The following is a 57,671-nucleotide window of genomic DNA, read 5'->3' on the forward strand; positions in this document are numbered from 1 at the left end:
CAAACAGCATTATGACTACAGCTGCCAAATCTTAGACGGCACAGAAAAGAATGATAGCTTGTTCGTGATGATTTTTGAACTGGATGACGAAAATGAAGTCGATAGCCCCGAAATGTGGATCAAAGCCAATCCCAATATCGGCAAGTCTATCCCTTTTGCGGATTTTGAAAACACCATCGCCAAAGCAAGGGGCATTCCGTCCGAATGGGTTGAAATGCTTACCAAACGCTTTAATGTCTGGTGCAACGGCACAACCCCGTGGCTAGGTGAAGGGAATTGGAAACAGTGCGAACGCCATTACAGCGAAGAAGAACAAATCGGCAAAATCTGCTATATGGGGCTAGACCTATCTAGCACAAATGACCTTACCAGCATTTGCTACGCATTCCCCCACGAACAAAACCGAGTGCGGATCATCACACGCCACTACATACCCGAATACCAGCTACAAAATGTCGCCAATAAAAATCGGGCAATCTATCAGCAATGGGTGCGAATGGGCTGGCTAACCCCAACCAAAGGCGACTGTATCGACTATGACCGCATTCGAGATGATATCCTCAACGACAGCGAAAAATGGGAAATCAAAATGATCGGATTTGACGTCTGGAACGCCACCCACCTACGCACCCAGCTACAAGGGGCTGGTTTAGAGATTGAGCCATTTCCGCAAACCTACCAACGGTTCAGCCCCGTAGCCAAAAGCGTAGAAGTGCTGATCAACCGACAAATCATCGAGCATAACGGCGATCCCGTACTGGCGTGGGCATTGTCAAATGTTGTAATGGAAGCAGACGCCAACGCCAATATCAAACCGAACAAAAAGAAATCAGCAAACAAAATCGACCCCGCAATCGCTTTCTTAATGGCATTCGGCACTTACCAGCTAGAATACGGCGACCTTGCTTTTGAAATGAGCGAACAGCAACGCCAAGCTCTCGCCAACTTCAACGGGATCGACTTGTAGTAAACCTATCTCGCCCGATTTATCGGGGCAGCGTACTTCCACCATTGGTGGATGTTTAACTTCCCCCAATGGGGATGTCCAGGGTACTGTTGCGATAACCCAACAATTCAGCTATTGCCATAATGACAACGCCTGAACGAACGCATTTTTAAGGAGCGTGGGGTATCCAAATTTGGATAGGGGTATGCCCAAATTTGGATACACCCCTAAAATTGCTGATAAAGGAAAGGAAAATGAAAGTATCCGCACAAATTCAGAAAAACATCACCCAGTTTAATAACGACTTACAAAAAGCCCAGTATTCGGCGACAAGGGCAGGATTAAGACAAGGGATCAACGAATACAAACGCATAACTAAGCCACTTATCCCGAAACTGGCTCAAAGCACCCCATACCGACAAAAAGGGGCATTAGCACGCAAATTAAGAGCCAGTGTCAAATTAAATAAGGACAAAACAGGCGGCAGAGCCTCGCTATATTTTTCAACAAGAGCCGATAAGCCGGCAATGCTTACGCGTAAGCGAGTGAGAACAACGAAATCGGGCAAGAAATTGACGGGAGCAGTAAAAGCCTATAAAAATGATGCGTTCTACTGGTTTATGGTCGATCAAGGCACAAGTAAAATGACGGGCAGATTTTACCGCAACCGTGCCAAAGCCGCAGGGCAAGCAAGAGCCGACCAAAAACTACTTGAAACATACCGAGACACCCTAATGGCAAAAATGAAACGTTGGAAATAGCCAAATAAAAAAGCGGCAAGTTTCACAACTTTCCGCTTTTGATTTACAAGTGTTTAATACTATTTTGGTCAATCATTCATTTAAGGAGCTTTTAACAAATTTCTTTTCAGAACCTTGCTAAATACTCACGGCAGAAATATAGCAAAAAAGAGATTGAAAATCAAAGAAAAATTGTTTATTTTTACAGTATCTTATCGTAACCTTTCGTAATTAAACTTATTAAGGAACAAATATGCAAGACCCTATTTTAGATGAAATAAATCGATTAGATGAAATAGCGAAGAAAAAGCCCGAAGATTTAACAGCCGAAGAATTTGAACTGCTTAAGAAAGGGAGTGCGGCTTATCTTCATTCTTTGCAAAATATGGATGAAAAAACCTTAGCCGAAAACATTGTTAAAATGACTGATAATCATCAAAAAATCGCTAATGTAGATGATATTCGTTTCTGCTTAAAAGGGCTTAAAGATAACATTTCTATGTGTATAGAAGAAAAAAACACATTGATCGGTTATGTTGTAGATGTGGCAGAATTACAGGGTAAAGATAAGGAAGTTTTTTATAATGCAAACAATGCAATAGATACAGCAATAAAAGAAGTTTTAAATATGTTTAGCCAAGCCATAGAAATACATTCGCTAAATATCTACCGTCAATTACAAGTCGATCAAATTGTAAAAGGAAAATTAAACAGCCGATTAAGAAATAATGAAAGAGCCTATAAATCCCAAGTGGCAGAAATTGCAAAAGCAGAATGGGGAAATAATTTAGCGACCACTTATTCCACCATTCTGAAAAAGGCGAGAGAAAAATATAATATTACTGAAACAGACGACACCATTAAAAAGTATTTAAGTGAAATTGACCCACTGCCAAAAAATCAAAAACGCACTAAAAACGGCAAAATTGTGAATATCAAAACATAACTCACATTTAGGGCATAATAACCAGTGAATACCCCCTATCACTTGTGATTATGCCCTCAAATCCACTTATCGACCTCTCGAAAAATCCTCAAAATACCCCTCGTAACGTTACGCAACCATTCAAACATTCACTTAACTTTACGAGAGGACACAATGCAAAAAGCACCAATCCCACCGCATAAAGCCCCCGTCGCCGAAGCCGTATGGGGCAGCACCGAAGATGTAATGATTATGATCGGCTACAAACGCACCAAGCTCAACAGCCTAATGCGTGAAGATAGCACCTTTCCCAAACCGATCCGCCTGTCGAAAACTCACTTACGCTGGAATTTAGACGAAATCAACCAATGGATCAAAGCAAAAGAAGCTGAACGTGCGTAATAAAAAAAGCGGCTGGTCAAACACCAACCGCCGAAAAAAGGCACTCACAGCACTCTTTTTTTCTATTCATCAACCTTAAACAAAGGATTACAAATTATGCGAGCGAATTATAACACCGTCTCAAATAAAATTCATACAAATTTTGTAAAACGTGAAAATTTTTCACGCTCACCCGCATTTACAAGCGGTACGATTTCCGCTAAATTCCGCACCGCAGTTTTAAATCAGACTGCCGAGCGTGGAAACTCGAATAATTTATACACGGCGAACACTAGCACGCCTTTACAACAACGTGCTTTTTTTGTTCGTAGCCCAAACACACCCCAAGAAAACCGCCCGAATAAAGCGGATTTTCTCTCAATGGTAGCGTTTGGCGGGCAAGGTTTCGCCCTTGACTGTTTTCCGTGTATAGCAGTTTTTCCACCCCGTCAAACGCTATCGCCCCACACTGTGGAAAGTGTCGCGATAGCCCCGAATAATCAAAACACGGAGCAAATCGCAATGATTTATCAATTCTTATGCGTAAACCGCAACGCCACCCCATACCTTGAAGAAATCGTACAGGTGCAAGCCATCAACGAAGACGAAGCACGCTGGCAATTAACCGCCAAACACGCTTTATTAGCGACTGTTGGACGATACCCCGACAACCAAACCCAACAGGCAACCGACCGCACCGCCCGCCTAAACGCCCGACTACTGGCAAAATTCCGCCCAAATCACACCGCTTGGGAGGTGGCTTATGCGTAATCGACCACAACTTACTGAAAATCAATTTATCGTAAACGGCAACGCCGAAGATTTTAAAAAAGCAACGCACCGCTTGAATGAAATTGAAAGTTTACTTGCCGTAATGACAGGTGTAGATCACGCCAAAGCGGACAATGTGGCAATTTCTATCGCCATTGAAGTAGTCGGAAAGTTATTAGGAGAAGTCAGCGATACCTTAAACTTTATGAGCATTGAGGAGGTGGGCAATGCGTAATCTTACCCGAGCAGAAACCAGTCAAGCCTTGCGACAAATCGAAGAGGCGGAGGCGATTTTATTTTTAATTCAGAAATGGACAGAGCCAACAGCAGATAACGAGGGCGATTGTATTTTGAATAGTAGCCTTGCGGTATTGGGCGATTGCATCAATGCCGTTTATCTCACACTTAGAGGTAAACAAGGAGGCGATAATGGCGAAGTGTAGAATTTATGGGCTAGTGGAATTTCCATTACTTACGCCCGATCATTCAATCCCTACCTTGCGAGCGGTGGCAAGGGATAAAATAACCGCCAAGAAGGTACTGAAATTAACCCGTGCGACCACTGGCAAAGAGCTTGAAATTAGAGAGCTGATTGCAACGGATTATTGCTTAACGATCACTTTCCCTGAAAGATTTACTACTTTCACGATAGCGAGAGGATTTAGACAAAAAACCGAAGTAGTCGAAGCTGGCGAACTCTTTAAACAGATTTTCCCGAATGTTGCTATCACGGTGGCAAGATTTAACGAAACCGCCGTATTCTTACAATGCCAAGATAAACCACAGAATAAAGGGGGCAACAATGGCTAAATTACTCAATGCCCCGAATATGAAAGCCCAACCGACACAGGCGGACAGCGTAAAAATTTTGGTGGGTTCGCAAGCGTGGGAATTTGCCAAAGCCCCACAAGCGGAACAATCCGCCGAGGAAATCGCCTTGAATGAGGTGCTACCAATCGCAGGGGGGAATATTCCCCCGATTGTGTTAGCAGGCGAAAATCTTTCTCAAATCGACCGCTTGCGGATTGCCCCACACACGGCAAGGGAAGTGATTATCCAACGATCCAACCAAGCCGAGCCATTGCCACAAGCCTTGATTACGCAAATCTGCTACAACCTAGCCAAGCACACGGTGGCGGATTGTGTATTGATGATAGACGAGGCAGAACAACCCCTTGAAAATCTTTCCGCTTATATCGAGCGAGTGAGAAAGGGCGAGAGCGTGGCGGAAATGGTGGCAGGTACACCGCTTAAAATTGGCGAAAGCTCACAGAAAGAGATTGTCGAGAGCTTTTTACAATGGCACAAAGAGCCGTTAAAGCGTGATGTCGTTTTTGGGCGGACTTACCGCTACAACGGGTTGATGTGGGAGTTGGTCAGCGATGAACAGCTAAAACGGCAATGTCTCGCCTTTTTTGAGGCTTGTGACGGGGCTTACACGGCAAGCAAAATCAACAAATTAGCCGAGTTGATTATTCTCAAACTTGACCCGATCCCCCTTGAAAATCCCGATTTTGTCGGCTTTCAAAATGGCGTACTGAATAAGAAAACGGGGGAATTTTTACCGCATAGCCCCGATCACTTCTTGCGAGCGATAGAGAATAGCACCCTCAATACCGACAGCACCGAAACGCCGCATTTTGATGACTGGTTAGCATTTGTCAGCAACGGCCACGAACAAAAACAGCTGGCGATTTTGGCGGGGCTTTATATGATTTTGACGAACCGCAACGAATGGGGCTTATTTTTGGAAGCCTCAGGCGTGGGCGGTGGCGGGAAAAGTGTATTAGGACAAATTGCCACAATTTTAAACGGGCAAGGACACACCGCCATTTTAGACCTCAAAGGGTTTGAAGATGTGAAAAGCCGTTCGGCATTGATTGGTAAAACCCTTGTATATAGCCCCGACCAAAAGCCCTATAAAGGTTCAGCCGATGAATTTAAGGCAATGACAGGGGGCGATCCGATTAGGGTCAAATTGCTTTATAAGGACGAAATCGAAATCAAAGTAAACGCCGTTTTTGTGATGTCTACCAACTCGCCATTACTCTTTACCGACCGCAACGGGGGTATCGCAAGACGGCGAGTGATTATCCCGTTTGATCGTGAAATTCCGCCCGAAAAGAAAGACGTGAATTTTATTGATAAGGTCAAGGCTGAAATCTACGGTATCGTACAAAAACTGCTGGCGATGTTCCCCGAGCCGAACACCGCACGGCAGATTTTGGAAAATTACAAAGGCACAAGTGGCGGATTAGAGATCAAATCACAAGGCAATCATCTGATAGATTTTGCCCGAGCCTTTAAAGTGGCGAATGATGAATTAGGCTTGTTTTGGGGGAGCAATCAGACCAACAAAAACAAAGACCAAGCACTTTATCAGGCGTATTTGTTCTATTGCGATTGCCAAAACCTCAAACCGCTCAATCTCTTTGCCTTTAAGCAGGCTTTACCCGATGTATTAAAAGAGACAGGGCAAACAGTGAAAGTGACCGAACACCGATCCACAGGCGGCTATTATCGGACGAATATCCACTGGAAAGACAAGGACGGCACATTGAAAGAGTGGCAAGGCTAAAACGAAATCACAGGGCGAGCAATCGCCCTTTTTTATTGCTTAAAAATCCGCCACATTCCCCTAAAAAAGTGATTTTTAGTGACAATCACTCCCCCGATCACTGGGCGAATGATACCCTATAACCCACTCAAACCCTTGTGCCACAAGGCTTTAACCCCAAAAGTGATAAAGTGATGTAAAAATACATAAAAAAAATTATTTTTTTTCTAACTCAATAACTTCTTTACAGGTTAGAGATAAACCGCTTACTATGTATCCGCCTTAGAGAATTGGATTACTTTTTGTTTTAGGAACACAGTTAGGAACACAGAAAAACAATGTAAAACATAAAGTTATTTTAAATCAAATAGTTGCATTGCTAGATCTAGTCTCGCCCAGGCACCAAATTAAAAGCCTAGCAAAAATGCTAGGTTTTTTCTTTTGTTTCAAATGCTTACTTTTATTCCTTACTCTACCCTTTCGATCATTATTCTAAAACTTTTCCCTTGATTTTAGGCTATAATCCTACCGCTTGTGTAGGGATTTTTTATAAGGGGAAAAAATGGATCTTGCGATGTTTAAAGAATGTAGCCAACGCTACGTAAATTGGGTGCTGCGATTGGGGCGAACCCGTGCTGCGTTGTTTGGCTTTTTCGTACTTGCCTTGTTTGCGATTATCGTACAATCGGGGCTAACTTATCTTTTTACTAGCCAGTTACAACTCACGGATATTTGGCGTTCGGTGGTGTTTGGTTTGCTCACTGCCCCTTTTGTGATCTACTTTTTTAATGTGATCGTAGAAAAGTTGGAACGCTCACGGATTCAGCTTGAACAGAGCCTTTACGATTTAAACACTTTGCGAGAGCAAGATGCCTATCTCAACGCCACCCTTGAAAAAAATAACCGCGATAAAACCATTCTAATGGCAACTATTAGCCACGAGTTACGCACTCCGCTCAACGGCATTATTGGGTTGAGTCGTATTTTGCTTGACGGCGAATTGACGGAACAGCAACGCAAATACCTCAAAACCGTGCATATCAGTGCGATTTCCCTTGAACATATTTTCAGCGATATTATTGATTTGGAAAAAATCGACAGCCGCCGCATTGAACTGGCTCGCAAGGAAGTGGAATTTTCCCTGCTCATCAACGACATCAGCAATTTTGCCAACCTAATGGCGGAACATAAAAAGATCAAATTCCATATCAACTACCCCGATCATTTGCCCGATTTTATCTCGGTAGATAACGCTCGCCTCAGCCAAATTTTGTGGAATTTGGTGAATAATGCGGTCAAATTTACCCCTGCGGGCGGCGATATTTACCTCACAGTGAAACAGCTCGATCAGGATCATTTCAGTTTTAGCTTGAAAGATACGGGGATCGGTATTGCGAAATCCGAGCAAGAAGCGATTTTTAAAATGTTCTACCAAGCGGAAAATGCCCAAGAGAAAAAAGCCCAAGGCAGTGGCATTGGGCTGGCGATTTCTAAGCATATCGCCAAATTGATGGGCGGTAATCTCACGGTGGAAAGTGATCTCAACGAGGGGGCAACCTTTACCCTTGTGATCCAAGCGGATACGGTGCAGTCGCAAAATCCGATTACGATCAGCCCTCACGCCCTTAAAGTGCTGTTGGTGGAAGATATTGAGGTCAATATCGTAGTGGCAAAAGCGATGTTGGAAAAATTCGGCTGCGAGGTGGATGTCGCAATGACGGGGGCTGAGGCTTATCAATGTTTCGATAATGAAAGCTATGACTTAATTCTGCTTGATATTCAACTGCCCGACACCACGGGGGTGGAAATCGCCCAAAACTTGCGTGAGCGTTACGAACAGGGCGAGGTGGATTATCTGCCGATTTTGATCGCCCTCACCGCCAACATTATGCAAGACAAAAATCAATACCAGCAACAAGGTATGGACGATGTGCTACGCAAACCCCTCTCGTTAGAGGCGTTGTCCGACTGTTTGAACCAACATTTTGGCGAGAACTTTATGGAAAAAACTGCGGAAATCCTACCGCTTGCAACGGCGGAAAATGATGAAAATCTGCCGTTCGACAGCAAAATTTTGCGGGAATTGGTGCAAGTAATGGGTAAAACGGCGGTGCTGAACAATTTCCATTTATTCGCCAGCGTAATGCCCGATTATTTGAAAAATCTGCAACGCTATTTTGCGGAATGGCAACAATCCCCTACCCTCGCCAACCGCAAGGCAACCATTGATGAAGCCCACAAAATCAAAGGGGCGTTGGCTTCCGTGGGGTTAATTCAGTTACAGCAAATCGCTCAACTGGCTCAAACGGACAGCCCCGAATGGCATCGCCAAATTGGCGGTTGGATCAACCAAATTGATACACAATGGCAACAGGATCTTAACTTGGCGATCAAATGGCTGGAAGATCATTGATAAATTGGCGTTCGCTATTTCATTAAATAAGCAAAAACGGCAAAAAATGTTTACCCAATCTGTAAAGAAAATGGTAAAGTTCAAGCCGTTTTATTTTTAAAACTTCACTTTTCTTTTTTAACTTTTACCAAGAGGGTTCTTCTTATGCTTATTGGCGTACCAAGAGAACTGCTTGACGGCGAAACTCGTGTGGCGGCAACGCCCAAAACCGTTGAGCAGATTCAAAAACTCGGCTTTGAAGTGATCATCGAAAAAGATGCGGGCTTTAAGGCGAGTTTTGAAGATAGTGCCTTTGCGAATGTCGGTGCGAAAATCGGCTCGCAAAAAGAGGTGTGGAATGCGGATATTATCTTTAAAGTGAATCCGCCAACCGATGCTGAAATTGGCTTAATCAAAGAGGGGGCGACCCTCGTGAGCTTTATTTGGCCAGCTCAGCGTCCCGATTTAATGGAAAAATTATCGGCGAAGAAAATCAATGTGTTAGCAATGGATGCCGTGCCTCGTATTTCTCGTGCGCAATCCCTTGACGCATTAAGTTCAATGGCGAACATTGCCGGCTACCGTGCAGTGGTTGAGGCTGCGCACGAATTTGGCAGTTTCTTCACGGGGCAAATTACCGCGGCTGGTAAAGTCCCACCTGCGAAAGTGTTGGTGATCGGGGCTGGCGTGGCTGGCTTAGCGGCCATCGGTGCGGCGAATAGCCTTGGTGCGATTGTGCGTGCGTTCGACTCTCGTCCAGAGGTGAAAGAGCAAGTGCAAAGTATGGGTGCGAGCTTCCTTGAAATTGATTTCAAAGAAGAAGGTGGCTCAGGCGATGGCTATGCGAAAGTGATGTCAGATGAATTTAACCGCCGTGCCTTAGCCCTCTACGCGGAACAAGCGAAAGAGGTGGATATTATCATTACCACGGCGTTGATCCCGGGTAAACCTGCCCCTCGTTTGATCACCAAAGAGATGGTTGATTCAATGAAACCAGGTTCGGTGATTGTCGATTTAGCGGCAGCCACTGGCGGTAACTGCGAATACACCAAAGCTGGCGAAGTGGTGGTGACGGAAAATCAAGTGAAAGTGATCGGCTACACCGATTTACCAAGCCGTTTGCCAACCCAATCTTCCCAACTCTACGGTACTAACTTGGTGAACTTGCTCAAATTATTGTGTAAAGAAAAAGATGGCAACATTAACATCGACTTTGACGATGTGGTCTTACGTGGTGTCACGGTGATCCGTGATGGCGAAGTGACGTGGCCTGCTCCACCAATTCAAGTATCAGCCCAGCCTCAAAAAGCCCAACAAGCGGTCGTTTCTGAGAAAAAAGAGGAAAAACCTGCTGATCCTCGTGTGAAATATGGGGCAATGGCAGCGGTTGGCGTGTTGTTCTTATGGTTAGCCTCAGTCGCACCATCGGCATTCCTCTCGCACTTCACCGTGTTCGTGTTGGCGTGTGTGGTCGGCTACTATGTGGTTTGGAACGTCAGCCACGCCCTACACACCCCTCTAATGGCAGTAACCAATGCGATTTCGGGCATTATTATTGTCGGTGCGTTATTACAAATCGCCCAAGGCGGATTCTTCATCAGTATCCTTGCCTTTATTGCGATCCTCGTTGCAAGTATCAATATCTTTGGTGGCTTTAAAGTGACCCAACGAATGCTTGCTATGTTTAGAAAAGGTTAAGGAGTAAGTAATGTCAGAAGGTTTAGTACAAGCCGCTTATATCATCGCGGCACTGCTCTTTATTATGAGCCTAGCAGGGCTTTCCAAACACGAAACCGCCAAAGCAGGTTGTTGGTATGGCATTATCGGAATGACCATCGCCTTAGTTGCGACCATTTTCGGGCCGCAATCACAAGGCACAATCTGGATCTTGCTTGCTATGGCAATCGGTGGCGCTATCGGCGTACGCCAAGCATTAAAAGTGGAAATGACCGAAATGCCAGAATTAGTGGCAATCCTACATAGCTTTGTGGGCTTGGCGGCGGTTTTGGTCGGCTTTAACAGCTATGGTTTAAGCCACGAAACTGATCCTGTGTTGAAAAATATCCACAATGTGGAAGTCTTTTTAGGGATCTTCATCGGTGCGGTTACGTTCACAGGCTCAATCGTTGCCTTTGGTAAATTGCGTGGCATTATCAATTCCAAAGCGTTAATGTTGCCACACCGCCACAAATTAAACCTTGCGGCAATCGTGGTTTCAGCGTTATTGATGATCGCGTTCTTGCGTAGCCCAGAAAACATCTTCCCAGTGTTGGTAATGACCGCCATCGCCCTCGCTTTCGGTTGGCACTTGGTTGCCTCAATCGGTGGGGCGGATATGCCAGTGGTCGTATCAATGCTCAACTCTTATTCAGGTTGGGCAGCTGCGGCAGCAGGCTTTATGTTGAGCAACGACCTGTTAATCGTCACGGGGGCATTGGTGGGTTCATCAGGGGCAATCCTCTCTTACATTATGTGTAAAGCAATGAACCGCTCATTTATCAGCGTAATCGCAGGGGGCTTTGGTAACGATGTGGTCGCAAGTTCAGATGAAGAACAAGGCGAACACCGTGAAACCACCGCCGAAGAAGTGGCTGAAATGCTCAAAAACGCCAGCTCAGTAATCATCACCCCGGGCTACGGAATGGCGGTGGCACAAGCCCAATATCCTGTTGCCGAAATCACCCAAAAATTGCGTGATCGTGGTGTGAATGTGCGTTTTGGTATTCACCCTGTGGCAGGACGTTTACCGGGTCATATGAACGTATTATTGGCAGAAGCGAAAGTGCCTTACGATGTGGTGCTTGAAATGGACGAAATCAACGAAGATTTCGCCGATACCGATGTGGTGCTCGTCATTGGTGCGAACGACACCGTAAATCCAGCGGCGATGGAAGATCCAAACAGCCCAATCGCAGGAATGCCAGTGCTTGAAGTGTGGAAAGCGGCGAACGTGGTCGTGTTCAAACGCTCAATGGCGGTGGGCTACGCTGGCGTACAAAACCCACTCTTCTTCAAAGAAAACACCCAAATGCTCTTCGGCGACGCCAAAGATCGTGTGGACGATATTTTGAAAGCACTTTAATTTTGCTTCAAAACACAACAAGGACGCCAATGGCGTCCTTTATTTTTACTTATACAAGGGGTAGGATTTTTTGAAATTTCTTATAAGGGCGGATATAAAATCCGCCCCTACACTTAAATCATTGCTCAAACCAAATTCCCCGTCATTTTGCGTTGAGTGGTTGCGTGAATTTCAAGGGCAATTTGTACTGTTTGAGCCAGCTTGCTGGCGAGTTTACAAATTGACCGTAGAAATTAGCAACAAGCGAAACAAAGCAAAATGCTCGGGGTGTGCTTTCTTTTGCTACTTTTCTTTGCACAAGCAAAGAAAAGTAGATCTACAAGCGGTAGGATTTCTCAAAATTTTCAAGGCATATACTCACAACCTCTACTTAACCCGACTACCTTTCAACAACTTTCGTAACCAAGTCCGATTTGGGGTGAGGTTGTGCAGGATATCTTCGGATAAGGGGATTGGTTCACCGCAAATTTGGCTTGCTAAAATTTCGCCAAGTAGGGGGGCGGTGGTTAAGCCTCGTGAGCCAAGCCCTGCGATCAGGTATAAATTCGGCTGATTTTCCGCTATCGAAATTGGCTCTTTTCGGCGAAGTTTGTTGTAGAGATTGACGTATTGGGCTTTTTGAACAGCAAAATTTGGCACTGCCCCGACCATTGGCACACGATCCCGAAAAGCCGCACGAATGCCGACTTTGGCTTGGTTTTGCGATAAATCGATCCCCTGCGTCCAGTCGCAAGCGGTCAGATTTTGGCAAAGTTTTGCCAGATTTTGCTGATGTTCTTCGAGGCTAAAATGCTCGTCAGCGTTATCCCGAATATGGCTTGCCCCGACACAATGGGTCTGTTGGGCGGACATCGGCGTGAGATAGCCGTCATAGCAAATCACCGCTTGCAGTGGTTGCAGAGCGGTCGTGGTTGGAATTTGGCTGACTTGCCCTCGCACAGGATAGAGCGGAATGCCGTCCGTCTCGGCAAAATCGGTTAATTTATGTCCGTTGGCAAGCACCAAAATTTGATGGGCGAAAGTCTGTTCGCCCTGTTGCCACTGCCATTTTCCACCGATAAATTGCGGATTTTGTACCTGATGATTAAGGACGATTTTTAGCCCCAATGTTTCCAAATAGGCAAAACCCCGTTGTACCAACTGCACCGGCGACAACCAGCCACCTTGGGCAATCCAGCCACCGCCATTTGGCACGAGCAAGCCGATTTTTTCGCTAAATTTTTCGGCGGAAATCAACTCAAACAAGGACGAATCTAAACCAAAATCAGCGATTTTTTGCAATTTTTGAGCGGTTTTTTGATTATAAGCATACAGCCCTACGCCGCAAAAATCTCTTTCAAAATCAATCTGTTGCGAAATTTGTCGTAGCCGTTGCAAGGCGTAATCAAAACTATGCAGATAAAACCGCACATTGCGATCATCATCATCGCTAAATTGTGGATAAATCGCCCCCTGCAAATTGCCCGAAGCGTTTTTGGCGACCGTTTCATCTTTGCAATAAAGGGTGACATTTTTGCCCCGTTCCAACAGCGACCACGCCAAAAATAGGCTCGCCACGCCGCCGCCGACAATCGCCACATCTTCGCTATCTAATTGATTTGGTTGATAAAAATAGGGAAACGCAACGGCAGGCGTTGGGCTTGCTAACGGCTTTTCGCCCCACAACATTTCTCGTTTTTTGCCGAACCCTTTGCGTTTTTTCACTTCAAATCCGACCGCTTGCAAACCTCGTCTAACTGCACTCGCCGCTGTGAAAGTAGCGAACGATCCGCCTTTTTGCGTTAAGCGGAACATCTGCGAATAGAGCTGATCGTTCCACATTTCGGGGTTTTTATCGGGGGAAAAACCGTCCAAAAACCAACAATCAACGTTTTCACAATAATTATCGCCCAGTTGCGGTAAATTTTCCGCCATCTCGCCAAACCAAAGGTCGAGGTAGATCTCGCCAAAATGATAACGTTGGCAACCAGCAATTTGCGGCTGCCAACAAGCGATCAGTTGTGCCGAAATTTCCGCAAATTGGGGGTAATGGCGATGAACTTCGGCGAATTGTTGCGAAGTGAGGGGGTATTTTTCAAAGGAAATAAAATAGAGCCGTTGCAATTTTGCGGTGGGGAATTCCACCTGAAAACGGCGAAATTGTGTCGCCACCGCCAAAAAATTCAGCCCCGTGCCAAAGCCCGTTTCGGCAATCACAAAATGAGTACGCGAGTGAGCCTGCCACTTTTCCCAAAGCTGATTGCCCTCTTGAAACACATAATGGCTCTCGGCAAGCCCGTCTTGGGTCGAAAAATAAATATCATCAAATTGTGCCGACACGGGCGTATTGTTGGCGTTAAAGGTTAAATCTGCGAAAGTGATGGGTTGCATTTGGATTGGCTGGTTAGAAAAAATAGGGGAATTTTAGGGGAAATTTAGGAGAAATTCAAAAATCTTACCGCTTGTAGATTGAGGGCGGATATAAAATCCGCTCAGGACGCCAGCGTGGCGTCCCTACGTAGGGTCGCAATGCTTGCGACCCAAATTTTTTACGAAAAATAAAATCCCATTATCAATCAAAGAAAAAGCCGTTATCGATGGTTATTTTTACATATATTTGTTATGATGTTGTCCGTTTTTAGACTGTTCACAAAGGGGGAATAATGGCAGCTGAAAGTGCGAATCAATTAGTTAGCACCGTGATTTTACTTGGCTCGGCGGTGGTTGCCGTGCCGTTGTTTAAGCGGTTGGGGCTTGGCTCAGTGTTGGGCTATCTTGCCGCAGGGTTGATTATCGGTCCGTTCGGGTTGGGGCTTTTCCAAGATCCGCAGGCAATTTTACACACCGCTGAATTAGGGGTGGTGATGTTTTTATTTGTGATCGGGTTGGAAATGAAACCCGCTCATTTATGGCATTTACGCCACCAAATTTTGGGGTTAGGCACATTCCAAGTGGTGTTGAGTGCGGTGGTTTTAACCTTAATCGGCATTGCGTTTGGCTTTGCGTGGCAGATTGCGTTTGTAGCTTCGGCAGGTTTCGTGCTGACTTCTACCGCTATCGTGATGCAGGTTTTAGGCGAACGCCACGAGCTTTCGATGCCGCGTGGGCAGAAAATGGTGTCGATTTTGCTGTTTGAAGATTTGCTGATCGTGCCACTACTCGCTTCCCTCGCCTTTATCGCCCCTGAAAGTGCAGCCAATCAATCTAGCACCCCAATTTGGCAACAAATTGGGATTGCCACTCTTTCATTGGTTGCCTTGATTGTGGCTGGGTTATGGTTACTCAATCCGCTGTTTAAAATTCTTGCTAAATCCAAAGCTCGCGAAGTGATGACGGCGGCGGCTCTGCTCGTGGTGCTTGGCTCGGCGTTGTTAATGGAAATGGGCGGTTTATCAATGGCAATGGGGGCTTTCGTGGCAGGCGTGTTGCTTTCGGAATCTTCCTTCCGCCACCAGTTAGAGGCGGATATTGAGCCGTTCCGTGGCTTGTTGCTCGGCTTGTTCTTCCTCGGCGTAGGAATGGCGTTAGATTTGAAAGTGGTTGCCGAAAACTGGCAGCTCATTCTTTCCGCCCTCGCCGTGATGATGACAGTGAAATCCCTCTGTATTTATTTCGTGGCTCGCACCCTCAAAAGCCCTCACGGTGAAGCGATTGACCGTGCGGTGTTAATGTCGCAAGGGGGGGAATTTGCGTTCGTGTTATTCTCAGCAGCGGTCAATTATGGCGTGATCGACAGCACCGTCAATGCGAATATGACCGCAGTCGTGGTGCTTTCAATGGCATTGACCCCAATCACCATTATTATCTTGAAATTCTTCACTCGCAACGGCGTATTGCACCTTGACGGTATTGACAGTCTTGAAACGGGCGAACACGAATTGCACGGCAACGTTCTGATTATCGGCTTTGGGCGTGTGGGGCAAATTGCCAGCCAAGCCCCAATTGCTTACGGGGCAGAAATCTCGATCATCGACAACAACCCCGAAGTAATTCGTTCGGCGAAAAAATATGGCTTTAAAATCTACTTTGGCGACGGCACTCGCACGGATATTTTGCGTAACGCTGGGGCGCATAAAGCGGACTGCGTAATGATCTGCGTAAATGATCCGAAAGCCTGTTTGCAGATTGTAGAAAATGTTCGCCACCTCTGCCCGAACGTGAAAATTATCGCCCGTGCGATTGATCGTCAGCACGAACTTGCCTTGGTGAAAGCCGAAGCGGATTACCACGTTCGTGAAACCTTTGAGGCGGCGGTGCTAATGGGGAATAAAGCGATTGAAGTGTTAGGGGCGGATAGCGATGAAATTCAAGAGATTTCCGCTGAAATCCACCGAGCCGATCACGAACGCTTTGCCCTCGAAATGGCAGGTAAAGAGTTTGAGGGGCGTGATTTATTACTGAAAAACGTCTCGAAAAATCCGAGTTCGCACTAATATGAATATAACAAGCTGTTAGATCGTTGTATAAATAATAAAGGTTGCTAATAATACAAAATAATTCATTAGCAACCTTCTCTATTTTATGCTTATTTGTTTATTATTCCGCCTGCACCACAGGAATTTTCGATTTGGTCGCCCCGGCAAGTTCAACTAATTTATCCATTTGGTTAATCGTAATATATTTGCCTTGCACGGTAATCATTCCCGATTTTTGGAAACGCCCGAGCAAACGGCTAATCGTCTCAATGGTTAAGCCGAGGTAGTTGCCAATATCGCCACGGGTCATTGTTAAACGAAATTCCCGAGCGGAAAAACCGCGAGCAGCATAGCGTTGTGAAAGATTATGTAAAAATGCGGCAAGTTTTTCTTCGGCACTCATTTTGGAAAGTAACAAAATCATCTGTTGATCGCTCTTAATTTCGTTACTCATCAAACGCATAATTTGGTGGCGAATTTTCGGCATTTTGCCCGCGAGATCGTCCAAAATTTCAAATGGAATTTCGCAGATCATTGAAGTTTCAAGGGCTTGGGCGAAACCCACGTGTTGCATATCCATAATCGCATCAAAACCGACCAAATCCCCTGGTAAATGGAAAGCGGTAATTTGCTCTTCCCCTGTTTCGCTGAGTGTGTAACTTTTGATCGTGCCTGAGCGTAACGCATAGATAGAACGTAATTCATCGCCCGATTTGAAAATCACTTGGGATTTTTGCACGGGTTTTTTGCGTTCAATAATGTTATCAAGTTGAGTGAGTTCATTTTCACTCAGGGTAAACGGAAGGCATAACTGACTGATACTGCAATTTTGGCAGTGAATCGTGCAACCTCGAATTGAGGTATTTTTCGGTTCAGAAGCAACTTTCATCTTACTTTCCAGCAAATAATAACTAAAACTTTGATCTAGTACAAAATTCTATCACTTTTTTATGAGAAAAGAAAATGAAAAAAGATTTTGCAAATTTCTGATCAGATCTGCGTTGAGAGCATACCCAAAACGGGCTTTTTGTGGTTTAATACGCAGACTTTTTGATTAAAACAGAGGTTTCCCAAAATGAGTTGGTTAGACAGAATGTTAGGGCGTGATTCCGCCTCATCAAATGGCTCAAAATCTAAAATCCCCGAGGGCGTTTGGACGAAATGTACCAGTTGCGAACAGGTGCTTTACGGCGAAGAACTTAAACGCAATTTAAATGTTTGCCCGAAATGCGATCATCATATGCGAATTGATGCCCGCACTCGCCTGTTAAGTTTGCTTGATCAAGATAGTGCCGAAGAATTAGCCGCTGAATTAGAACCGCAAGATGTTTTAAAATTCAAAGATCTCAAAAAATATAAAGATCGCTTAACCGCCGCTCAAAAACAGACGGGCGAAAAAGATTCGTTCATCGTGATCTACGGCAAAATCTACGATATGCCAGTCGTTACTGCTTCATTCAACTTTGAGTTTATGGGTGGTTCAATGGGATCAGTGGTTGGGGCAAAATTTGTGCGTGCCGCCGAAAGAGCCTTAGCCGAAAAAATTCCGTTCATCTGTTTCTCAGCATCGGGCGGGGCGAGAATGCAAGAGGCGTTGTTCTCGTTAATGCAAATGGCGAAAACCAGTGCGGTGCTTGCCAAAATGAAAGAGCAAGGCGTGCCGTTTATTTCGGTGCTAACCGACCCTACACTTGGTGGCGTATCTGCAAGTTTAGCAATGTTGGGCGACATCAATATCGCTGAGCCAAAAGCCCTCATCGGTTTTGCAGGTCCGCGTGTAATTGAACAAACTGTGCGTGAAAAATTGCCAGAGGGCTTTCAACGCAGTGAGTTCTTATTAGAAAAAGGGGCGATTGATATGATCGTCCACCGTAACCAAATGCGTGATACCCTCGCTCGCCTTTGTGCCAAACTCACGGGGCAACCCACCCCATTCAAAACGGGCGAGTTAATTACCGAACAGGTTGAGAACGCATAATGGCAAATTTGATTCAGCCAAAAGCCACGGATTCTTTGGAAATGTGGCTTTCCTATTTAGAACAGAGCCACTTTAAGCCGATTGATATGGGCTTGGAACGGATACAAGGGGTGGCTTCCTCGCTAAATTTACTCAATCCAGCCCCCTACGTGATTACGGTCGCTGGCACGAACGGCAAGGGTTCGACCTGCCGTCTGCTGGAAGTGGCGTTGCTCAATGCGGGCTATCGGGTTGGCGTTTATTCCTCACCTCACCTGATTCGCTATAACGAACGGGTGCGGATTCAAGGGGAAACTTTGCCCGATCACGCCCACGTTGCCTCTTTCGCTCACATTGAACAGCACAAAACGGCTTCCCTCACCTATTTTGAATTTAGCACCCTGTCGGCGTTGTATCTGTTCCAGCAGGCGAACCTTGATGTCGTGATTTTGGAAGTGGGCTTGGGCGGTCGTTTAGATGCGACCAACATTGTCGATCCGAATTTTGCCGTGATTACCTCAATCGACATCGATCACGTTGATTTCTTGGGGGATAACCGTGAGCAGATCGGGCGAGAAAAAGCGGGGATCTTCCGCCCAAATATCCCTGTCGTGATCGGCGAGCCAGATTGTCCGCAGAGTATTTTGGATCAAGCAAAAACCCTAAATTGCCAAAAATTCCAACGCAATGTGGAATGGCAAATTTCGCAAAAATCTGACCGCTTGCAATGGCAAACCGATTCGCAACCGCTTGATTTGCCGTTGCCGAAAATCCCCGTGCCAAATGTCGGCACAGCGGTGGCGGTGTTACGCCATTTGCCGTTTGATGTTCCGTTTGAAGCGATTTATCAAGCGGTTGCCAACGCTCAAATGCCCGCTCGTTTCCAATCTCTAACCGAGCAAGATTTTGCGAAATTTCACGGAAAGCGACCGCTTGCAAAGGTGATCATTGACGTAGGGCATAACCCCCACGCGGCACGCTATTTAGCGGAACGCCTTGCGGAACAGAAATCATCTGTGGGGAAAATCTATGCGGTATTTAGTGCCTTAGTCGATAAAGATTTAAGCGGCATCGTTGAGCCGCTTGCCGAGCTGATTGACGAATGGCATTGTGCAGGTTTGGCGGGTTATCGTGGACAAAGTGGCGAAGCGGTACAACAAAAACTGCAAACTGCCTTACCACAAGCGGTCAGTTTCGCCTATGAAAACGTACCGCAAGCCGCCCAAAGCCTGTTTGAAAAAGCCGAAAAAGAAGATTTAATCCTCGTTTTCGGCTCGTTCCACACGGTGGCGGATTTATTGGTTTGGCTCGAAAGTTAGCCGAGCAAATTAGCCAAGTAAATTTAACCTAGCAAACGCTCTTTCCAGTAGCCCAGCCACTCTTTGAGGGCGGTGCTACTGTTTTGCAACGCAAGGGCTTGCGGAATAAATGCAAGCCCACCAAATTCTAAGGCGGTTTGCGACCCCACTGCCGCCCCCAGCACTTCAAATCCCTGCTGTTCAAACAACATTTTTGCCCGTTTCAAATGCCATTGATTAGTTACCACCACGATTTTTTTGATCCCAAGGGGCTGTAAAATTTCCGCCGAATAGATCGCATTTTCTTTGGTGGTATTTGAGCAATTTTCCACCCATTGAGGCGAAAGATTGAAAAACATTTTTAGCTCTTTCGCCATCAATTCCGCCTCTGGCACGCGATCTTCGGGGCTACCACCCGTGAGCAATAACGGCAGATTGGTCTGCTGATGCAAAAAAGCCCCATAACGCAACCGTTCCAACGGTGTCGGGGCAACGGCGTAGCGATCAAAAAGTTCCAAACTCTCTCGCACCCCACCGCCCAACACCACTATCGCTTGGGCTTGACGATAATCCGCCAAGGTAAAATTTGGGGTTAAACTTACCGCTTGCACCAACTTCTGCGACACAATCGGCGTACTAAACAGATAAAGTAAACCAAAGCCCAACACCGCACAAACACGGCTCAATTTCCGATAATTCAGCCCCCGAAAAATCCACGATAACAGCCACAAAATCAAACTATTAAACGGCGGCAATACAATAGCGGTAAGGAATTTGGTGAAAACAAGCATCTCCCCTCCCCTTTATTGTTGCAAAAACGCTTTCACTTTATCTAAATCCCTTGTGCGAGTTGAGGGCGGCAGGCTTTTGAGGAAAGTCGCACCATAGTTTCGCATTACGAGGCGGCTGTCGCAGATGATGACTACGCCGCGGTCGGTTACGTCTCGGATTAACCGCCCTACCCCTTGTTTGAGGGTGATCACCGCTTCGGGGATTTGGATGTCGTTGAACGGGTCGCCGCCTTGCAATTTGCAATCTTCCATTCGGGCTTTGAGTAACGGCTCATCGGGCGAGCTGAACGGCAGCTTGTCGATAATCACAAGGGATAACGCTTCGCCTCTCACATCAATCCCTTCCCAGAAACTTTGGGTGGCGACTAAGACGCTATTCGGCTCTTTGATGAATTTTTCAAGCAGGCGACTTTTGCTGGTTTCGCCCTGTAACAGCACATTGAGCTTGCTATGTTCCCGTAGAAAATCGGCAAGCCCTCGCATCATTGCGTAAGAGGTGCAGAGCAAAAAGCAACGCCCTTGGTTGGCTTCGATCACGGGTTTGAGCATTGTGCCAAGGGTAGTGAGGGTGTGCGGTCGGTTGCTGTCGGGCAGGTAGCGAGGGACGCACAATAGCGACTGTTTGGCGTAGTCAAATGGGCTTTGTAACACTAGTTGTTCAGCGTTTTCAATCCCTAATCGTTGGCAGAAATGGTCGAATTTTCCGCCCACTTCTAGCGTTGCCGAAGTGAACACCCAGCCGATTTTTTGCCGATTGAGCTGTTCGCCGAATTTGTCCGCCACCGTTAAGGGGGTAACGTGCAAACCGAACGAACGCCCGTTCGCTTCGTACCAATAGCAATAGCCCATTACGGTGGTGTCGCTCAATTTTTTCAGTTGCGATTTGGCTTCTGCAAGTCGCTCAAAAATTTTGTCGAGGGTTTCGGAACGCCCGAGGGATTTTTTCGCCACTTCGCTCATAAAATCAAGGCTTTCGAGCAGGCGAGTAACGCCGTCCACCACCTTTTGATCTTGAAACAACTCACGCAAATTGCCCTTTGCCGACATTCCCTCGCCCATTAGCAAGCGGAAATCTTGCACCGTTTTTTGCAGATGATCCGCCGCCTTGCCGAGTTGGGCGAGATCTTTCAATTCGCTGCGGTAAACGATGTTTGCATCTTTGCAAATATCGAACAGTTGGCGAGAGGTGAGAGATTGCCCAAAGTATTGGCTGGCAATGTCGGGCAGTTGGTGGGCTTCGTCAAAAATCACCAATTCCGCCTCGGGAATCAATTCGCCAAAGCCCGTTTCTTTGACCGCCATATCCGCACAAAAAAGATGATGATTCACCACCACCAAATCCGCTTCCATTGCACGGCGGCGAGCCTGCACCACATAGCAATCCTTATAGCTCGGGCATTCCGTGCCGAGGCAATTTTCGGTGGTGCTAACCAGTTGGGGCAAAATCGGGCTATCTTCGGCGAGGGCGATACATTCACTTAAATCGCCCGTTTTGGTGCTGGCGTGCCATTTGCGGACTCTACTCAAATCCGCCAACACCGATTTATCGCCCAGCACGCCCATTGCGATCACCCGATCTAAGCGATCAAGGCAGAGATAGTTGGCTCGCCCTTTGAGCAAGGCGACTTTGCCCTTGTAGTTGAGGGCTTTTTGAATGGTGGGTAGATCTCGGTTAAAAAGCTGATCTTGCAGATTTTTTGAGCCAGTCGAAACAATGGTTTTCTTGCCCGATAACATCGCAGGCACGAGGTAGGCAAAGGTTTTGCCCGTGCCTGTTCCCGCTTCCACCACGGTCGCACTGGCAAAATTTATCGCATTTCCGACCGCTTGTGCCATTTCTAACTGAGCTTGGCGAGGGCGGAAACCCTTGATATTTTTGCTTAATCGTCCGTCTGGGCTGAATGTGTCGATGATTTGATCGGCTAATTTCTTCATTTATATCTCTGTTGATCGCTGGCTTGGTCAAGGCTTTTTAGCCACGCTAATTTCTCTTTGATCTGCTTTTCCATTCCCCGATCCGTTGGGAAATAGAATTGCGTGCCGTCTAGCTCTGGTGGGAAATAACTTTCGCCGCTGGCGTAGGCGTTTGGTTCATTGTGGGCGTAGCGATATTCTTCGCCGTAGCCGAGGGATTGCATTAGCTGGGTTGGGGCATTGCGTAAGTGCGGTGGCACATCGTAATCTTTGCCCTCTTTGGCGAGGCGTTTCGCCTCGTTGAACGCAGTGTAAACGGCATTGCTTTTCGGGGCAACCGCAAGGTAAATCACCGCTTGGGCGATAGCTCGTTCCCCCTCGTAAGCCCCGACTCGGGTAAAGCAATCCCACGCAGCGAGGGCGATTTGCATTGCACGGGGGTCGGCGTTACCAATATCTTCCGAGGCAATCGCCAACAGACGGCGAGCCACATAGAGCGGATCGCCCCCTGCGGTTAAGATCCGAGCGTACCAATACAACGCCCCGTCTGGCGATGATCCGCGAATCGATTTATGCAAGGCGGAAATCAGATCGTAGTAACGATCGCCCCCCTTATCAAAACGGGCTTGCCGTTCGCCTAGCACTTCGGTTAGCAAGGCTTTATTCAAAATTTTGCCCTGCGAAGTGGTTTCCGCCATATCCGACATCAATTCCAAGCAATTCAAGGCAAAACGAGCGTCGCCATTGACATAATCGGCAAGTAAGGCAAGGAGATAAGGTTCGATCCGCAGGGTTTCGTTGCCTAGCCCACGCTCAGGATCGCTCACCGCATTTTGCAAAATTTGCTGGATTTCGACCGCTTGTAACGGCTTCAAAATATAGATTTTCGCCCTTGAAAGCAGGGCGTTATTCAATTCAAACGAGGGATTTTCGGTGGTCGCCCCGATAAAAATGATGGTGCCGTCCTCAATGTGGGGCAAAAAGGCATCTTGCTGACTTTTGTTGAAGCGGTGGACTTCGTCCACGAATAGCAGGGTGCGTCTGCCCGTTTGACGGTTGAGTTTGGCTCGCTCAATCGCTTCACGGATCTCTTTCACGCCAGAAATTACGGCAGAAAGACGTTCCACTTCCGCATCAAAATGGTGGGCGATAATTTCGGCGAGGGTGGTTTTGCCCGTGCCTGGTGGCCCCCAGAAAATCATTGAATGGCGATGACCGTTTTCAATCGCACGGCGTAGCGGTTTGCCCTCGCCGATAATGTGCGATTGCCCCACATATTCAGCAAGGTTGCGAGGTCGCATTCTTGCCGAGAGGGGGCGGAAATCTTCGCCAAAATCAAAGGTTAAGCTACTCATTTTGGCAAATTAGCGTAAGCCTAAACTGCGGCGGATTTGACGCATTAACAGGAAAATCCACGGCCATAACACACCGCTTACCACCGCACCCAATAAGGCTTGTGGATTGAAGTCGGCACTGTGGATTAACAATTCAACGAAGAAGATCGCAAATTTGATCGCAATGATATAGAGCATCACTAAAATACTTTGCAACCAAAGGGAAAGGTTACGCAGAATCAGGTGGTATTTAGCGACAAAATAGATCGCAATCGACAACACAATCGAATGCACGCCCAGCACCGAGCCAAGCACCAAATCCCACACAATACCTGCCACGAAAGCTGTGCCAACGCTGATTTTATTTGGCAAGGCAAGCGTCCAATAAATCAACACGAGAATCACCCAAGAGGGGCGGAAACCTTGAAAGCCCGTTGGAAACGGCATAATTTCCAGCACAAAGGCGACAATAAAAATCGCCATTAACACTAAAATCTGAAAAATCGGATTAGATCGCATTACTCTTTTCCTTCCTCTGTGCTGTGGTTGATGCCACTCTCTTCTTCGGGTTGAGTCGCTGGATTTTCAGGCAACTCTTCCGTTGGTTGCTCTGCCCCCGCTTCTTCTTTCACTTCGGTTTTCTTCTTCTCGCCACTCTTTAAGCGGTCTAATGGGCTTAACGCTTTGCGTCTTTCATCTACCACATCACGCACCCCTTGTGGGCTACGGCTTTCCGTTTTGCGTAAATCATCGGCGGTTGGCCAAAGCATTAACAGATAACGAAGTCGTTCAAAGGACGCTAATGGACGAGCCGTTACCCGAGCAAAGTGATTTTTGCCCTCGTTTGAGACGGTTTCCACAATCGCTACGGGATAGCCTTCGGGAAAGCGACCGCCCAAGCCCGAAGTTACCAACACATCGCCTTTCACAACATCCACATTCCGCGGCAAATTATCGAGCAATAATTCCGAACCGTTGCCCGTGCCGTTCGCAATGCCACGCACATCGTTCCGCAACACTTGCACGGGAATGGCGTGGGTAACATCGGTAATCAACAGCACGCGACTGCTCTTTTCGCCCACAGAAATAATCTGCCCAACAACCCCACGTTCATCAATCACCGCCTGCCCCACAAAAGCACCGTCCGCCTGACCTTGATTGATCACCACTTGCTGACGGTAAGCATCAGTTTCTGCGGTTAAAACTTCGGCAACTTTCTTATATTCATCTTGACGCAGTGGCGAACTCAATAGCAAACGCAAACGTTGATTTTCCACTTTGAGCTGATCGAGCAACAATAAATCAGCACTTTTCTCTCGCAACTGGGTTTTTAAGGCACTATTTTCGAGTTGCAAGCGGTTAGTATCGACAAAATTATTGCTCACACCGTCCAGCACCGAGCGAGGGGTGTTAGCAAAATAGTAAAGCCCACTCACGGCGGTTTCCATTGCGTTTCGCATTTGGATCATCGCACTGCTACGACCGTCTAACAGGATCATTGCAATCGACACAACAATCGCCAAAAACAGTCGCACGCCAAGCGGTGGGGATTTCGCAAAAATAGGTTTCATAAAATTAACAGGTCAAAAAGGGGAACAATTAAAAACAGAAAATGGACAGCGATGTTCCGTTGTCCATTTCCTTTCTTTATTTCTGTTCTGCGAACAAACTAATCGTCATTGCTAAATACATCGCCGCCGTGCATATCGATCATATCTAACGCTTTACCGCCACCGCGAGCTACACAAGTGAGCGGATCGTCCGCCACGATCACTGGCACACCTGTCGCTTCTGAAAGCAATACATCGAGGTTTTGCAATAACGCACCGCCCCCTGTTAGCACCATACCACGGGCGAAAATATCCGCCGAAAGTTCCGCAGGGCATTGCTCTAACACGGCTTTCACGGCGTCCACAATACCTTTTAACGGTTGCTCAATCGCTTCTAATACTTGTTTAGAGGAAAGCGAGAATGTACGCGGCGCACCTTCCGCAAGGTTATGACCGTGAACGTCCATTGTGCGAATTTCATCATCGCTACGGATATAAGCGGTCGCAATCTCTTTCTTGATATGCTCTGCGGTGCTTTCGCCAATCACAGAGCCGAAGTTTTTACGCACATAGTTGATGATCGCTTCATCTAATTTATCGCCACCGATACGCACCGATGATGAATGAACGATACCATTTAACGAGAGGATCGCCACTTCCGTTGTACCGCCACCAATGTCGATCACCATTGAGCCTTGTGCTTCGTGAACAGGTAAGCCCGCACCGATTGCCGCTGCCATTGGCTCTTCGATCAAATAAACATCTCTCGCCCCTGCACCGATTGCTGATTCTTTAATCGCTTTACGCTCAACTTGGGTTGCACCCGCTGGCACACAAACCAAAACGCGTGGGCTAGGACGCATAAAGTTATTGCGATGAACTTGTTTGATGAAGTGCTGTAACATTTTTTCCGTTACGAAGAAATCAGCGATCACGCCGTCTTTCATTGGGCGAATTGCCACGATGCTTTTCGGGGTACGACCTAACATCAATTTCGCATCCGAACCTACTGCCGCAATGCTTTTTGACGTTCCCATACGGTCTTGACGAATCGCCACCACAGACGGTTCATCAAGCACGATACCTTGATCTTTCACATAAATAAGGGTATTTGCTGTTCCAAGGTCGATTGATAAGTCGTTAGAAAAAAGTCCGCGAAATTTTTTAAACATAAAGAATCCGTTATTTTTAAAGTTTTATTGCCAACTGCACTCTTTCAACCTCGTTAGGATAAGGGTTAAACCGAATGCAAAAAATTGCGGTAAATATACCGAAAATCGGGATTTTATTCAATAAATAAATTTATGCAGAAGTGGCTTTTCTCAAAAAATAGACGTTATCGACAAGCGGTAAGATTTGGAATGTTATTTCTTGATTATTCCTGCGGAACATTCTTTTGCAAGGCTTCTTCGTATTCACGTTGAGCATTTTTAACCATACGGTTGATGCCCCAAACCATCAATACGGATGCCATTGCCATAATGCCTAAACAAACTGTAAGAGCCATAATTTACCTCATCTCATTGTGGGTTAAATATCCTTTATTTCTTCGCAGTGCATCAGCCCCAATAATGCAAGCATAAATTGCCACTGCAAGAAAAATGCCATTTGCTATTTTATAGCTCAATCCATTGTTACTGTATATTACAACAGGCGTAGTCAAAAGTGCAACCTTTGCAACATCATCCAGCATTTTACACCACGCCTCTAAGCTATCCGCATTTAACGGACGTTTTAGAAACCTCAACATCATTCCCTCACTCTTTTTTCAACAAGCGGTATGATATTCGCAAATTTATTCGCTTAATACAAAGGGCAAAATTGATTTAGTCGATCCAGATCACAAAAAAATCCCATAACCTCAGTTATGGGATTTTTGCATTAGCGATACTCTACATTCGTAATCTCAAATTCCACATTACCGCCTGGGGTAGCAATGGTAACGCAGTCGTCAATCTCTTTGCCGACCAAGCCTCTCGCAATCGGGGAATTAACCGAAATTAAGCCCTCTTTGATATTGGCTTCGTCATCGCCCACAATGCGATAGGTTACTTCTTCATCGGTATCTAAATTGAGCAACACCACCGTTGCCCCGAAAATTACCTTACCGTTGTTTGGCAATTTAGTAACATCAATAATTTGGGCGTTGCCGAGTTTACCCTCGATTTCTTGAATACGCCCCTCGCAGAAGCCTTGTTGCTCACGGGCGGCGTGATATTCGGCGTTTTCTTTCAAATCGCCGTGCTCTCTCGCTTCGGCAATCGCTTTGATGATTTCAGGACGGCGAACATTCTTTAAAAAATCAAGTTCTTCACGCAGTTGCTCTGCACCACGCACCGTCATCGGAATTTGTTTCATTGCACTTCCTCTGTTAATCGTAAAAGTTGGCTATTATTCACGACTTTCAAAAAATTTCAACCTTTGGCTGAAAATTTGCCGATTTCGCCAAACTTCGCTAAAATTTCGCCACTTTTTCTCGGTAATTTTTTGAAACACAATGGCTGTTTTTTCTCGTCAAACCCTAATCGCAATCGCACTCTTTCCAAGCCTTGCCCTCGCGAAATTAGATTTAACCGAAACTGTCCGCAAACTGCCCTACGGCACGCAAGTTGGCGTGGTGGCGAAAAATTTAACCACTAATGAAATTATCGCCGATTACCAAAGCGATATTTTTATGCTACCAGCCAGCACCCAAAAAGTGTTTACTGCCCTCGCCGCAAAACTTGCTTTACCCAATGATTTTCGCTTTCAAACGGCACTTTTAACCAACGGAAAAGTGGAAAACAGCACGTTAAAAGGGGATTTAATCGCTCGCTTTTCAGGCGATCCAGACTTAACAAGCGGTCAGTTAAGCCAATTATTCGCCCAACTGAAACAGCAAGGCATTGCTAAAATTGAGGGAAATTTAATTCTTGATAGCACGGTTTTCACCAGCCACGACCGTGGTTTAGGCTGGGTCTGGAACGATTTGACGATGTGCTTTAATGCCCCACCGGCGGCGATCAACATTGATAACAACTGTTTTTATGTGGATTTAGATGCGAACCAGCCAAACGGACAACTCGCCAAAGTGAACATTCCCACCGCCTACCCCGTGCAGGTGTTTAGCCAAGCCTATGTGGTTGAGGGGGCAGAGGCAAATTATTGCCAGTTGGATGTGGTGGTGAGCGACAATAATCGCTACCAAATCAAAGGCTGCCTTGCCCGTCAAGCCAAGCCGTTTGGGTTGAGTTTTGCGGTGCAAGATCCCACCGCTTACGGAGCGTTACGCATCCAAAATGATCTGAAACGGTTAGGCATTGCATTCAACGGCAAGGTACAACAAGCCAACCAACCACAAAATGGCAAAGTGCTGGCGGAACATTTTTCCAAGCCGTTGCCCGAACTGCTACGCAAAATAATGAAAAAATCGGACAACCAAATCGCCGACAGCCTGTTCCGCACCCTCGCCAATAAACAGCACAACCGCCCTGCTTCGTTCCAGTTGGCAAGCCTTACCTTACGCAATCTGCTGAAAAGCAAGGTTGGGCTGGATTTTAATAATAGTGTGATTGCAGATGGATCGGGGCTTTCTCGCTACAACCAAATCAGTGCCAACACAATGTTGCAAGCATTAGAAATCATCGCTCAAAACGACAGCACATTACAACTAAAAGAAACTTTCCCGATTGCAGGAATTGACGGCACGCTCGCAGGGCGAGGCTCACTCACCCAAGCCCCCCTCGCCAATAATCTGATCGCCAAAACAGGGGCATTAAAAGGGGTTTACAACCTCGCTGGCTTTATGCAAAACGCCAAAGGCGAACAGATTGCGTTCGTGCAGTTTATCAACGGCTATTCTACGGGGGATCTCGAAAGCAAAACTAAAAGATCGGCATTGAATCAGTTTGAAACGGATCTCTATCAACAGCTTTACAATTATTAAAATAGGAAAAAATTAGGGGGAATTTTCAAAAATCCTACCGCTTGATCTACTTTTCTTTGCTTGTGCAAAGAAAAGTAGCAAAAGAAAGCACACCCCGAACATTTTGCTTTGTTTCGCTTGTTTCTAATTTCTACGGTCAATTTGTAAACTCGCTGACTTCGTCAGCTCAAACAGTACAAATTGACCTTGAAATTAACGAAACCGCTCAACGCAAAATGACGGGGGAATTTTTTTCCGAGCAAATAACCATTCGTAGGGGCGGATTTTATATCCGCCCTAACAAATCGATAGTAAAAGCAAATGCCCCTTCGGCTCTTCGTACCACTTCCCCCGCAAGCGGGGGCAGATCAGATCTCTCTCACTACGAGGAAAGATCCGAGAATTTTCGTAGAATCAGATCTTCCCCCGCTTGCGGGGGAAGTACCCTGTGAAGCAGGGGGTAGGGGGCGAAATTTTGAGAAATCTTACCGCTTGTAGTCGGTTATCAGATCAAAAAACGCTATTCCTTAGAATGGCGTTTTTCTTGCAATTAACGATTAACGGCGTCCGCGTTTTTCGTTGAAGCGTTTTTCTTTGAAACCGCCTTTGCGGTCGTTTCTGTCGTTAAAACGACCGCCACGCTCTTTTCGTCCTCGCCCTCTTTCTTCAAAAGGTTGGCTGTTTGTGCCGCCGACTTCGCCGAGTAGGGTCATCTGCATTGGTTTACTGAGAATGCGTGCCTTGTGCGCGAAATGTTGCACGAGGTGGTTTGGCATTCCTTGCGGTAGCTCAATGGTCGAATAGGTGTCGTGCAGTTTGATATGCCCGATGTAGCGGCTGCTGATGTCGCCCTCGTTGGCAATCGCCCCGACAATGTGGCGGACTTCCACGCCGTCCTCACGACCGAGTTCAATGCGGTAAAGGTTCATCGCCACCCCGTTGTTTTCACGGTGTTCACGACCGCCGCGGCGTTCCATTGAGCGAGGATTTTCTCTGCCACGACCACGCTCGCCACGGGCTGGGCGGATTTCTGGATCAGGCGGTAGGATCAGTTTTTGTTTTTCTTGTAGCAACATCATCATCGCCGCCGCTAATTCTTCGTGATCTTGATCGGCAGTGAACAGATCTTCCAACAATTCACGGTAAAGCTCTAAATCGTGATGTTCCAGTTGAGCGGAAATGCGTGCCTTGAATTTTTCACGGCGTTTTTCCATTAGGATTTCGTGATTTGGCACTGGCACTTCGTCAATCGGTTTTTTCATTAAATGCTCGATATTTTTGAGCAAGCGGCGTTCACGGGGTTCAACGAACAACAAGGCACGCCCCGAACGCCCTGCACGTCCTGTTCGTCCGATACGGTGAACGTAACTTTCTGAATCAAGCGGAATATCATAGTTTACCACCAAGCTGATCCGCTCTACGTCTAAGCCTCGCGCCGCCACATCGGTCGCCACTAAAATATCAAGGCGACCTGATTTCAAGCGTTCGAGGGTTTGTTCACGGGCTTGTTGGGTCATATCGCCGTTGAGGGCTGCGGCACGGTAGCCGTTGCGTTCGAGCAATTCGGTAATGTCGGTCGTGCCCGTTTTGGTACGCGTGAAAATAATCGCCGCATCAAATTCTTCCACTTCAAGGAAACGCAATAACGCATCATTTTTGCGGAAGCCGTTCACCAGCCAGTAGCTTTGGGTAATGTCTGGGGCGGAACGTTGGGTCGCTTGGATTTTCACTTCCTCTGGGTTCTGCATAAAACGGCGTGTGATACGGCGGATCGGCTCGGGCATTGTCGCCGAGAACAGTGCCGTTTGATGATTTTCAGGCAATTCTGCCATTACGGTTTCCACATCATCAATAAAGCCCATTCGCAACATTTCGTCCGCTTCGTCTAACACGATAGATTGCAACGCGGAAAGATCGAGTGTACCACGGCGGATATGATCCAGAATACGCCCTGGGGTGCCGACCACCACTTGCGAACCCTGTTTTAACGCACGCAACTGAATATCGTAACGCTGACCGCCGTAAACGGTAACGACACGCACACCTTTCATATTCTTAGTAAATTGTTCACAGGCGTCCGCCACTTGGATCGCCAATTCACGGGTTGGTGCCATTACTAGCATTTGTGGATGGCGTTGGCTTGGGTCGATTTGAGCCAATAGTGGCAATGAGAATGCAGCGGTTTTGCCACTGCCCGTTTGTGCCATTCCTAGCACATCACGCCCTGCTAACAGGTGAGGAATACAGGCTTGTTGAATCGGTGAGGGGCTAACGAAGCCCATTTCAGTTACAGCGTCAAGGATAGATTGGGGTAAGCCTAACTCGGCAAAAGTTGCGGTATTTGTTGTCATAAAATTCCAATAAATGAGGGGATTGATAACGTGAGGCTATCAATCAAACTAAAATAAATTGTTGAGAGGTAAGCAAAATTAAAGGCTGCGTGAGCAAGCCGAAAATGTCGTCCTTTGATGAGTGCAAGCGGTAGGATTTGGCAAAAATTTTGCGAAATCTGACCGCTTGATCGTCTTAATTATTCCCAACAACAGCGGGTTGTGTTTGCGTGCCACGCAGTTGCGATAGCTCAAACAGGGCAAAACGATACTCAACAAAGTTAAACACTTGGTTTGCAATAGCAAGACGGAAAAGCGAAGTGGCTTCGCCCACTTGATTTAATTTGAGTTTTTGTTTTGCAAGATAAAAATAGGTTTCGGTCAAAATTTCCGCATATTGCGAGCTGTTTGGCTCGGCTTGTTTGTCCATTTTGTCCCGAAGTTGCGATAAGCTCAAATCGCCTAAGAAATAGCGAACGATGTTCGTTCCCCAAAACTCTTTCGACAAATTTTTGCTACGCTGAATAAGGTTGTCTTTCGCCTCTTTCGGGTTGAGTTCTAATTCATTGAAATAGAGCCACAACGCACGGTAAGGATCGGTTTTGTCGGCTTCGTAGAAACGCAATAAATCACGCTCTGTCTCGCCATAACGCCCACTATAATAGAACGCCAAACCTCGGTTGAGGCGGGTGTAATCATAGTTTGGGTCAAGTTCCAATACGGCATTGAACGCGTCCACCGAGCTATCATAATCATCTTCCAGCAATAAATATAAGCCGAGATAATTATAGGCGGCTGCCATTTTGGAATTAAATTCAATCGCTTTGGAAAAATCGTAACGTGCCAGCGACCACAAGCCGAGGCTGTCGTAGATCACGCCTCGCTCAAAATAGAGGTTGGCTTTTTCCATTGGCGGTAAATTTGCCTCGTCCAACACCTGTCCCAAACGGGTAACCATCACTTCTTGCTCAAATCGCAAGGTGGGTGAAAGTTCGGCGAGGGCAATTTTGTTGGTTGAAACCAGTTCATTGGCAAAACGATTGTTTGCACAACCTGCCAACGCAAGGGAAACCGCACCGAGTAAAATGAAGCGAAAATTCAACAACTTAATCAGTTGCAACATTTAAATAAGCCTTAAATAAAAATAAGCGGCAATAAAAGATGGGCTTTCGCCCATCTTAAAGTTGAAAAATTAAAGTTCAGCTTCAACAGGGGTTTCTGTTTCCGCCAGATTTAAATCTTTCATCGTGAGGCGGATGCGTCCTTGGCGGTCGATTTCAACCACTTTCACTTGGACTTCTTGACCCACTTCGAGGTAATCAGACACACGCTCAACACGGGCTTCGGTGATTTGTGAAATGTGAACTAAGCCCTCTTTACCGCCGAGGATTGCCACGAATGCACCGAAATCTACCACGCGAGTTACTTTCCCTTTGTAGATTTGGTTCACTTCCACTTCCGCCACAATCTCTTCGATACGTTCCATTACACGTTTCGCTGCATTGTTATCGGTTGCGGCGATTTTTACCGTGCCATCATCATCAATATCGATTGAAGTGCCAGTTTCTTCGGTTAATGAACGAATAGTCGCACCACCTTTACCGATCACGTCTTTGATTTTCTTCGGATCGATCTTCATTGTGTGAATACGAGGGGCGAAATCAGAGATCTCGGCACGCGGTGCTGGGATCGCTTGTTCCATTACGCCTAAAATGTGCATTCTCGCCCCTTTCGCTTGGTTGAGGGCAATTCGCATAATTTCAGGGGTAATCCCTTCGATTTTGATGTCCATTTGTAACGCAGTTACCCCTTCACGTGTACCTGCCACTTTGAAGTCCATATCGCCGAGGTGGTCTTCATCGCCTAAGATGTCAGAAAGCACCACGAATTTATCGTCTTCTTTCACTAAGCCCATTGCGATCCCTGCCACGGCGGCTTTGATTGGCACGCCAGCGTCCATTAACGCTAATGATGCACCACACACAGACGCCATTGAAGAAGAACCATTTGATTCAGTGATTTCAGACACCACACGCACTACATACGGGAACTCTTCGGCGGTTGGCATTACCGCTAACACACCACGTTTCGCAAGGCGACCGTGTCCGATCTCACGGCGTTTTGGCGAGCCGATACGACCTGTTTCGCCCACTGAGTATGGTGGGAAGTTGTAGTGGAATAGGAAGCGGTCAGATTTTTCGCCCGTTAATTCATCAATGATTTGAGCATCACGCTCTGTGCCTAAGGTAGCGACCGCTAACGCTTGGGTTTCGCCACGGGTGAACAACGCCGAACCGTGGGTGCGAGGCAATACGCCTGTGCAAATATCTAAGGCACGCACCGTATCCACGGTACGACCGTCAATACGCGGTTCGCCTGCGATAATGCGACTACGCACGATTTGGCTTTCAAGGGAAGAAATAATATCAGCAATCGCCCCTTCGCTGATCGTCTCATCTTGGGCGGTTAATTGAGCCACCACGTCCGCTTTGATTTCATCAATTTGGGCGTAACGAGCTTGTTTTTCGGTAATGCGATAAGCATCGCCCAAGCGGCTTTCCGCTAAGGCTTTCACTTGGTTGATTAACGCCGTGTTTGGCTCTGGGGCAACCCAATCCCAACGTGGTTTGCCTGCTTCACGCACAAATTCTTTAATGTTTTCGATCACTACTTGTTGTTGCTGATGACCAAACACCACCGCCGAAAGCATTTGCTCTTCGGTTAAAATATCCGCTTCGGATTCCACCATTAACACGGCTTTGTCCGTCCCTGCTACGACTAAATCCAAACGGCTGATTTTTTGCTCTGCCGTGGTTGGGTTTAGCACAAATTGATCGTTAATAAAGCCGACACGTGCCGCACCAATCGGGCCATTAAACGGCACGCCAGATAGAGAAAGTGCCGCCGAAGCACCGATCATCGCCACCAGATCAGGGCTGATTTGCGGATTAACCGAAACCACCGTAGCGATCACTTGAATTTCGTTGAAGAAACCTTCTGGGAAAAGCGGACGAATTGGACGGTCGATCAAACGTGCGATCAAGGTTTCGCCCTCAGACGGACGACCTTCACGCTTGAAGAACCCCCCAGGGATACGCCCTGCCGCGTAAGTACGCTCTTGGTAATCCACAGTTAAAGGGAAGAAATCTTGCCCCTCTTTCACATCTTTCTTCGCCACCACAGTAACGAAAACCGTGGTGTCGTCCATACTCGCCATTACCGCCGCTGTCGCTTGGCGTGCAATCGCCCCTGTTTCTAAGGTTACGGTATGCTGACCGTATTTAAACTGTTTAACAATTGGTGTCATTGTAAAATCCTTTCAATTTTAGTGATTACGATTGCTTTATCCCTAAATTGCGACTAGCAAAAATGCTCTCTACGCACTCTCGTACATTGTTTTAAAGCACTTTTGATAGCCGCCTCAAAATGCCAAGGAATAAAACGAACGCATTATACAGACTTTTTCACAGAAAATCGCCAACTAATTCTTGATTTACAAAAATTTCGTTAAATCTCACCGCTTGTAATTGTTACTTTCTTTGCTCACGCAAAGAAAGTAACCAAAGAAACACGCCCCCGAGCATTTTGCTATTGTTTCGCTTGTTTCTAATTTCTGCGGTCAATTTGTAAACTCGCCAGCAAAGCTGGCTCAAACAGTACAAATTGACCTTGAAATTAACGAAACCGCTCAACGCAAAATGACGGGGGAAGTTTAACCGAGCGAGATAATCATTTGTAGGGGCGGATTTTATATCCGCCCTAATATAAAATTTCCCAAAATCTTACCCCTTGTCGCCAATAAAAAAGGATACCGTTTTGGTATCCTCTTTTTCAAATCTATGCAGATAACTGCAACTGATGGAACTGGCTATACGCCCCGTTCTTCGCTAACAGCTCTTGGTGTGAACCGCGTTCGACAATTTCGCCGTGATCGACCACCAAAATTTCATCGGCGTTTTCAATGGTGGACAGGCGGTGGGCGATGACGAGCACGGTGCGATCTTTTTGTAGCACTTCGAGAGCGGCTTGGATCGCACGTTCCGATTCGGTATCCAACGCCGAGGTGGCTTCATCAAGAACTAGCACAGGCGAATTACGCAACAAGGCTCGGGCAATTGCAAGGCGTTGGCGTTGTCCGCCCGATAAATTCACGCCGTTTTCGCCGATCATTGTGTCTATTCCCTGCGGTAGCTTTTCAATGAATTCCATTGCGTAAGCCGCTTTCGCCGCCGCCTCAATTTGCTCACGGCTATATTTGCCCTTGCCTGCGTAGGCGATGTTGTTGGCAATGGTGTCGTTAAACAGATGCACCTGTTGCGACACAATCGCACATTGTTCACGCAAATTGTTGAGGGTGTAATCGCGAATATCGTGCTGATCGAGTAAAATTCGCCCTTCGTCAATGTCGTAGAAACGAGTCAGCAAGTTGGCAATGGTCGATTTGCCCGACCCCGAACGCCCCACCAACGCCACCGTTTTGCCCGCTGGCACGCTGAACGAGATATTTTTCAAGGCAGGTTGCTCTTTGCCGAAATAGCGGAAAGTTACGTTTTCAAAACGAATATCGCCCTTGGCTCGTTCGGTGGTAAATTTGCCGTTATCTTGCTCGGTCGGCATATCGAACAGGGTGAACAAGGTTTGGCTTGCCGCCATTCCTCGTTGGAATTGAGCGTTCACGTTCGTCAAAGTTTTAAGCGGTCGCAAAATCCCCATTAACGCCCCGATAACCGAAGCAAATTCGCCCGCGGTGAGGGTGTTGCCCATCAAGCGATGTTCGCCAGCAATATAAAGCACAATCGCCAACGCAAAGGACGCAATCACTTGAATAATCGGGTCGGAAATAGCACTCGCCGCCATCATTTTCATTCCCTTTCTTCGCATATCGTTGCTGGTGTGGTTGAAACGCTGTTCTTCCACTTCCTGCCCGCCAAACGACAGCACCACCTTATGCCCACGCAACATCTGCTCGGCACTTTCGGTCATATTTCCCATTGATTCCTGCATATTGCGGCTCAAACGGCGGAAATGTTTGGAAACAATGCGAATAAGCACCGCAATGATCGGTCCGATCACAAACAGCACCAGCGACAGCCGCCAGCTGTAATAGAACATCATTCCAATCAAAAACAGAATATAAACTCCCTCTCGTACTACGCTTTGCAAGGCGTGAGATGAAGAACTGGCGATCTGTTCCGAATCGTAGGTAATCCGTGAAAGCAATTTGCCCGAAGAATTTTGGTCGAAAAAGGTAACAGGCATATACATCAAATGCTTAAACACTTTTTGACGCATTACCATTACCACCTTGCCCGACACCCACGCCAAGCAGTAGCTCGACACAAAATTACTCACGCCACGCACGAGGATCAACCCGATCACAATAAACGCCATTGTTTTCAAAAAGCTACGTTCGCCCTCGACAAAACCGTTATCAATCAAGGGTTTAAGCATTGCGATCAAGCTCGCATCCGCAGCGGCATTCACCAACATCGCCAACATCGCCGCCACAATCCCCCACTTAAACGGGGCGATCATCGGCCAAAGGCGTTGGAAAGTCTGCCACGTTGAGCGGTCTTGGGTCATCTCATCAAGAGAAAAAACATTTTTACTCATTTTTGATACTTCTGATAGAAAAAACGGGGCTATTGTAAAGGGAAAATGGATTTATACCAAATTTTGAATATTTTATAGAATAAGATAACGTAGAAATTTTAAATTTTCCGTTCCTAAGCCTATAATTTATTTAATTCCAAAATCCCCACTTTCTGTTCCGCCCTCTGCCAGCTTTCCAACGCTTCAATCCGAGCCACATAGGCACGGATATTTGGATAATCTAAATCTGAACGTAAAAGCACCGCTTGCAGGGGGAAACTCATCATAATATCGGCACCAGATAAGCGGTCGTTTACCAGCCATTTTTTGCCAGCGAGGGCTTGTTCTACATAGTCAAAATGCAGTTTGAGTTGCGGTTCGATAAAGCCCTGTTTGACTTTGTCGGAAATTTTATTCGCAATCGGTTTGACAAAAAATGGCATTTTGGTGTGGTCGATTTTGCGGAACACGAGGGAAAGCAACAACGGGAACATCAGCGAGCCTTCCGCATAGTGCAACCAGTGCAGATAGTGCGGATAATCGGCACTTTCCGCTTGCGGTTTGAGTTTGCCCTGCCCGTAGCGTTCGATCAGATATTCCACAATAGCCCCGCTTTCGGCTAATACGAGGTTGCCATCTTTAAGGATTGGCGATTTGCCGAGGGGGTGGATTTTTTTCAAGGTGGCTGGGGCGAGTTTGGTGTGCTGATCTCGCTCAAAAATTTCGACTTGATAGGCTAAATTCAATTCTTCCAACAGCCACGCAATGCGATTGGCTCGGGATTGTAGCAAAACATACAAAGTAATCATTTTTATCCTTATTTTTTCAAAAAAATGCTTGCATATTATGCCCGAAATTTGGCAATCTAGGCACAATTTTAGACCTAGAAAAATGGAAGGAAAAAATTATGGCAAACCCTCAATTTTACGGCAGTATTGTTGCCCTCGTTACCCCGATGGCCCACGGCGAAGTCAATTTTGATGAAATCAAAAATTTGGTGGAATACCACATTAAGGCTGGCACGCACGCGATTGTGTCGGTTGGCACGACAGGGGAATCGACCACGTTAAGCATTGATGAAAATGTGAAAGTGATTCAGAAGACGGTGGAATTTGCAAATGGTCGTATTCCAATCATTGCTGGTACTGGCTCAAACTCAACCAGCGAAGCGATCACAATGACCAAATTGCTCGCCAACAGCGGCGTGGCAGGCTGTTTGAGTGTCGTGCCTTACTACAACAAACCGACCCAAGAGGGGATGTATCAACACTATAAAGCGATTGCGGAAAGCACCGATTTACCGCAAATTCTTTACAATGTGCCAGGGCGTACGGGTAGCGATTTAAAACCTGAAACCGTTGGGCGTTTGGCTCAAATCGAAAACATTGTTGGGATCAAAGAGGCGACAGGCGATTTAAGCCGTTTGCCGTTAATCAAACAGTTGGCGGGAGAAGATTTTATCTTCCTCAGCGGCGATGATGCGACAGGGTTGGAATCAATGAAATTGGGCGGAAACGGCGTGATTTCCGTAACCAACAACGTAGCGGCGGCGGATATGGCAAAAATGTGCGAACTCGCCCTCGCTGGCAAATTCGAGGAAGCGGAAGCGATCAACCAACGTTTAATGGCGTTGCACAACGATCTCTTTGTGGAATCGAACCCAATCCCAGTGAAATGGGCAGCTTATAAATTAGGCTTAATCAGCGAACCAAACTTACGTTTACCGCTCACCACCCTTTCAGAAACGGCTCAGCCTGTGGTGTTAAAAGCGTTGCAACAAGCAGGGCTAATAATCTAAATTTTGCCATAAAAAATCCCCGAATTTCGGGGATTTTTTCTAAACTGACCGCTTACAAATGGCTTTCATAGGCTTGAAGCGTATTTTGCATTAGCATCGCCACGGTCATCGGACCTACGCCCCCTGGTACTGGCGTGATGTAGCTGGCTTTTTGTGAAGCAACGTCAAATTCCACATCGCCCACCAATTTGCCATCAATGCGGTTGATCCCCACATCGAGCACGACCGCCCCTTGTTTAACCCAATCGCCTGAAATAAAGTGCGGTTTGCCGACCGCTACCACCAAAATATCCGCTTGGCGAACGTGGCTTTCTAAATCTTGGGTAAAGCGGTGAGTAACGGTAACGGTGCAGCCGCCGAGCAACAATTCCAACGCCATTGGGCGACCAACAATGTTTGACGCCCCCACGATCACGGCGTGTTTACCGTAAAGGTTAATGCCTGTGGTTTCCAACAATTTCATTACACCGTAAGGGGTGCAGGCACGCAGGGTTGGCACACGCTGGCACAAGCGTCCCACATTATAAGGGTGGAAACCGTCCACATCTTTGTGGGGCGAAATGGCATCAATCACTTTGCGAGAATCAATATGGGCAGGTAGGGGAAGTTGGACGAGAATGCCATCAACGGCAGGATCATTATTGAGCTGATCAATCAAGGCAAGCAATTCACTTTCGGTGGTGGTGTCGGCTAAATCATAGGATTTGGATTCAATCCCTAACTCGCCACAACTTTTACGCTTGCTACCCACATAAACTTGCGAGGCAGGATCAGCCCCAACCAAAATCACCGCCAAGCCTGGCGGGCGTTTCCCTTGCGAACGGTATTGAGCAATTTTTGTCGCAACCTCGCCTTTAATTTGATTGGCGGTGGCGGTTCCTGAAATGATTTGGGCTGTCATCAGCATCTCCTAAAAATAAGCAAAGAAAACGTTTGCTATTTTCGCAAAAAATACAGGATTTGATAAGTTAAAATTTCATAATGGACAAATATCCGCCGATTATCACGCAAAATGCAAAAAATGATTGACGAAAAATTTTGGCTCTTTATAATGTTCCTCATCTTTCGGCGAGTAGCGCAGCTTGGTAGCGCAACTGGTTTGGGACCAGTGGGTCGTAGGTTCAAATCCTATCTCGCCGACCACTTTTCTTTTCATAAAAACATTTCCAAATTTCTTTAATCTCTGCGCCCTTAGCTCAGCTGGATAGAGCAACGCCCTTCTAAGGCGTGGGTCAAAGGTTCGAATCCTTTAGGGCGTGCCATTTTTTCCCTTTAAAATCAATCATTTACAAGATTGCTACCCAGCTTAAAAAATACTCACTAAAAATTTTGTGACTAAAATGTGCCTAACTTTTGGGGAAAAAGCACATTACAAGCGGTGGGATTGATGAAAATTTTTGTGAACTTACCGCTTGTAACCCCTAACTCTGATCAATTTTGCCCCCTCTCCCCTGCTACGCAGGGTACTTCCCACGTAAACGGGGGAAGATCAAAAAAATCTGCCCCCACTTGCGGGGGAAGTGATTGAGCGTAGCGAAACCGAAGGGGGCGATGCAGGGCATAGTTTCTTGGCTTTGCAGTGTAAGTAGGAAATTGAAAATTTGTTGGTTAAGATGATTTAAATTAAATTATCTACTGGGGTGTAATTACTTAAGGAAAGTCTGGTAGGACTAAAACAAAAAGCGAGCCAGATGCTCGCTTTTTTATTGAGGTAAAAGACTGGCTATTTTTCTAACTCAATCTGATACGACATCATTAAAAACGTTCGCCATTTGTTATTGCCTTGTTCGTCTTTACCCATTAGGGCGATGTTTGGGAATCTGCCCCATTGTTGAAAGCCGTGTTTTTTCATTAGGTTTTGGCTGACGGTGTTCAATTCAAACACATACGCCATTAGGGTAAAAATGCCGCGTGGTTGCATTTGTTGCTGCATAAATTCGATGATTTGCGAGCCGTAGCCCTTGCCTTTGGCATTAGGGTGCAGGTAAATGCTGATTTCTGACGTGGGGGCGAAAGCGGAACGTTCGTAGAATGGCGAGAAGCTGAACCAGCCGACCACTTCGTGATTATCTTCTTCCACCACCCAAATTGGGTATTTTTCGCTGGCGAGATGAAAATCAAACCACTGACGGCGGCTTTCGGGGGTGGCATATTCCAAATCTGCGGTAATTTGGTGGGTGGGAATGGCGAAGTTGTAGATTTCTAAAATTCGTTCAAAATCAGTGGGTTGGGCGTAACGAATGTTCATTTTTCAATCCTTGTTTAAATTGTTTGATCGCCCAAACTCGGCGGCGATTTAATTCTTCTCGGATTTGTGCTTTTTCAAAACCGTCTGCAATCACGCTTTGCACATCGACTTGGTTGGCAACCTGATAAAACTGTTTGGCAAGCTCCGCCTGCGGGTACGGGCGATTTTCAAAGCCCAATCGCCCTTTGCTATCCGCCTCGCACACGAGTAGGAAATCAAAAAAGCGTTGCGGTTTTCGCCACACATCAAGGCTGTTAAACAGCTTAATCACGGTTTCGGGGCGAAGTTCCGCCATTTTGTGGCTATGGGTATGAAATTCCGCCACCAAAATCGCAAAATCTTTCACTTCGGTCGGCACTTTAAAGCGGTTGGCAAGCTCACGGGTGGGCTGCACGCCTCGCCGTTCGTGTCCATAATGGTGGGGCAAAATTTCCTTGTCAGTCAAGCCTTTACCTAAATCGTGGCACAATGCCCCAAACAGTAAATTGAGGGGATTGTGAGCCTGCCCCGCCAATTTTTTCGCTTCGGCAAGCACCATTAAAGTATGCACGCCCGAATCAATTTCGGGGTGATGTTGCGGCGGTTGAGGCACGCCGAACAAACGATCCAGCTCTGGAAAAAGCACCTTTAACGCCCCGATTTGGCGTAACACCTCAAAATAGACCTGCGGATGTTCCGTGGCAAAGGCTTTGCTGGTTTCTAGCCAAACTCGCTCGGGGGTAAGGTGTGAAAGCTCGCCGCAAGCGGTCATTTCCTGCATAATTTTGAGGGTTTCGGGGGCGATCTGAAAGCCTAATGAATAAAAGCGAGCCGCAAAGCGAGCCACTCGCAAAACCCTCAATGGATCTTCGCCAAATGCAGGCGAGATATGGCGTAGTAGCCGTTGTTCCAGATCGGCAATGCCGTGATAAGGGTCGTGCAAATTACCCTCGCTATCTTCGGCAATCGCATTTATCGTGAGATCCCGCCGAATCAGATCTTGCTCTAAGCTCACTTCGGGTGAGAAATCGCAAATAAAGCCGTGATAACCTACCCCGCTTTTGCGTTCGGTGCGGGCGAGGGCGTATTCCTCTTGGGTTTCGGGGTGCAAAAAGACAGGAAAATCACTGCCCACTTGCTGATAGCCCAACGCCAATAAGTCCGCTTGGGTCGCCCCCACCACTAGCCAGTCTCGATCTTTAACGGGCAAGCCGAGCAATTTATCTCTCACCGCACCGCCCACGAGGTAGGTTTTCATCATTATGCCACCGTAACCGATTCGATCACCACATCTTCTTTTGGCACATCTTGGTGGAAACCTTTATTGCCCGTGGCGACGGCTTTGATTTTATCCACCACGTCCATTCCTTCCACCACTTTGCCAAACACCGCATAGCCCCACTCTTGCACCACTTCACGCCCAAACATCTCTTTTGAACGGTAATCTAAGAAAGTGTTATCCGCCACGTTAATGAAAAACTGTGAGCTTGCCGAATGTGGGTCAGAGGTGCGAGCCATTGCGATTGTGCCACGCTGATTGCTCAAACCGTTGCTTGCTTCATTTTCGATTGGGGCTTTGGTCGCTTTTTCTTTCAAACCCGCTTCCATACCGCCGCCTTGAATCATAAAACCGTCAATCACACGGTGGAAAATCGTACCGTTGTAAAAGCCCTCTTTGCAGTAATCTTCAAAGTTTTTCGCCGTGATCGGGGCTTTGTCGAAATCAAGTTCAAGGCGAATATCGCCAAAATTGGTGTGTAATGTAATCATAAAAAATCCTTGTGAAAAAGTCGGGATAAAAAAGAGGACTATTATTCAAAAGTTTTAACCAAATTGCAAATTTGCTAGAATCTCGCCATTTCTTCTTTTCGCAAATATCTAATGAATATCCTCAACCAAATTCAAATTGTGCTGGTGGAAACCTCACATAACGGCAATATCGGCTCGGCAGCCCGAGCGGTGAAAACAATGGGCTTGCAACATCTTCGCCTTGTTGCCCCCAAACAAGGGATTGACGAACAAGCGGTGGCTTTATCGGCTGGGGCAAAAGACGTGCTGGATCAGGCTCAAATCTACCCCGATTTCGATCAAGCCATTGCCGATTGCCAATTAGTGATCGGCACCAGTGCCAGATTACGCCACCTGCAAAGCAGTTTAATTGAACCAAGAGAATGCGGCACACTCTCCACCACACGAGCCAAGCAAGGCAAGGTGGCGATTGTGTTCGGGCGTGAGCGGGTGGGGCTAACCAACGAAGAGTTGCTGAAATGCCACTATCATCTCAACGTGCCAACCAACCCCGACTACGGCTCGCTCAATCTGGCAATGGCGGTGCAGTTGGTCAGCTATGAAATCCGAATGGCGTGGTTAGCATTACAAAAACAAGAAACGCAACAAGCAGAGCCGCAGAAAAATCCCCAAATCCCACCGCTTGCCACGGCAGATTACCCCACCGCCGAAGCGTTGGAACACTTTTTCAACCACACCGAACGGCTCTACAAACAGCTTGGTTTTATCCGCAACGAAGCCGTAATGCTCAAACTCCGCCGTTTATACCAACGCACACAACTCGAAACCACCGAGTTGAATTTATTGAGAGGAATGCTCACGGCGGTTGAGAGGGGGATTTCTTCAAAATAATTTCATCAATGGAAACCAAATGTGGTATTCCTATGAGCGAAAATTCTTGCTCGAATTGAATCCCCCCGTTATTTTTCGTTGAGTGGTTTCGTTAATTTCAAATGAAAAGGACGCCAGCGTGGCGTCCCTACCGTAGGGTCGCAATGCTTGCGACCCAAATCAATCGAAGAAATTAGAAACAAGCGAAGTAAAGTAACAATCTCAAACAAGGGGTGGGATTTTTTGAAATTCCACAAATCAATTCTACCAAATAAAAAACGCAACCTTTCGGCTGCGTTTCTCGTTATGAATTAAGCACTTGGCTAATCTTCCGCTCAATCCCCTCTGCGTTTAAGCCTAAATCTGCGTAGGCTTCGGGTTGGGTGGATTGGGGGATGAAGTGGTCGGGGATGCCGAGCATTACAAGCGGTTTGATTTTGCCGATTTTTTGCAGGTGTTCGTTTACCGCACTGCCTGCACCGCCTTGAATGGCGTTTTCTTCGAGGGTAACCAGCAGGTCGTGATTGTCGGCGAGATCGGCGATCAGAGCTTCATCAATTGGTTTGACGAAACGCATATCCACGAGGGTGTAATCCTGTTTTTCCGCCACGATTTTCGCTTCGTTTAGCAACGCCCCAAAATTGAGGATCGCCACTTTTTTGCCTTGGCGTAGCACTCTGCCCTTGCCGATTTCAAGGGGTTGCATTGGTTCAAGGGCGACCCCTTGGGCGTTGCCACGGGGGTAACGCACCGCCACAGGACTGTTCATTGTGTAGGCGGTGTAGAGCATTTGGCGTAGCTCATTTTCGTCTGACGGGCACATCAGCGTCATATTCGGCACGCAGCGGATAAAACTCAAATCAAACGCCCCTTGGTGGGTTTGCCCGTCCGCCCCCACGATCCCCGCTCGGTCAATCGCAAAGATCACAGGCAGATTTTGGATCGCCACATCGTGAATGAGCTGATCGTAAGCACGTTGCAAGAAACTGGAATAGATCGCCACCACAGGCTTGTAGCCTGCAATCGCCAGCCCAGCGGCGAAGGTAACGGCGTGTTGTTCGGCAATCGCCACGTCAAAATACTGTTTCGGGAAACGTTTGGAAAATTCGACCATTCCCGATCCCTCACGCATTGCAGGGGTAATGCCGATCAATTTCGGATCGCGTTCCGCCATTTCACAGAGCCAATCGCCAAAGATGTTGGAATAGGTTGGAGCGGATTTTGTTTGCGGTAACTTACCGCTTGTTGGGTCAAATTTCGGCACGCCGTGGAAGCCAATCGGATCTTGCTCGGCAGGGGCGTAGCCTTTGCCCTTTTTGGTCATAATGTGCAGGAATTGCGGCCCTTTGCGGTTTCGCATATTTTTGAGGGTGGAAACCAGCTCATCAATATCGTGGCCGTCAATCGGTCCGATATAGTTGAAGCCGAGGGTTTCAAACATTGTGCCGACAGGCGAGACAAAGCCTTTCACGTGTTCTTCGGTTTTACGCACAAACTCTTTGATCGGCGGCAGCCCCGACAGCAATTTTTTGCCGCCCTCACGCAAGGTGGTGTAGAGCGATCCCGACAGAATACGTGCCAGATGATTATTCAACGCCCCCACATTTTCGGAAATCGACATTTCGTTATCGTTGAGGATCACGAGCATATCGGTATGCAACGCCCCTGCGTGGTTAATCGCTTCAAATGCCATTCCTGCGGTGATCGCCCCATCGCCAATCACGCAGACCGTTTTCCGCCCTGCGTTCTCTTTTTCGGCGGCAATCGCAATCCCTAGCCCAGCACTGATCGAGGTGGACGAATGCCCTACGCTCAACACATCATAAGGGCTTTCTTCACGCCACGGGAACGGGTGAATACCGTTTTTTTGGCGAATGGTGTGCATTTGATCACGGCGACCCGTGAGGATTTTGTGCGGATAGGCTTGATGCCCCACGTCCCAAATCAGCTGATCGAAGGGGGTTTGGTAAACATAATGCAACGCCACCGTCAATTCCACCACGCCCAAGCCAGAGGCAAGGTGTCCGCTCGTTTGGCTGACCGACTCCAACAAATAGGCACGCAACTCATCGCAAAGGGGTTGCAGTTGATCTTTCGGTAGCAAACGCAAATCCTCGGGGGAATTGATTTGGCTTAATAAAGGGTAATTTTCTCGCATCATATTTTTGCCCACACTTTTTTGCTCATCAGGTTGGGAAGAATGAAAAAAACGGCGAGCAAGCGGTAAGATTTTTAGAAATTTTCGCTTGCTCGCTCAAATTAGGCTTTTAAATCGTCCGTTAAAGTCGGCTGCAAGCCGTTTAAAATCGCTTTCACCACGCGGGCATTGCCTGCCACCACGTTGCCCGATTTGAGGTAATCCGTGCCGCCCACAAAGTTACACACCAAACCGCCCGCTTCACGGATAATCAAATCGCCGGCGGCACAATCCCACGGTTTCAAACCAATTTCAAAGAATCCATCAAGGCGGTTTGACGCCACATAGGCTAAATCAAGGGCAGCCGAGCCAGTGCGGCGGAAATCCGCCACGCCACTATTCATCAGGCTTTCAAGCATATTCAAATGGGCGGGAATGTGTTTTGCCGTTTTGAAAGGGAAACCCGTGCCAAGCACCGCCCCTTGCAGATCACGGCGTTCGTTATCCACACGCAAACGGAACTCGTTTAATTTCGCCCCCTCGCCACGCACGGCGGTGAAAAGCTCGTTACGGATTGGATCGTAAACCACGCCCACCTCAGTGCGACCTTTCACACGAATCGCAATCGACACCGCAAAATGTGGCAAACGCTTTACAAAATTGGTTGTGCCGTCTAGTGGATCAATCACCCACTGCACATCGGCATTTTCGCCTGCCAAAATCCCCGATTCCTCGCCAACAATGGCGTGGTCAGGGTAAGATTTACGGATCACTTCAATAATCGCCTGCTCGGCGGCTTTGTCGATTGCGGTAACAAAATCATTTGCACCTTTTTGAGCCACTTCAATATCGCTTGGGGCTTGCTCATAGCCTTTGGCAATCACGTTACCCGCCTTGCGAGCGGCACGGATTGCGATGTTTAACATTGGGTTCATATTTCCACCAGATTTTAAAGAACGTAAAAAGAACATAGAAAGGCGTGAATTATAGAGAAAGATCGGCAAGAAAGGAATAACAAGCGGTGAGATCTTACAAAATTTTGCAGGATCTCACCGCTTGATGAGCAGTTAATGGGGAACAAGCAATGATTGCTTAGGAAGAATGAAACCCAATTCCTACCTACACAAAGTTATGCTTTTTTTGAAACTGATGCTAACTTACATTTTCCCCATTCTATCTTTTAAATGTTAGTTATTAGGTAAATTATTAAATATACGATATAAATTCATAATCGAAGAAGAATAATATTCAGTTGCATAATCTTCCCATTCAAAAGGATAATCACTGCTATAACAATAAGACTTATTTGATCTAAGAAATCCACCATTATGGCTTTTAACCCTAAACTTCGGATCGTTAGAACAAAATATAATTAAATTTTCCGTAAAAGAATATACACCTTTCAAATAATCCAAAACAGATGAAATTTCTTTATTTGCATACAGTAACTCTGGATCATAATCTTTTAGTGGATCTAGTGGATCACTAGTTTTCGCTATTCCTGAAACAAGGAAAGTATTATCTTTGGTTCTTAATACCAAACAAGGCATTTGATGAATATAAAATACAGAACCATTTGTTCTTAATTGCTCTGCTCTCTCTTTCGCCTCATCAAAAGTCGTAAAAAAACTGCCATCACTATGATATTTTTGAGACCAAGTACTATGCCAAGCATTACGACCATTATGGATAAAATAAACTATACCAACCGATACTTCTTGCAATAATGCTTTTGGATTAGATACATATCCTTTAAATACGTTTAACTTCATTTCGTTACACCATTTTCAGTAGTATTATTTAAAACGAATTGAATAACTTCATCTTCTTCATTCAAGAATTTCTCTAACTCTTGCTGAATTTCACTTTTCATCAAATCATTCTGATTAGGTAAAAATCCATTCCCCAAATAATAAGTGGTTAAAATTTCTCGTAAATATTCTGACAAGCTCATTCCCCTTAAATCGGCTAGAATAATCAGGTCATTTTTTAGCTTGTGATGAATACAAATTTTGATCGGATAAATACTCTTACCCAAATCAGGTACACTTAATGAAAAAGCACTATCATATTGTTGGATTAGCGTAGGGGCTTCACGGGCTAAAATATTTTTATCTAACTTCCAGCGATTATTCCGTTGTAAATGCATTGAAGCCGTTTTGCCATAACAATGGGTAATACAAAAATCTCGAATAATTTCCGCAATGCTAAAACGAGAAGATTTACGCTGTTCTTGAATACATTGATACACCATTTCAGGTAGCCAAAATTTCAAAATCGTATCAAACTCTTGGGTAAAATCAGGAAAGTTTTCCGTTGCCTCACGAATTTGATCAGGGGTTGATAATGTTTTTTTCGGGCGGAAAAAATTGAACGTAAACCATTTCTTCCCTGTCGATTTAATTTCGTTTCGCTCTAAATTAAAAATTTGCCACATTGTGATATTCCTCTTGGTTTTGGTTTAGTTTAATCATCTTGCTTTTTTCTTTCAGCAACAATCGTAGGGTCATTGTGCATAAAAAATCAACAATATAAAAAAGTAGCACCATTTTAGCAGGCTTTCTGTTATCCTATCGCCCACTTTTCCCTAATCAAATCAATCTTATGAAACCGACATTCAATCAAAAACCGCGTTTTCAAACCCTTGAACAGCGTCAGCAGCGTGAAAATCGTTCAGAAAATCGTGCGGAAAGCCGTAACAAGCGGTCAGATTTTTCAAAAAATCCACGTCCAACCTTACATTCAGAGCCAATCTACCCAACCACCGCCAGAAAAGCAGGGCGTGAGGGAAGCGTGCAGATTATGGTCAAAGGGCAGAAAACTGAGGGCAAAAAAACGGGGGCGTTATCGTCTCGTGCGCCCGAAAAAATCAAGAAAAATCGCTTAGAAGAGATGAAAGTTTACGGCGAAAATGCTTGCTTCACCTTGTTCCAACAACGCCCCGAGGCGATTGTACGCTTGTGGGCAACGGTGGAAATGGCGAAAAAATCGGGGGATTTATTGAGCTATCTCGCCGAGCAGAAAAAAGCCTATCACGTTGTTGATAATGAAGAAATGGAACGCGTAACTGGCACGGAACATCACGGTGGCATTTGCTTATTGGTGAAAAAAGCCCCGACACTTTCCCTCGAAGGCTATTTGAAACTACCTCGCCAACGTGATTGCGTAGTGGTGCTAGACGGGGTGCAAAACGCCCAAAATATCGGTGGTGTGGTGCGTGCCTGTGCCTTTTACGGCGTGAAAGGGATTGTGGTGGAAAACGGCGATGCGTTAAACAGCAGTTCGGCGGCAAGAGTGGCGGAAGGCGGTTTGGAATTTGTGCATAGCCTTGAAACCAAACATAAGCAAATTGCCCTCGCTCAGCTACGCAACGCAGGCTATCAGATCGTACATTTAACCCGCCATAAACAGGCAAATTCCCTCGCCAAAACACCGCTTGCTGAGAAAGTGGCGGTTGTGTTGAGTGAGATTATCTCGGCGGATGTGGAATATCCCGAAGATACCACCGTCAATCTTTCTTTTGAAAATCCGCTCAATAGTGGCTTGAATGTGGCGGTGAGTGCGGGGGTAGTGTTGTCGCAGTGGTATTTGAATCATAAGATTTAACTGGATCGCCCCCTTCGGTCTCGCTTTGCTCGACCACTTCCCCCGCAAGCGGGGGCAGATCTAGTTTCGTGATAATTTTAAGATCTTCCCCCACTTGCAGTAGCAGATCTAGTTTCGTGGTAATTTTAAGATCTTCCCTCGCTTGCGGGGGAAGTACCCTGCGTAGCAGGGGGAAGGGGGCAACAAATACGAAATTTTTTGAAAATCCAACCCCTTGCAATTATTTCATCGCAATAAAAAAGGATTAAGCCAAAACTTAATCCTTTTTTCATTTAGAAATTATTGCATCACCGACTTCGCTCTTGGGCGTTTGACCTTGATTGAGGAAGTGGTTTGTGGCACAAACTCAACCCCTTGCGGTGGGTTTTCGAGGGCGATTGCCAGCACTTCGTCAATGGTTTCCACTGCGTGAATGGTGAGGGCTTGTTTGGCGTTTTCTGGGATTTCTTCCAAATCTTTTTCGTTCTCTTTTGGAATAATCACAGTGGTAATGCCGCCGCGGTGGGCGGCGAGTAATTTCTCTTTCAAACCACCAATCGGCAACACTTTACCACGCAAGCTGATTTCACCCGTCATCGCCACTTCTTTACGAACAGGGTTACCCGTGAGGCTTGAAATTAGGGCGGTACACATCGCAATCCCTGCACTCGGGCCGTCTTTCGGGGTTGCACCGTCTGGGACGTGAACGTGAATATCACGATTTTCGTGGAAATCGGTGGCAATGCCGAGCTGTTCCGCTCTGGCTCGTACCACCATCATCGCCGCTTGGATCGACTCTTTCATCACATCGCCGAGCGACCCCGTAAACGAGAATTTGCCTTTGCCGATTACCGAAGCGGTTTCAATCGTGAGCAAGTCGCCGCCGACTTCCGTCCACGCCAAACCTGTTACTTCGCCGACACGGTTTTGACTATCCATTTTGCCGTAATCAAAACGTTTCACGCCCAAATAATCGTTGAGGTTGTCGCTATTAACCGTGATCGATTTGAGTTTCTTATCCATTACCAAGGCTTTCACCGCTTTACGGCAAATTTTGGCGATTTCACGCTCTAAATTACGCACGCCCGCCTCACGGGTGTAGTAGCGGATAATATCCAAAATCGCACTCTCTTCCACCACTAATTCGCCCGATTTGATGCCGTTATTTTCCATTTGCTTGTTGAGCAAATAGCCCTTGGCGATGTGCATTTTTTCATCTTCGGTATAGCCCGAAAGACGAATCACTTCCATACGATCCAACAAGGCTGGCGGAATGTTCATTGAGTTGGACGTCGCCACAAACATTACATCAGAAAGATCGTAATCCACCTCTAAATAGTGGTCGTTAAAGGCTTTGTTCTGCTCTGGATCAAGCACTTCCAACAAGGCAGAGGCAGGGTCGCCACGCATATCTTGTGCCATTTTGTCGATTTCATCGAGCAAAAACAGCGGATTTTTCACGCCCACTTTCGCCATTTTCATCATCAGCTGCCCGGGCATTGAGCCGATGTAGGTGCGGCGATGCCCGCGGATTTCCGCCTCATCACGCACGCCGCCGAGTGCCATTCGCACATATTTTCTGCCCGTGGCATTTGCAATCGACTGACCGAGGGACGTTTTACCCACCCCTGGTGGGCCAACCAAACAGAGGATCGGGCCTTTGAGCTTGTTCAAACGGCTCTGCACCGCGAGATATTCCAAAATGCGTTCCTTGACACGCTCTAAGCCGTAGTGATCGCTGTCCAATACTTCTTGGGCTTTTTGCAGATCTTTTTTGACAACCGACCGCTTGTGCCACGGCATTTGCAAAATCCACTCAATATAGCCACGCACCACAGTCGCCTCGGACGAACTTTGCGGCATTGCTTTCAGCTTGGCAAATTCGCTGTCGATCTTCTCTTGCACCTCTTTCGGTAATTTCGCCTCAGCGATTTTCTCTTTGAGCTTGTCTAGCTCGCTCTGCTCGGCGTCTTCGCCGTTGCCAAGTTCTTTTTGGATCGCCTTGATCTGCTCGTTGAGATAGTAATCACGCTGATTTTTTTCCATTTGTTGCTTAACGCGATTGCGGATTCGGCTCTCGGTTTCGAGGGTGTCCATTTCGGTCGCCATCGCCACCAACAACGCCTCAAAACGTGCCACCAAATTCACCTGTTCCAACAATTCCTGTTTTTTCTTAACAGGGGCGATTAAATTCGCCGCAATCGTATCCGCCAAGCGGTCTTCAAAGGTAATTTTTTGCAACTTCGGCAAAATTTCCGCAGGGATTTTTTTGTTGCTCTTAATGTAAGTTTCAAACTCTGAAAGCGTTGTGCTGGCAAGGGCTTTCAGCTCTTCATTCTGATCATCATATTCCGAAGCAAGGGGTAGGATTTCCGCCCAAAGCCCTGTTTCGTCATCACGGGTGTGGGTGATTTTGCCACGAACCTGCCCTTCCACCAGCACTTTCACTGTGCCGTCTGGCAAATTCAGCATTTGGATAATGCTTGCCACCACACCCACATCATACATATCGCCCCCAGTCGGATCTTCTTTTTGCGGATCTTTCTGAGCAACAAGGAATAATTGTTTATTGCTTTCCATCGCCGCACGCAAGGCTTGAATCGACTTCTCACGCCCCACAAACAGCGGCATTACCATAAACGGAAAAACAACCACATCACGCAAAGGCAAGAGTGGTAATTCAACGGTTTGCTTTTTTCTTGGCATACTATTTCTCTCTTAAAATGCAATTTGCCCATTATGGGGGCGAATTTGGGAAATACAAGGGAAAAAATGGGATTTGTGGAATTTTCAAAAATCTAACCGCTTGTTGATAGTTCTTCTCTTCATACATACAAAAGATTATCTCTATATCACTGCTTGTCAAAAATTTAGTCAAAATACAGCACGCTTCTTAAGTAACGATAGCAAATTTTAAAACATCTTGGATTATGTACCACAAATACGTAAGTAAGAAAGATAAAAAGTACGTCAAAGCCAGTATTTTCAAGGGTTTTGCGAAAGGTTACGATAAGTTACGAAAGGGGAAATGGTGCACCGGCTGAACCCGACTTTATAGGGTAAGATTTTGATATATAAAGCAATTTTTCATTTATATTTTCTTCTGTGTTCCTAACCGTGTTCCTAAAATACAAAATCAAATGCCTTTGTTCGGGCGGCATAGTAAATAGTTGGATCTAACTTGTAAAGCAAGTTGGGATTTAGAAAAAAAAATAATTTTTTTTATGTATTTTTAAATCACTTTATCACTTTTGGGGTTAAAGCCTTGTGCCACAAGGGGTTAAGTGAGTTACGCCACTTTATCTTGTGAGTGATTGGGGTAGTGATTTTCACTTGATATCACTGTTTTTGGGGAAAATGGCGGATTTTGAGCAACAAAAAAGGGCGATTGCTCGCCCTGTGATTTTGTTTTAGCCTTGCCACTCTTTGAAAGTAGCATCCTTATTTTTCCATTGGATATTCGTCCGCATATAGCCCCCTGTGGATCGGTGCTGGGTTACTTTTGCCGTCTGTCCTGTCTCTTTGAGAACATCGGGTAAAGCCTGCTTAAAGGTGAAAAGGTTGATCGGTTTGAGGTTTTGACAATCGCAATAATGCAAATACGCCTGATATAGTGCATTATCTTTGTTTTTGTCGGTGTTGTTACTCCCCCAAAATAAACCTAATTCATCATTCGCCACCTTAAAGGCTTGGGCGAAGTCGATCAGATGATTGCCCTGTGATTTAATCTCTAATCCGCCACTTGCCCCTTTGTAATTCTCCAAAATCTGCCGTGCGGTGCTTGGCTCGGGGAATGTTGCCAGCAGTTTTTGCACAATGCCGTAGATTTCTGCCTTGACCTTGTCAATAAAATTGACATCTTTCTTTTCGGGCGGAATTTCACGATCAAACGGGATAATCACTCGTCTGCGTGCAATGCCTCCGTTGCGGTCGGTAAAGAGTAATGGCGAGTTAGTGGACATCACAAAAACGGCATTTACTTTGATTTCGATTTCGTCTTTGTACAGTAGCTTAACCTTGATCGGGTCGCCGCCTGTCATTGCCTTAAACTCGTCTGCTGAACCTTTGTAGGGCTTTTGGTCGGGGCTGTAAACAAGGGTTTTACCAATCAATGCCGAACGGCTTTTCACATCTTCAAAGCCTTTGAGGTCTAAAATGGTGGTGTGTCCCTGTCCGTTTAAAATGGTGGCAATCTGTCCTAATACACTTTTGCCGCCTCCGCCCACGCCTGACGCTTCAAGAAATAAGCCCCATTCGTGGCGATTGGTCAAAATCATATAAAGCCCTGCCAAAATTGCCAGCCGTTTTTGTTCGTGGCTGTCGCTGACAAATGCTAACCAGTCATCAAAATGCGGCGTGGCGGTGCTTTCGGTGTTGAGAGCCGTATTTTCCACTGCTCGTAAGAAATAATCGGGGCTATGCAGTAAAAATTCCCCTGTTTTCTTATTCAGTACGCCATTTTGAAAGCCGACAAAATCGGGATTTTCTAACGGGATTGGGGCGAGTTTGAGAATAATCAGCTCGGCTAATTTGTTGATTTTGTTCGCGGTGTAATCGCCGTTAAATTCTTCAAAAAATGCCATACATTGCCGTTTTAGCTGTTCATCGCTGATTAGCTCCCACATTAAACCGTTGTAGCGGTAGGTTCTACCGAACACAATATCACGCTTTAACGGGGTGGTGTGCCATTGTAAAAAGCTCTCGACAATCTCTTTTTGCGTGCTTGCCTCAAAGTTTGGGGCGTTGCCTGCCACCATTTCCGCCACGCTGTCGCCGTTGCCTTGGCGAATTTCGGCTACGCGTTCGCTGGCGTTGAAAATCAAGTTAAGGGCTTCATCATAAAAGCCTACGCTCTTGGCTTGGGTTTGCTTGGCAAGTGCCACGATGATTTTTTCTTGCTCAACAAGGCTTAATTCGCCCGCTTTGAAAATGCTGACCGCTTTTTTCTGTTCGGGGCAAATGCGACAAGCGGGTAGATTTTGTAGAATTTTTGCATCCACAATCACGGGCTGATAGTTTGGCTCGGCTTGTGTCCATTCCTTAATCATCTGCCAGCGTTCTTTATCCCAGCTTTCCGAACCTGCCACAATGTGAACAGCTTCGTGTGGGTTGGGCGATTGCTTTTTAACATAGTACGCTGTTTTAGGTTTAGACATCCTCGCCTCCTTGCTGTAATTTCTGTTCCTCGATTTGGGCGAGTTTTTCGTCTGTTCCCTCGACAAATGGCTCGGGTTTCCACGCTTTCGGGGCTTTGATGTTTCGCTTGGCGGTCGGGGTTGGTTGAGCGGTGAGGCTTTCGTTAATCATATTCTCAATATGTACTACTTGCTCGTTGATACGCTCTTGGGCTAAATACAATAAGGTTTCTACGCCTTTGATTATTTCCTCGACCTCGTAGTCTTCAATCTTGTTTATCCCTGCTCGGGTGCGGATAACGTTTAGCATTGTTTCGCAAGGCTCAATCGCAGAAATATGGAATTTGAGTAAATCAAATTGCGTGTTAAGGTTTTGAAGTGGGGTTGGATTAAGCATTACTTACCTCCTCAATACTCATTGAGTTTAATGTGTCGCTGACTTCGCCCAACAGTTTGCCGATGACTTCAATAGCGATTGAGATCGCTACTTGGTCTGCTTTAGCGTGATCTACGCCTGTCATCACGGCAAGCAAACTTTCAATTTCATTCAAGCGGTGCGTTGCTTGCTTAAATTTTTCGGCGTTGCCGTTTACGATGAATTGATTTTCAGTAAGTTGTGGGCGATTACGCATTGTTGCCCCCTTTTAGCTTTAAATCCCCTTTCAAGGTTAAGTAAACGCTGTTAATGCAATCGCCTAAAACCGCAAGGCTATTATTCAAAACGCAATCGCCCTCGTTCTCTTCCGTTGGCTCTGTCCATTTCTGAATTAAAAATAAAATCGCCTCGGCTTCTTGAATTTGTTGTAAGGCTTGGCTGGTTTCTAGTCGGGTAAGATTACGCATAAACCACCTCCCAAGCGGTGTGATTTGGGCGGAATTTTGCCAGTAGTCGGGCGTTTAGGCGGGCGGTGCGGTCGGTTGCCTGTTGGGTTTGGTTGTCGGGGTATCGTCCAACGGTCGCTAATAAAGCGTGTTGGGCGGTTAATTGCCAGCGTGCTTCGTCTTCGTTGATGGCTTGCACCTGTACGATTTCTTCAAGGTATGGGGTGGCGTTGCGGTTTACGCATAAGAATTGATAAATCATTGCGATTTGCTCCAAGTATTGATTATTCGGGGCTATCGCGACACTTTCCACGGTGTGGGGCGATAGCGTTTGACGGGGTGGAAAAACTGCTATACTTGGAAAACAGTCAAGGGCGATACCTTGCCCGCCAAACGCTACCATTGAGAGAAAATCCGCTTTATTCGGGCGGTTTTCTTGGGGTGTGTTTGGGCTACGAACAAAAAAAAGCACGGTTTTGAAAAGGCGTGCTGATGTTCGCCAAGTATAAATTATTCGAGTTTCCACGCTCGGCAGTCTGATTTAAGACTGCGGTGCGGAATTTAGCGGAAATCTGACCGCTTGTAAACGGCTTTTTGCGTGAAATATTTTCACGTTCAGATGAATTTGTATGAATTTTATTTGAAATGGTGTTATAATTCGCTCGCATAATGTTGCAATCCTTAGTTTAGATTGATGAATAAAAAAGAGTACCGTGAGTACCTTTTTAGCGGTTGGTTCAAGCCAGCCGCTTTTTTATTACGCACGTTCTGCCTCTTTAGCTTTGATCCAGCTGTTGATTTCGTCTAAATTCCAGCGTAAGTGAGTTTTCGACAGGCGGATCGGTTTGGGAAAGGTGCTATCTTCACGCATTAGGCTGTGTAGCTTGGTGCGTTTGTAGCCGATCATAATCATCACATCTTCGGTTGTTCCCCATACGGCTTCGGCGATGGGGGCTTTATGCGGTGGGATTGGTGCTTTTTGCATTGGTGTCCTCTCGTAAAGTTAAGTGAATGTTTGAATGGTTGCGTAACGTTACGAGGGGTATTTTGAGGATTTTTCGAGAGGGCGATAAGTGGATTTAAGGGCATAATCACAAGTGATAGGGAGTATTCACTGGTTATTATGCCCTAAATGCAAGTTATGTTTTGACATTCACAATTTTGCCGTTTTTAGTGCGTTTTTGATTTTTTGGCAGTGGGTCAATTTCACTTAAATACTTTTTAATGGTGTCGTCTGTTTCAGTGATATTATATTTTTCTCTCGCCTTTTTCAGAATGGTGGAATAAGTGGTCGCTAAATTATTTTCCCATTCTGCTTTTGCAATTTCTTCCACTTGGGATTTATAGGCTCTTTCATTATTTCTTAATCGGCTGTTTAATTTTCCTTTTACAATTTGATCGACTTGTAATTGACGGTAGATATTTAGCGAATGTATTTCTATGGCTTGGCTGAACATATTTAAAATTTCTTCTATTGTTTTATCTATTGTATTATTTGCCTCATAAAAAACTTTCTCATCTTCCTCTGGTAATTTTGCCTCTTTTACAACAAGATCGACCAATTTATTTTTTTCCTCAATGAACATAAAGATATTATCTTTAAGCCCTTTTAAACAGAAAAGAATATCATCTACATTAGCGATTTTTTGATGATTATCAGCCATTTTAACAATGTTTTCGGCTAAGGTTTTTTCATCCATATTTTGCAAAGAATGAAGATAAGCCGCACTCCCTTTCTTAAGCAATTCAAATTCTTCGGCTGTTAAATCTTCGGGGTTTTTCTTCGCTATTTCATCTAATCGATTTATTTCATCTAAAATAGGGTCTTGCATATTTGTTCCTTAATAAGTTTAATTACGAAAGGTTACGATAAGATACTGTAAAAATAAACAATTTTTCTTTGATTTTCAATCTCTTTTTTGCTATATTTCTGCCGTGAGTATTTAGCAAGGTTCTGAAAAGAACTTTGTTAAAAGCTCCTTAAATGAATGATCGACCAAAATAGTATTAAACACTTGTAAATCAAAAGCGGAAAGTTGTGAAACTTGCCGCTTTTTTATTTGGCTATTTCCAACGTTTCATTTTTGCCATTAAGGTGTCTCGGTATGTTTCAAGTAGTTTTTGGTCGGCTCTTGCTTGCCCTGCGGCTTTGGCTCGGTTGCGGTAAAATCTACCCGCCATTTTACTTGTGCCTTGATCGACCATAAACCAGTAGAACGCATCATTTTTATAGGCTTTTACTGCTCCCGTCAATTTCTTGCCCGATTTCGTTGTTCTCACTCGCTTACGCGTAAGCATAGCAGGCTTATCGGCTCTTGTTGAAAAATATAGTGAGGCTCTGCCGCCTGTTTTGTCCTTATTTAATTTGACACTGGCTCTTAATTTGCGTGCTAATGCCCCTTTTTGTCGGTATGGGGTGCTTTGAGCCAGTTTCGGGATAAGTGGCTTAGTTATGCGTTTGTATTCGTTGATCCCTTGTCTCAACCCTGC

Annotated in this window: 52 protein-coding genes and 2 tRNA genes (1 of these 54 running past the window's edge); 21 read left to right on the top strand and 33 right to left on the bottom strand. The window is 46.1% G+C overall.

The annotated features are described in order from the left end of the window. The 12 genes from B0187_RS04760 to pntB all read left to right on the top strand — a co-directional run. The coding region (locus tag B0187_RS04760; protein ID WP_143413760.1) for a terminase TerL endonuclease subunit at window positions 1–967 on the top strand (967 nt) is incomplete at its 5' end. 233 nt (window positions 968–1,200) lie between these two features. Then, complete coding sequence (locus B0187_RS04765; protein ID WP_078236724.1) at window positions 1,201–1,707, top strand: hypothetical protein; 507 nt, start codon at window positions 1,201–1,203, stop codon at window positions 1,705–1,707. 232 nt (window positions 1,708–1,939) lie between these two features. Continuing rightward, the gene (locus B0187_RS04770; protein WP_078236725.1) at window positions 1,940–2,632 is read left to right on the top strand and encodes a hypothetical protein; all 693 of its coding nucleotides are present in this window, start codon (window positions 1,940–1,942) and stop codon (window positions 2,630–2,632) included. A gap of 153 nt (window positions 2,633–2,785) precedes the next feature. Continuing rightward, window positions 2,786–3,013, top strand: a complete 228-nt coding sequence (locus B0187_RS04775) for a helix-turn-helix transcriptional regulator (protein WP_245797007.1) — start codon at window positions 2,786–2,788, stop codon at window positions 3,011–3,013. Between the two features lie 96 nt (window positions 3,014–3,109). Then, window positions 3,110–3,763: an ash family protein gene (locus B0187_RS04780; RefSeq protein ID WP_078236726.1), complete on the top strand. Its 654-nt coding sequence runs from the start codon at window positions 3,110–3,112 to the stop codon at window positions 3,761–3,763. Then, a complete protein-coding gene (locus B0187_RS04785) occupies window positions 3,756–3,998 on the top strand; it encodes a hypothetical protein (protein WP_078236727.1) in 243 nt (80 codons plus the stop codon). Before B0187_RS04780 ends, B0187_RS04785 begins: the two co-directional genes overlap by 8 nt. Next, complete coding sequence (locus B0187_RS04790) at window positions 3,991–4,206, top strand: hypothetical protein (protein ID WP_078236728.1); 216 nt, start codon at window positions 3,991–3,993, stop codon at window positions 4,204–4,206. Before B0187_RS04785 ends, B0187_RS04790 begins: the two co-directional genes overlap by 8 nt. Continuing rightward, the gene (locus B0187_RS04795) at window positions 4,193–4,573 is read left to right on the top strand and encodes a hypothetical protein (RefSeq protein WP_078236729.1); all 381 of its coding nucleotides are present in this window, start codon (window positions 4,193–4,195) and stop codon (window positions 4,571–4,573) included. Before B0187_RS04790 ends, B0187_RS04795 begins: the two co-directional genes overlap by 14 nt. Then, window positions 4,566–6,341: a DNA primase family protein gene (locus tag B0187_RS04800; protein WP_078236730.1), complete on the top strand. Its 1,776-nt coding sequence runs from the start codon at window positions 4,566–4,568 to the stop codon at window positions 6,339–6,341. The genes B0187_RS04795 and B0187_RS04800 overlap by 8 nt, the downstream gene beginning before the upstream one ends. Before the next feature lie 541 nt (window positions 6,342–6,882). After that, window positions 6,883–8,733, top strand: coding sequence for an ATP-binding protein (locus tag B0187_RS04805; protein WP_078236731.1), 1,851 nt, complete (start codon window positions 6,883–6,885; stop codon window positions 8,731–8,733). Between the two features lie 144 nt (window positions 8,734–8,877). Further along, window positions 8,878–10,410 carry a Re/Si-specific NAD(P)(+) transhydrogenase subunit alpha gene (gene pntA, locus B0187_RS04810; protein ID WP_078236732.1) on the top strand — a complete coding sequence of 511 codons (1,533 nt, stop codon included), beginning with the start codon at window positions 8,878–8,880 and terminating at the stop codon, window positions 10,408–10,410. A gap of 10 nt (window positions 10,411–10,420) precedes the next feature. Further along, window positions 10,421–11,794: a Re/Si-specific NAD(P)(+) transhydrogenase subunit beta gene (pntB, locus tag B0187_RS04815; RefSeq protein ID WP_078236733.1), complete on the top strand. Its 1,374-nt coding sequence runs from the start codon at window positions 10,421–10,423 to the stop codon at window positions 11,792–11,794. Between the two features lie 366 nt (window positions 11,795–12,160). Here pntB and mnmC read toward each other — a convergent pair whose 3' ends face one another. After that, window positions 12,161–14,164: a bifunctional tRNA (5-methylaminomethyl-2-thiouridine)(34)-methyltransferase MnmC2/FAD-dependent 5-carboxymethylaminomethyl-2-thiouridine(34) oxidoreductase MnmC1 gene (mnmC, locus tag B0187_RS04820; RefSeq protein ID WP_078236734.1), complete on the bottom strand. Its 2,004-nt coding sequence runs from the start codon at window positions 14,162–14,164 to the stop codon at window positions 12,161–12,163. Between the two features lie 272 nt (window positions 14,165–14,436). Here mnmC and B0187_RS04825 point away from each other — a divergent pair, with 272 nt between their 5' ends. Then, complete coding sequence (locus tag B0187_RS04825; protein WP_078236735.1) at window positions 14,437–16,206, top strand: monovalent cation:proton antiporter-2 (CPA2) family protein; 1,770 nt, start codon at window positions 14,437–14,439, stop codon at window positions 16,204–16,206. A gap of 103 nt (window positions 16,207–16,309) precedes the next feature. On the opposite strand, the gene fnr is transcribed toward B0187_RS04825, so the two are convergent. Further along, window positions 16,310–17,077 carry a fumarate/nitrate reduction transcriptional regulator Fnr gene (gene fnr, locus B0187_RS04830; RefSeq protein ID WP_078236736.1) on the bottom strand — a complete coding sequence of 256 codons (768 nt, stop codon included), beginning with the start codon at window positions 17,075–17,077 and terminating at the stop codon, window positions 16,310–16,312. Between the two features lie 186 nt (window positions 17,078–17,263). On the opposite strand from fnr, the gene accD reads away from it, so the two are divergent. Beyond that, entirely contained in the window at window positions 17,264–18,166 is a 903-nt protein-coding gene (accD, locus tag B0187_RS04835) for an acetyl-CoA carboxylase, carboxyltransferase subunit beta (RefSeq protein WP_078236737.1), read from the top strand. Continuing rightward, entirely contained in the window at window positions 18,163–19,464 is a 1,302-nt protein-coding gene (gene folC / locus B0187_RS04840) for a bifunctional tetrahydrofolate synthase/dihydrofolate synthase (RefSeq protein ID WP_425432438.1), read from the top strand. The genes accD and folC overlap by 4 nt, the downstream gene beginning before the upstream one ends. Before the next feature lie 23 nt (window positions 19,465–19,487). On the opposite strand, the gene B0187_RS04845 is transcribed toward folC, so the two are convergent. The 8 genes from B0187_RS04845 to greA all read right to left on the bottom strand — a co-directional run bounded on the left by B0187_RS04845 (window position 19,488) and on the right by greA (window position 27,390). Further along, the gene (locus tag B0187_RS04845; RefSeq protein ID WP_078236739.1) at window positions 19,488–20,234 is read right to left on the bottom strand and encodes a YdcF family protein; all 747 of its coding nucleotides are present in this window, start codon (window positions 20,232–20,234) and stop codon (window positions 19,488–19,490) included. Between the two features lie 12 nt (window positions 20,235–20,246). Beyond that, window positions 20,247–22,169, bottom strand: a complete 1,923-nt coding sequence (gene yoaA / locus B0187_RS04850) for a DNA repair helicase YoaA (protein ID WP_078236740.1) — start codon at window positions 22,167–22,169, stop codon at window positions 20,247–20,249. Next, a complete protein-coding gene (locus B0187_RS04855) occupies window positions 22,166–23,503 on the bottom strand; it encodes a replication-associated recombination protein A (protein WP_078236741.1) in 1,338 nt (445 codons plus the stop codon). The genes yoaA and B0187_RS04855 overlap by 4 nt, the downstream gene beginning before the upstream one ends. Window positions 23,504–23,512: 9 nt before the next feature. Next, complete coding sequence (gene mreD, locus B0187_RS04860; RefSeq protein WP_078236742.1) at window positions 23,513–24,001, bottom strand: rod shape-determining protein MreD; 489 nt, start codon at window positions 23,999–24,001, stop codon at window positions 23,513–23,515. Then, entirely contained in the window at window positions 24,001–25,053 is a 1,053-nt protein-coding gene (gene mreC / locus B0187_RS04865; RefSeq protein WP_078236743.1) for a rod shape-determining protein MreC, read from the bottom strand. The genes mreD and mreC overlap by 1 nt, the downstream gene beginning before the upstream one ends. A 98-nt stretch (window positions 25,054–25,151) precedes the next feature. Continuing rightward, the gene (locus tag B0187_RS04870; protein WP_078236744.1) at window positions 25,152–26,204 is read right to left on the bottom strand and encodes a rod shape-determining protein; all 1,053 of its coding nucleotides are present in this window, start codon (window positions 26,202–26,204) and stop codon (window positions 25,152–25,154) included. Window positions 26,205–26,407: 203 nt separating this feature from the next. Beyond that, window positions 26,408–26,539 carry a hypothetical protein gene (locus B0187_RS10425; protein WP_281247597.1) on the bottom strand — a complete coding sequence of 44 codons (132 nt, stop codon included), beginning with the start codon at window positions 26,537–26,539 and terminating at the stop codon, window positions 26,408–26,410. A 374-nt stretch (window positions 26,540–26,913) separates the two neighbouring features. Further along, on the bottom strand, window positions 26,914–27,390 hold the full coding sequence (greA, locus tag B0187_RS04880; RefSeq protein ID WP_078236746.1) for a transcription elongation factor GreA: 477 nt from the start codon (window positions 27,388–27,390) through the stop codon (window positions 26,914–26,916). Between the two features lie 139 nt (window positions 27,391–27,529). Here greA and dacB point away from each other — a divergent pair, with 139 nt between their 5' ends. Next, on the top strand, window positions 27,530–28,957 hold the full coding sequence (gene dacB, locus B0187_RS04885; RefSeq protein WP_078236747.1) for a serine-type D-Ala-D-Ala carboxypeptidase: 1,428 nt from the start codon (window positions 27,530–27,532) through the stop codon (window positions 28,955–28,957). A gap of 536 nt (window positions 28,958–29,493) precedes the next feature. Here the strand turns inward: dacB and B0187_RS04890 are convergent. The 5 genes from B0187_RS04890 to B0187_RS04910 all read right to left on the bottom strand — a co-directional run bounded on the left by B0187_RS04890 (window position 29,494) and on the right by B0187_RS04910 (window position 37,667). Next, window positions 29,494–31,287, bottom strand: coding sequence for a DEAD/DEAH box helicase (locus B0187_RS04890; RefSeq protein ID WP_078236748.1), 1,794 nt, complete (start codon window positions 31,285–31,287; stop codon window positions 29,494–29,496). Between the two features lie 175 nt (window positions 31,288–31,462). Beyond that, on the bottom strand, window positions 31,463–32,389 hold the full coding sequence (gene nlpI, locus B0187_RS04895; RefSeq protein ID WP_078236749.1) for a lipoprotein NlpI: 927 nt from the start codon (window positions 32,387–32,389) through the stop codon (window positions 31,463–31,465). Window positions 32,390–32,458: 69 nt separating this feature from the next. Next, a complete protein-coding gene (pnp, locus tag B0187_RS04900; RefSeq protein ID WP_078236750.1) occupies window positions 32,459–34,573 on the bottom strand; it encodes a polyribonucleotide nucleotidyltransferase in 2,115 nt (704 codons plus the stop codon). 530 nt (window positions 34,574–35,103) lie between these two features. Beyond that, entirely contained in the window at window positions 35,104–36,879 is a 1,776-nt protein-coding gene (gene msbA, locus B0187_RS04905) for a lipid A ABC transporter ATP-binding protein/permease MsbA (protein WP_078236751.1), read from the bottom strand. A gap of 119 nt (window positions 36,880–36,998) precedes the next feature. Beyond that, window positions 36,999–37,667 (bottom strand): glutathione S-transferase, encoded by a 669-nt coding sequence (locus B0187_RS04910; RefSeq protein WP_078236752.1) that lies wholly within the window; start codon window positions 37,665–37,667, stop codon window positions 36,999–37,001. 98 nt (window positions 37,668–37,765) lie between these two features. Here B0187_RS04910 and dapA point away from each other — a divergent pair, with 98 nt between their 5' ends. Then, the gene (dapA, locus tag B0187_RS04915; protein ID WP_078236753.1) at window positions 37,766–38,656 is read left to right on the top strand and encodes a 4-hydroxy-tetrahydrodipicolinate synthase; all 891 of its coding nucleotides are present in this window, start codon (window positions 37,766–37,768) and stop codon (window positions 38,654–38,656) included. A 52-nt stretch (window positions 38,657–38,708) separates the two neighbouring features. On the opposite strand, the gene folD is transcribed toward dapA, so the two are convergent. After that, window positions 38,709–39,557: a bifunctional methylenetetrahydrofolate dehydrogenase/methenyltetrahydrofolate cyclohydrolase FolD gene (folD, locus tag B0187_RS04920; RefSeq protein WP_078236754.1), complete on the bottom strand. Its 849-nt coding sequence runs from the start codon at window positions 39,555–39,557 to the stop codon at window positions 38,709–38,711. A gap of 165 nt (window positions 39,558–39,722) precedes the next feature. Here folD and B0187_RS04925 point away from each other — a divergent pair. Then, a tRNA-Pro gene (locus tag B0187_RS04925) sits at window positions 39,723–39,799 on the top strand. A gap of 42 nt (window positions 39,800–39,841) precedes the next feature. Next, window positions 39,842–39,918 (top strand) — tRNA-Arg (locus B0187_RS04930). A gap of 461 nt (window positions 39,919–40,379) precedes the next feature. Here B0187_RS04930 and B0187_RS04935 read toward each other — a convergent pair. The 3 genes from B0187_RS04935 to B0187_RS04945 are packed head-to-tail and all read right to left on the bottom strand — an operon-like array spanning window position 40,380 to window position 42,653. Continuing rightward, a complete protein-coding gene (locus B0187_RS04935; protein ID WP_078236755.1) occupies window positions 40,380–40,904 on the bottom strand; it encodes a GNAT family N-acetyltransferase in 525 nt (174 codons plus the stop codon). Continuing rightward, on the bottom strand, window positions 40,876–42,141 hold the full coding sequence (locus tag B0187_RS04940; RefSeq protein WP_078236756.1) for a multifunctional CCA addition/repair protein: 1,266 nt from the start codon (window positions 42,139–42,141) through the stop codon (window positions 40,876–40,878). The genes B0187_RS04935 and B0187_RS04940 overlap by 29 nt, the downstream gene beginning before the upstream one ends. A gap of 2 nt (window positions 42,142–42,143) precedes the next feature. Beyond that, window positions 42,144–42,653 (bottom strand): peptidylprolyl isomerase, encoded by a 510-nt coding sequence (locus B0187_RS04945; protein ID WP_078236757.1) that lies wholly within the window; start codon window positions 42,651–42,653, stop codon window positions 42,144–42,146. 111 nt (window positions 42,654–42,764) lie between these two features. Here B0187_RS04945 and trmJ point away from each other — a divergent pair, with 111 nt between their 5' ends. After that, window positions 42,765–43,523, top strand: a complete 759-nt coding sequence (gene trmJ, locus B0187_RS04950; protein WP_078236758.1) for a tRNA (cytosine(32)/uridine(32)-2'-O)-methyltransferase TrmJ — start codon at window positions 42,765–42,767, stop codon at window positions 43,521–43,523. A 283-nt stretch (window positions 43,524–43,806) separates the two neighbouring features. Here the strand turns inward: trmJ and dxs are convergent, their stop codons facing one another. The 4 genes from dxs to B0187_RS04970 form a co-directional block, all read right to left on the bottom strand. Further along, window positions 43,807–45,660: a 1-deoxy-D-xylulose-5-phosphate synthase gene (gene dxs, locus B0187_RS04955; RefSeq protein ID WP_078236774.1), complete on the bottom strand. Its 1,854-nt coding sequence runs from the start codon at window positions 45,658–45,660 to the stop codon at window positions 43,807–43,809. Window positions 45,661–45,761: 101 nt separating this feature from the next. Next, entirely contained in the window at window positions 45,762–46,574 is an 813-nt protein-coding gene (gene suhB, locus B0187_RS04960; RefSeq protein WP_078236759.1) for an inositol-1-monophosphatase, read from the bottom strand. Window positions 46,575–46,826: 252 nt separating this feature from the next. Then, window positions 46,827–47,411: a hypothetical protein gene (locus tag B0187_RS04965; protein WP_078236760.1), complete on the bottom strand. Its 585-nt coding sequence runs from the start codon at window positions 47,409–47,411 to the stop codon at window positions 46,827–46,829. Beyond that, complete coding sequence (locus tag B0187_RS04970; RefSeq protein ID WP_078236761.1) at window positions 47,408–48,076, bottom strand: hypothetical protein; 669 nt, start codon at window positions 48,074–48,076, stop codon at window positions 47,408–47,410. The genes B0187_RS04965 and B0187_RS04970 overlap by 4 nt, the downstream gene beginning before the upstream one ends. Before the next feature lie 167 nt (window positions 48,077–48,243). On the opposite strand from B0187_RS04970, the gene B0187_RS04975 reads away from it, so the two are divergent. Next, window positions 48,244–49,245, top strand: a complete 1,002-nt coding sequence (locus tag B0187_RS04975) for a TrmH family RNA methyltransferase (RefSeq protein WP_078236762.1) — start codon at window positions 48,244–48,246, stop codon at window positions 49,243–49,245. Window positions 49,246–49,524: 279 nt separating this feature from the next. On the opposite strand, the gene lon is transcribed toward B0187_RS04975, so the two are convergent. The 10 genes from lon to B0187_RS05025 all read right to left on the bottom strand — a co-directional run. Beyond that, on the bottom strand, window positions 49,525–51,930 hold the full coding sequence (gene lon / locus B0187_RS04980) for an endopeptidase La (RefSeq protein WP_078236763.1): 2,406 nt from the start codon (window positions 51,928–51,930) through the stop codon (window positions 49,525–49,527). A 704-nt stretch (window positions 51,931–52,634) separates the two neighbouring features. Beyond that, window positions 52,635–54,380 (bottom strand): DNA primase family protein, encoded by a 1,746-nt coding sequence (locus tag B0187_RS04985; protein WP_078236764.1) that lies wholly within the window; start codon window positions 54,378–54,380, stop codon window positions 52,635–52,637. After that, on the bottom strand, window positions 54,373–54,756 hold the full coding sequence (locus B0187_RS04990; protein WP_078236765.1) for a hypothetical protein: 384 nt from the start codon (window positions 54,754–54,756) through the stop codon (window positions 54,373–54,375). Before B0187_RS04990 ends, B0187_RS04985 begins: the two co-directional genes overlap by 8 nt. Beyond that, the gene (locus B0187_RS04995) at window positions 54,749–54,991 is read right to left on the bottom strand and encodes a hypothetical protein (protein ID WP_078236766.1); all 243 of its coding nucleotides are present in this window, start codon (window positions 54,989–54,991) and stop codon (window positions 54,749–54,751) included. Before B0187_RS04995 ends, B0187_RS04990 begins: the two co-directional genes overlap by 8 nt. Then, window positions 54,984–55,202, bottom strand: a complete 219-nt coding sequence (locus tag B0187_RS05000; RefSeq protein ID WP_078236767.1) for a hypothetical protein — start codon at window positions 55,200–55,202, stop codon at window positions 54,984–54,986. Before B0187_RS05000 ends, B0187_RS04995 begins: the two co-directional genes overlap by 8 nt. Continuing rightward, window positions 55,195–55,584, bottom strand: coding sequence for a hypothetical protein (locus B0187_RS05005; protein WP_078236768.1), 390 nt, complete (start codon window positions 55,582–55,584; stop codon window positions 55,195–55,197). Before B0187_RS05005 ends, B0187_RS05000 begins: the two co-directional genes overlap by 8 nt. Before the next feature lie 49 nt (window positions 55,585–55,633). After that, window positions 55,634–55,849, bottom strand: coding sequence for a hypothetical protein (locus tag B0187_RS05010; RefSeq protein WP_078236769.1), 216 nt, complete (start codon window positions 55,847–55,849; stop codon window positions 55,634–55,636). Between the two features lie 89 nt (window positions 55,850–55,938). Then, a complete protein-coding gene (locus B0187_RS05015) occupies window positions 55,939–56,166 on the bottom strand; it encodes a helix-turn-helix transcriptional regulator (protein WP_078236770.1) in 228 nt (75 codons plus the stop codon). A 154-nt stretch (window positions 56,167–56,320) separates the two neighbouring features. After that, window positions 56,321–57,013 carry a hypothetical protein gene (locus B0187_RS05020; protein WP_078236771.1) on the bottom strand — a complete coding sequence of 231 codons (693 nt, stop codon included), beginning with the start codon at window positions 57,011–57,013 and terminating at the stop codon, window positions 56,321–56,323. A 232-nt stretch (window positions 57,014–57,245) separates the two neighbouring features. Continuing rightward, on the bottom strand, window positions 57,246–57,671 hold the 3' portion of the coding sequence (locus B0187_RS05025) for a hypothetical protein (RefSeq protein WP_078236772.1). The gene runs 81 nt beyond the window's last position; the window shows 426 of its 507 coding nt (coding positions 82–507); its start codon lies off the right edge, out of view — the gene reads right to left on this strand; it ends in the stop codon at window positions 57,246–57,248.

The organism is Haemophilus paracuniculus (genome assembly GCF_002015115.1).
GTDB classification, from domain to species: Bacteria; Pseudomonadota; Gammaproteobacteria; order Enterobacterales; family Pasteurellaceae; genus Haemophilus_E; species Haemophilus_E paracuniculus.

What these genes read in the sequence shown, in the direction of transcription:
- B0187_RS04940 (WP_078236756.1), bottom strand. Translation starts at nt 42,141, where the DNA reads ATGAAAACCTACCTCGTGGGCGGTGCGGTGAGAGATAAATTGCTCGGC.
- B0187_RS10425 (WP_281247597.1), bottom strand. Translation starts at nt 26,539, where the DNA reads ATGGCTCTTACAGTTTGTTTAGGCATTATGGCAATGGCATCCGTATTG.
- B0187_RS05010 (WP_078236769.1), bottom strand. Translation starts at nt 55,849, where the DNA reads ATGCGAGCGAATTATAACACCATTTCAAATAAAATTCATACAAATTCA.
- fnr (WP_078236736.1), bottom strand. Translation starts at nt 17,077, where the DNA reads ATGAAAGTTGCTTCTGAACCGAAAAATACCTCAATTCGAGGTTGCACG.
- B0187_RS05005 (WP_078236768.1), bottom strand. Translation starts at nt 55,584, where the DNA reads ATGGTAGCGTTTGGCGGGCAAGGTATCGCCCTTGACTGTTTTCCAAGT.
- dapA (WP_078236753.1), top strand. Translation starts at nt 37,766, where the DNA reads ATGGCAAACCCTCAATTTTACGGCAGTATTGTTGCCCTCGTTACCCCG.
- B0187_RS04855 (WP_078236741.1), bottom strand. Translation starts at nt 23,503, where the DNA reads ATGAGTAGCTTAACCTTTGATTTTGGCGAAGATTTCCGCCCCCTCTCG.
- B0187_RS05020 (WP_078236771.1), bottom strand. Translation starts at nt 57,013, where the DNA reads ATGCAAGACCCTATTTTAGATGAAATAAATCGATTAGATGAAATAGCG.
- B0187_RS04870 (WP_078236744.1), bottom strand. Translation starts at nt 26,204, where the DNA reads ATGTTTAAAAAATTTCGCGGACTTTTTTCTAACGACTTATCAATCGAC.
- B0187_RS04805 (WP_078236731.1), top strand. Translation starts at nt 6,883, where the DNA reads ATGGATCTTGCGATGTTTAAAGAATGTAGCCAACGCTACGTAAATTGG.
- yoaA (WP_078236740.1), bottom strand. Translation starts at nt 22,169, where the DNA reads ATGAAGAAATTAGCCGATCAAATCATCGACACATTCAGCCCAGACGGA.
- B0187_RS04770 (WP_078236725.1), top strand. Translation starts at nt 1,940, where the DNA reads ATGCAAGACCCTATTTTAGATGAAATAAATCGATTAGATGAAATAGCG.
- dacB (WP_078236747.1), top strand. Translation starts at nt 27,530, where the DNA reads ATGGCTGTTTTTTCTCGTCAAACCCTAATCGCAATCGCACTCTTTCCA.
- lon (WP_078236763.1), bottom strand. Translation starts at nt 51,930, where the DNA reads ATGCCAAGAAAAAAGCAAACCGTTGAATTACCACTCTTGCCTTTGCGT.
- B0187_RS05015 (WP_078236770.1), bottom strand. Translation starts at nt 56,166, where the DNA reads ATGCAAAAAGCACCAATCCCACCGCATAAAGCCCCCATCGCCGAAGCC.
- B0187_RS04765 (WP_078236724.1), top strand. Translation starts at nt 1,201, where the DNA reads ATGAAAGTATCCGCACAAATTCAGAAAAACATCACCCAGTTTAATAAC.
- suhB (WP_078236759.1), bottom strand. Translation starts at nt 46,574, where the DNA reads ATGAACCCAATGTTAAACATCGCAATCCGTGCCGCTCGCAAGGCGGGT.
- B0187_RS04790 (WP_078236728.1), top strand. Translation starts at nt 3,991, where the DNA reads ATGCGTAATCTTACCCGAGCAGAAACCAGTCAAGCCTTGCGACAAATC.
- B0187_RS05000 (WP_078236767.1), bottom strand. Translation starts at nt 55,202, where the DNA reads ATGCGTAATCTTACCCGACTAGAAACCAGCCAAGCCTTACAACAAATT.
- B0187_RS04800 (WP_078236730.1), top strand. Translation starts at nt 4,566, where the DNA reads ATGGCTAAATTACTCAATGCCCCGAATATGAAAGCCCAACCGACACAG.
- pntA (WP_078236732.1), top strand. Translation starts at nt 8,878, where the DNA reads ATGCTTATTGGCGTACCAAGAGAACTGCTTGACGGCGAAACTCGTGTG.
- nlpI (WP_078236749.1), bottom strand. Translation starts at nt 32,389, where the DNA reads ATGTTGCAACTGATTAAGTTGTTGAATTTTCGCTTCATTTTACTCGGT.
- B0187_RS04910 (WP_078236752.1), bottom strand. Translation starts at nt 37,667, where the DNA reads ATGATTACTTTGTATGTTTTGCTACAATCCCGAGCCAATCGCATTGCG.
- B0187_RS04775 (WP_245797007.1), top strand. Translation starts at nt 2,786, where the DNA reads ATGCAAAAAGCACCAATCCCACCGCATAAAGCCCCCGTCGCCGAAGCC.
- mreD (WP_078236742.1), bottom strand. Translation starts at nt 24,001, where the DNA reads ATGCGATCTAATCCGATTTTTCAGATTTTAGTGTTAATGGCGATTTTT.
- pnp (WP_078236750.1), bottom strand. Translation starts at nt 34,573, where the DNA reads ATGACACCAATTGTTAAACAGTTTAAATACGGTCAGCATACCGTAACC.
- msbA (WP_078236751.1), bottom strand. Translation starts at nt 36,879, where the DNA reads ATGAGTAAAAATGTTTTTTCTCTTGATGAGATGACCCAAGACCGCTCA.
- folD (WP_078236754.1), bottom strand. Translation starts at nt 39,557, where the DNA reads ATGACAGCCCAAATCATTTCAGGAACCGCCACCGCCAATCAAATTAAA.
- mnmC (WP_078236734.1), bottom strand. Translation starts at nt 14,164, where the DNA reads ATGCAACCCATCACTTTCGCAGATTTAACCTTTAACGCCAACAATACG.
- B0187_RS04890 (WP_078236748.1), bottom strand. Translation starts at nt 31,287, where the DNA reads ATGACAACAAATACCGCAACTTTTGCCGAGTTAGGCTTACCCCAATCT.
- trmJ (WP_078236758.1), top strand. Translation starts at nt 42,765, where the DNA reads ATGAATATCCTCAACCAAATTCAAATTGTGCTGGTGGAAACCTCACAT.
- accD (WP_078236737.1), top strand. Translation starts at nt 17,264, where the DNA reads ATGAGTTGGTTAGACAGAATGTTAGGGCGTGATTCCGCCTCATCAAAT.
- B0187_RS04945 (WP_078236757.1), bottom strand. Translation starts at nt 42,653, where the DNA reads ATGATTACATTACACACCAATTTTGGCGATATTCGCCTTGAACTTGAT.
- B0187_RS04985 (WP_078236764.1), bottom strand. Translation starts at nt 54,380, where the DNA reads ATGTCTAAACCTAAAACAGCGTACTATGTTAAAAAGCAATCGCCCAAC.
- B0187_RS04935 (WP_078236755.1), bottom strand. Translation starts at nt 40,904, where the DNA reads ATGAACATTCGTTACGCCCAACCCACTGATTTTGAACGAATTTTAGAA.
- B0187_RS04780 (WP_078236726.1), top strand. Translation starts at nt 3,110, where the DNA reads ATGCGAGCGAATTATAACACCGTCTCAAATAAAATTCATACAAATTTT.
- B0187_RS04845 (WP_078236739.1), bottom strand. Translation starts at nt 20,234, where the DNA reads ATGCTTGTTTTCACCAAATTCCTTACCGCTATTGTATTGCCGCCGTTT.
- B0187_RS04795 (WP_078236729.1), top strand. Translation starts at nt 4,193, where the DNA reads ATGGCGAAGTGTAGAATTTATGGGCTAGTGGAATTTCCATTACTTACG.
- B0187_RS04975 (WP_078236762.1), top strand. Translation starts at nt 48,244, where the DNA reads ATGAAACCGACATTCAATCAAAAACCGCGTTTTCAAACCCTTGAACAG.
- greA (WP_078236746.1), bottom strand. Translation starts at nt 27,390, where the DNA reads ATGAAACAAATTCCGATGACGGTGCGTGGTGCAGAGCAACTGCGTGAA.
- B0187_RS04785 (WP_078236727.1), top strand. Translation starts at nt 3,756, where the DNA reads ATGCGTAATCGACCACAACTTACTGAAAATCAATTTATCGTAAACGGC.
- mreC (WP_078236743.1), bottom strand. Translation starts at nt 25,053, where the DNA reads ATGAAACCTATTTTTGCGAAATCCCCACCGCTTGGCGTGCGACTGTTT.
- pntB (WP_078236733.1), top strand. Translation starts at nt 10,421, where the DNA reads ATGTCAGAAGGTTTAGTACAAGCCGCTTATATCATCGCGGCACTGCTC.
- B0187_RS04965 (WP_078236760.1), bottom strand. Translation starts at nt 47,411, where the DNA reads ATGAAGTTAAACGTATTTAAAGGATATGTATCTAATCCAAAAGCATTA.
- B0187_RS04995 (WP_078236766.1), bottom strand. Translation starts at nt 54,991, where the DNA reads ATGCGTAATCGCCCACAACTTACTGAAAATCAATTCATCGTAAACGGC.
- B0187_RS04970 (WP_078236761.1), bottom strand. Translation starts at nt 48,076, where the DNA reads ATGTGGCAAATTTTTAATTTAGAGCGAAACGAAATTAAATCGACAGGG.
- B0187_RS04990 (WP_078236765.1), bottom strand. Translation starts at nt 54,756, where the DNA reads ATGCTTAATCCAACCCCACTTCAAAACCTTAACACGCAATTTGATTTA.
- dxs (WP_078236774.1), bottom strand. Translation starts at nt 45,660, where the DNA reads ATGCGAGAAAATTACCCTTTATTAAGCCAAATCAATTCCCCCGAGGAT.
- B0187_RS04825 (WP_078236735.1), top strand. Translation starts at nt 14,437, where the DNA reads ATGGCAGCTGAAAGTGCGAATCAATTAGTTAGCACCGTGATTTTACTT.